This window comes from Njordella calcicola (assembly GCF_056494125.1).
Window position 1 is genome coordinate 4,556,048 of record NZ_CM151396.1, and the last position, 57,671, is coordinate 4,613,718.

The following is a 57,671-nucleotide window of genomic DNA, read 5'->3' on the forward strand; positions in this document are numbered from 1 at the left end:
CAATCCAGACGTATGCATTGGAGGAGTCGATCAAGGAGATGACCTGACGTTGAAAGTGTCGCTCGGTTTTATCGGTCCCTTGGTCGTGGACCAGCGACATACATTCGATATCTTCAACGCAAGCGTCAAGCCGTTCTGCATGAGGGCTGTCGACGAAGTCAGCGCGGCTTGCTATCCGCTGTGCCGCTTCCTGCAGCCGACGCTCGTAAATCTCAACTCGCTTTGCCACCAATGGCCGCCAAATGATGCTTTGCGATCGATTGGTCGGCAGCGACGCCGAGCCATTGCTGCTGGGAGTTATTGGTTGGGTTGTGAAGCTGCTGGTGAGGTACGAACCCGCGATCGCGGTCGGCACCTTCATTTCGAAGTTATCGCGTAGATCCAGGCCGAATGAACGCGAGTCGTCGACGGAGTAAACTTCAGGGGAGTTCCAGAGTTGATGAAAATGCGCAGCAGCTTGGCGGCAGATATCTCCGGTATACAACGCATCCATGTCTTCGAAGTTTTCTTTATTGATCCCGAAGTGCGAATCTTCGAGATTGCGACTGCCAACAATCATCGCTTTGCGATCGACCACGAACAGTTTGTAGTGGATGCGTCGATTCAGCCACAGGAGATGGCCTTTGAAAGGCGGATGATAGACGCGAAACTCGATGCCATCACGAATCAACAGGTCTTCGAAATCGGAAGGCAACCGCGACTTGAGACCATCGACTAAGATATGGACCTTGACGCCTCGTTGTGCTGCGGCCCGTAGATGGCTGAGTAGCGTCAGTGCGATATCGCCGGAATCGATCGCATAGTACGCGATATCGATTTGCTCTTGCGCGAGATCGATCAGTTCGATTCGAGCGTCATAGGCACTGCGATGGCCGTTGAGCAAGCAGAAGTCGTCAGCCGCCCCCAGCGTTGGTAGGCAAGCGAACAGAATTGCCATTACGTATTTGGCAGACTTGATTGAGTGCCAGCAGCAATTGACCGCAATCCGTACCATGAAGTTTCCGAAGTCCAAGAACAATGCAACGAAGCAGCAATGTCCTATCGACCGGAAACCCGCTCACCATCGGACTAGGGATTCCACACGGCAAGCTTTCCCTGAAAGGTAAATCTTGCCAAGCTTGCCTAGGCTGCGGAAGCAACCTTCCATCGCTTGCTACCCAGCAACAGGCGGCTGACCTAGTAAGTCGATTCGAGATACTCGACGTTGATCAGTATGCAGCCATGCGCAGGAGCGGAAAGTAACGCTCCAATAGAGACCCATACACGTTCAGAACGACAACGACCTCGACAATCGTTATCAGTACGACATGCAACCGATGCTTACCAGCGAGAGTCACTGCAACCTGGTAGCTTGTCCCAAAACAAATTCCAAGCGTCGCTATTCGCAGCAGGAGGAACGCCAAAATCTCGAACTGAAAGTAATGACAAATCAGACCGACGGACGCTACGGACGCTACGGCCAAAAATGGCAGAAGCAACAAGCCTAGTCTCCACCAAGATTTTCCAGTTCGAACCTCCGTCGACATCGGTTCATAAGGGTTATGCTGCGTCTTCATCTTGACTCCGTATCGGAACTAGGCGGCTCTTTCGCTAGTTCGACAAAGTCATCAGATTGAGAATCTGAGATGCTAGGATCGGTCGATATTGAGCGAATTTTGATTCATCTTATTCCAAGCCGCAGAGCTGTGAAGTTACGACCAAGCCAAACTTTCTCGACGGAACGAATTCCCCTGAAGGGTACTATCTGTCAGCACCCCGTTCAATGCAAGTGGGGGCTGGAGATTTGCGTCTAAGGAAGCAAGTCTCTGATACAAAATGGTTTACGTCAACACCGGTCCGGCAAAGCGGTTTGCGTCTAAGCAAGCTCCTTAAACCCATATTGGAGCTTATCAGTCACATTGCGAGACGCTGACATCATCCTAATTTGATGACTTGCTCTGCTTTGAGGAACGTTAAGGTCGCCGTTCCACTGGCTCTTTGAAGAAGGTAAACTAGTGGGATGAACCAGCCACCATTCGATGAAAGTTTTCCGCACCTTGCTTCGTCTCCGATCGTAGAATCGGTGGTTCAATGGACTGCGCGCTCTTCGTTTGGGCCGCAGGATCTAGCTTGGCAAAGCCGATTCAAGGAACTTCTGCCCGACCTCCCGGTTTCTTTCCCGACTCACTCGCAATCGATCGAAACGATGATCGTCGAAGACGGCAGTACCCAACAAACCGTCAATCGCCCCTGGCTCGGACTTCGCCTGGAAAGTGAAGACAAAAAATGGATCGTGCAAACGGATTATCAAGGTGTCGTCCTTAGCCGACTCCGACCGTACTGTGGTTGGGATGAATTTGTCAGTCAGGGCCTGAAGGTTTGGGATGCTTATCGCGAGTGCGCAGAGCCAAGCGAAATTCAACGGCTCAGTGTCCGATCGATCAATGTCATCGAAATCAAAACATTCGATGATGTGCGAGTCTATCTTCGACATCCGCCAGAGTGTCTAGACAACGCTGATTTGCCAGCATCCGGCTTTATGTACCAAAGTCTCCATCGAATTCCAAATCATCCGTATCAGGTCAATGTTGTCAGGACAATTCCAGCCAAAAACCACGATAAAATCGGCATGCCATCGCTTATTGTCGATACAGACTCGATGACTTTGGAGTCGCATCTCGAGCTCGAGAGTTCCCCAAACCATTTACTTGCCCTAAAATGGCTGAAGGACAAAACGTTTTTTAGTCTCATCACCCCAGACGCCATTCAAGAGTTTAGCAAATGACAAGAATCACGACCGGCTTTAGTGATGCAGCTCGAGCGGTAACTCAGGCGATGGAATTCCAATCAAGCGGCCTTCGATGTTCCGAGACATTTGGTCTTGATAGCCAATTGCGAGAAGAATTGGCTGATATCTGGGGAGAGTGCCAAGAGTCGAACTGGGATGGATTCAAGGGTCAACCCGTATCGAGAGACACTTTGCGTCAGGTTTATCGTCTGCTTGAGGAGATACCGACATACATCACTGCTCCAAGCCTTTCAGCTCATCCGGACGGAGCTATCGCGATGGAATGGTATCAGTCGAAGAATCGACAAATTGTCTTGAGTGTGATCGATGGCGAAATTCACTATGCTGCAAAGCTTGGGGCAAATCGCCATCACGGCAGCTTCGCAATCATCGATGGTTGGCCAAAGTCATTGTTGTCTTTGATTTCAAAAATCTCAAAAACATGATTGACGAAGATAGTGTGCCCCCCATCGAACAGGACGAATTGCTTTCACGCTGCGTCCTCTCCAGCAAATACGTACGCGCCGCGACGTCCGGCGATTTGACTACAGGTCGAGTCAAAGCGGGAGCCTTTATCCCACATCCCCATGACGACCTTTCCGTTAATCGACATAAGAGCTCGTCGCTCGACGAAGTATGGCAGTTGTGTCGGCAAGTTGCGAGACTGACGCATAAGAATCTTTACGGTAGGGCAGAGGTTTCGGCGGAATCCTTTACCTCACAGAGGTTGGTAGTGAAACCCGATCCCATTCGTCGTGACAATAGCGAGGGATTACCCCCAAATCCGAATCATGCCATCGTGGTCAGTTGGCCTGCTGAAAAATCCGCACAACTAATGTTGGCCCAGAATATAGCGGACGGATGTCGCTACTTTGCGACGGAGGGATAATCATTTGTTACTCGTCCCCGATCGGCCGGACGTATTTCGACGCCTTGCTGAATTGTCGGATCGTAAGCTCGATCGGATAATCGCAGGGCTCGACTAAACTTTCATACATGGCGACCAAGTCTGCCACGAAAAACAACCATAATGCAGTGAAGTCGCTACGGCCAAAAATGGCACAAGCAACAAGCCTAGTCTCCACCAAGATTTTCCTGTTCGAACCCCCGTCGACATCGGTTCATAAGGGTTATGCTGCGTCTTCATCTTGACTCCGTATCGGAACCAGGCGGCTCTTTCGCTAGTTCGACAAAGTCATCAGATTGAGAATCTGAGCTTGGTGGAAGCTCGCTAGGGCTTTTTACGCCACGGCCATTAAACAGCTCCCTCGCGAAATGCGAGCCGATGGCACCAAGCACAATGATTGCGATGCAATGGAAAAGCACCATGATTTCCCAAACAAGCGCTGAGCCTCCCTTTACCTCGTAAGCGGCAATTGTTGCTAATTGCGATGTGAGCAACCGAGGAGAACTGGTATCAAACTCATCGCTTCCAATAAAAGCGACGACTAAGCCATACACGGTCACGGGGACAACAAAACCAATGGCAGCATGTCGATCTTCTGGTCCACCAACCAATGCGACGATCAATCGGAACGAATAGATCATGAGCAGCAGGAAGACGATCAAGGCAGCGAACACGCCACCAATCTTCATCCCAGCCAAAGACAAGGCTATAAATGCGATATATACAAAGAGATCTCGAAGCGGCATGGCTTGCCCACGTCTCCAGATGCATTGTTCGTGCTCCCACCGTTAGGCAACGGCTCAGAATAGACGTACCAACGGACATCTTTGTCCGTTGAAGTATCGACGAACTTGGAAGTCCGTCGTACGGTACTCCAAGCTCGAGCGATTGCCTGTAGGCGGAAGCATTTGAAAGACCGCAATTCAACCGGCTCGAAAGATGAGATTAAATCAAGTCCAGCAACACTTTGGCTTTTTCTTCGGCGGTTCCGTTTGCAATGGTACTGCCATCCTCGCCCAAGATCTTCTCGCAAGCAGCTTGATAGTCGCTGTCGTCCAAATACCCCTTGGACTTCCAGAAGTAAATTTCAAACACGCGGTCTAGCTTGTCGCGGCTTTCGTCGTCGGTCAACGTCGGCAATCGCTTTGACTTGATCAACTCACCGGTGATTGCTTCGGGAATCTCAGGATTCAGTCCAACACCTTTTCGCGCGCCCTCCAGAAGTTTGGCCATCGCATCGGACACCACCGTGTCTTTTCCTTTGGCCATCAACTCCGCCACATCGTCATTGCGAAGCGTTTTGGTCAGGGCCACCGCCTTGCCTGTGTTGACATTGATCAGCTTGGCGACACACTCATTCTGAGTGTAATCGGAGCGGCGGTTGACTTTGACGTTCACTTCGAAAATCACGAGCGCCCCAAAGCCTTCTTCTTTGGCGGTCTTAATCAGTTCCGTCGATTTGCCTTTGCCAATAAAGTGCAGTCCCGGTGCGACTCGAGGATGTTTTGCCGCGCTCAGTTTCGACTGCAATGGATCTTTGGTGGCTGGTGCGGGGGGGGCACTAGAACCGTAGTCGCTGCCGCCGCCATAGCTAGAGCCGTAATCGCTGCCACCGCCATAGCTACTGCCGTAATCTGAGCCACCGTATGCAACCCCTTGATTGGTCGTGGGTTTCGCGGGCAGTTGCACTTTGACTTCCTTTTCCGCATACAGAGGCAACCAAGCTCCCTCGGCGTGAGCGGTCAGCATGAACTGAATCAATTCGGAGGCCATGAGTCCCGCCGCCTTTTCGACTTCGGAATGAAAATGCACGGAACCCTTCTTCTCGTAACTTACTACTTCCTTCGGTTTCTTTTCCTTAGCGGGCCGTCCGCCGGAACCGCCGCCGTAGCCGCCGGAACCGCCTCCGTAGCCACCGTCACTACCGTATCCGTCGCCGCCGCCGTAGCTGCCATCCAACGCCATTTTGCCGTAATAGATTGGGTTGTATTCAGTAACGCCTTCCGGTGCAGTGATCTGGTACCCGACCGCGACTTGGCTGAGCAATTCTGGTTGCTGGGTGATCGACGACCAGCGGACCGCTCCGGCCACTTTGGAACCGTCATCGTCACTGATCAATGCCGCCGCTTTAGCCAATCGCGCTGACAGTTCCTCGTTGCCTTCGTCAAACGCTTTCTCGGAAGCTTCCATCCACGTCAATGGAGCGGCTGGTTTCGCGGCTGCCGCTTGGCCATAACCGCCGCCGCCGCCATAGCTGTCGCCATACCCACTGCTGGATGAATCGCCGTACCCTGCGTTGGATGAATCGCCGTATCCAGCGCTGCTGCTTTCGCCATAGCCCGCGCCGTAACCGGTGTCGGCACCTTTGTAGCCACCTGCGCTGGATGGATCAGAGTAGCCCGCTCCATATCCGCCGCTCGCTCCGCCATATGTGTTGGGATCGGGCGAACTGCTGTCCCCATAGGCGGCTGCTGGCGCGGCCGGAGCTGCTTCGGCTGCCGGAGCAGGCTCTGCGGCTGGCGCTGTCGTGGCCGCCGGCGTTGCTTCCAACGTCTCCGTTGCGACTTGTTCACTGGAACAGCCAAAGGTCATGGACAGCAACATGAGGGCCTGTGACCCCAGGAGAAAGCGAACTCGCATAATCAACGACCTCGAAAGAGAAGTACGGCAAAGATAGCTTAGGAGCGAAATCGCTGCCATCTGAACAGCGTTAACTGTTATTATGGGGTCTTACCAGACCATTGTCGAGCGTCCTAAACATTTTTCATAGTTTTCTACAGGGTAAAGCAGAGAATTGCTTACCGTTTCTTACTTATGGATTGGTACAAGCTTTGCAAACTTGCAGATCGCTCGCGCAGACTGCCACATTCGCACCGACGCGCAGCCGACCCCTCCCTGCCTCTCGCAAGAAAGCTTTCAACATGACCTTTCGTTTCGATAAATTGACCATCAAGGCGCAGGAAGCTATTGCGCTTGCCCAGTCGTTGGCTGCTGAGCGAGGCAATCCTGAACTAGACGCGCTGCACGTTCTGGCGGCTCTGCTACAGGACGCCAGCGGTATTCCTGTATCGCTGCTGAAGAAAATCGGAGCCGACGTTACAAATCTCGCCAAAAGCACGTCGGCCGAAATGGATCGACTGCCCAAGACCAGTGGCGGCCGTACGCCTGGAGTCGGGCCCACCTTGCAAAAAGTGCTGGAAGCTGCGGCTGCGGTCGGCGAGGGTATGAAGGACGAGTTCTTGAGCACCGAGCATCTGCTGTTGGGCATCACGCGAACGGATAACAAAGCGGCCTCTATCTTGAAACTCTTGGGTGTCACTGAAAAGGACTTGCTGCAAGGGCTGCAAAGTGTGCGAGGCAGCGCACGTGTGACAGATCAGAACCCGGAAGGCAAATTCCAGGCGCTTGAAAAATATGGGATCGATCTGGTTGAACAAGCTCGCAAAAATCGCCTCGACCCAGTTATCGGTCGCGACAGTGAGATTCGACGCGTGATCCAAGTGCTTTCCCGGCGCACCAAGAACAATCCCGTCCTAATCGGTGAACCAGGCGTTGGGAAGACGGCTATTGTCGAAGGCCTCGCCCTGCGCATCGTGCAAGGCGACGTGCCGCAGACGCTAAAGGATCGCCGTGTCATCGCGTTGGACATGGGCGCTTTGGTCGCAGGTACGAAGTTCCGTGGCGAATTTGAAGAACGCTTGAAGGCCGTACTGCGCGAAGTCAAAGATGCCGAAGGCGAAATTATCCTGTTTATTGACGAACTGCACACGGTCGTGGGCGCTGGAGCTGCCGAAGGTGGCAGCGATGCGGCGAACTTGCTGAAACCCGAGTTGGCTCGTGGCCAGTTGCGAGCGATCGGTGCCACGACGCTGAACGAGTATCGTAAGTACATCGAAAAAGATGCCGCGCTGGAACGTCGCTTCCAACCCGTCTACGTGGGTGAGCCTTCGATCGAGGACACCATTACGATCCTTCGCGGGCTGAAGGGCAAGTACGAATCTCATCACGGCGTCCGCATTCGCGATTCAGCCTTGGTGGCGGCTGCGAATCTATCGAATCGCTACATCACCGATCGCTTCTTGCCTGACAAAGCGATCGACTTGGTTGATGAAGCGGCCTCACGATTGGCGATGGAACGTGAAAGCGTACCGACCGAGATCGACTTTATCCAACGGCGTTTGCGACAACTGGAAATCGCGCAGCGTCAACTGCGAGAAGAAGAAGCGGATGAGAACGCCGCTCACTCGCTGAGCGATGTGGAAGCCGAAATGCAATCGCTGCAACGCGAACTGGCTTCGTTGCGCGAACAATGGGAAGCCGAAAAGCTGGGGCTTTCGGACACGCAGTCGGTACGCAAACAACTGGACAAAGCGGAAACCGAGTTTGCCGCACTGGACGCAGAGATCAAGAAGTTGCAGTCTTCGGGTGAGGGTGTCAGCGAAAGCGATTATCAAAAACTGTTTGAACTGGACCAATCGCGACGCAAACTGCGAAAACAATTGGAGGCGGAAGAGGACCACCCCAAGGAGCAGGTCAGCCGCTCGCACAACCGATTGCTGCGCACGGAAGTCTCCGCTGACGAAATCGCTACGGTCGTCAGTGCTTGGACCGGCGTACCGGTCGCTCGTATGCTGGAGACTGAACGGGCCAAATTGCTAGTGATGGAAGAACGCTTGCACCAACGTTTGATTGGTCAAGATCAAGCGGTTACGGCCATTTCGGACGCTGTGCGTCGCAGCCGCAGCGGCTTGCAAGATCCCAATCGACCCATCGGCTCGTTTTTGTTCTTGGGCCCGACCGGCGTGGGCAAAACGGAACTGTGCAAGACGCTAGCAGAGATCTTGTTTGACGATGAAACGGCAATGGTGCGGATGGACATGAGCGAATTCATGGAACGTCACTCCGTGTCGCGTCTCATCGGAGCCCCCCCCGGATATGTCGGCTATGAAGAAGGCGGCAAATTAACCGAAGCGGTCCGACGTCGTCCTTATTCTGTACTGTTACTGGATGAAATGGAGAAGGCGCACCCGGACGTCTTTAACGTTCTGCTGCAAGTGTTAGACGACGGTCGTTTGACCGACAGTCACGGCCGCACCGTCGACTTTACCAACACGATCATTGTGATGACCAGCAACATTGGCAGCCAAGTGATTCAGAAGGTTACCGAAGAAGGTGGCTCGCATGACGAAATGATCGAAGCCATCCAAGCTCCACTGCGTCAGAAATTCTTGCCGGAGTTTTTGAATCGTATTGATGAGGTGGTGATCTTTGAACCACTACGTCAGTCGCAGATCCGTCGCATCGTCGATTTGCAGATTCAGCGTTTACGTGAGCAGTTAGCGGGGCGGCATATTACGATCCATGTTTCGGAAGCGGCCGCGGATGCCATTGGTGACGAAGGCTATGACCCACAATATGGGGCTAGACCTTTGAAGCGAGTGATCCAGCGTCGGTTACAGAATCCGATTGCTACGGAGTTGCTCAAGAGTGGCTCGTCGGAGAATAAGCACATTGACGTTCATTATCAGGACGGAAGTTTTGTGATAACGACCAGCGACCAGTCACCCCCGGTCGCTCAACCCGCCAGCGTGTAACGCCGAGTCTTCGTAGGCTTTGTAGGCCGGTAACAAGGTTGCGACTATTCGTAGTCGCGCCTTACTCACCAGCTTCGTGCAAGGCCTTGCGGACTAGCGAAGCGTCGGAGTTGCCGAAGTTCGATCGCTGGACCATCAAAACGTAAATTCGACCCTTCACCGGATCGATCCACGCTTGAGTCCCATAAGCTCCGCCATGGCCAAAACTGCCAGTCGATAACGCTTCGCTGACACCCTGCGGTTCGCGCACAACACAACACCCAATGCCCCAACCGTTCCCGGGCGTAAACCCCGTTTTCAAATCGCCCGTCGCGATCGTGCGCATCGTCGCTACCGACTGCGGACTCAGGATCTGCCGCCCCTCCCACTGCCCATCACTAAGCAACATCTGACAAAACTTCGTGTAATCAGCGATGGTCGAAAATAGTCCGCCGTTGGCGGCAGGAAAACGCGACCGATCCGTCGGCGACTTGCCGGATAACAACCCAATCGCCTTCTCACGAAAGCCCCCCTCTTCTAATGTGTCATAGCTAGTTGCCAGTCGCTTAAGCTGATCGTCGGATAAATAAAAGGTCGTGTCATTCATTCCCAGTGGCTTACAAATACGTTGCTCAACAAACGTATCAAAACTCATCCCGGAAACCACTTCGACTATCCGAGCGGCTGTGTTGATGCTGGTCTGCGAATACTGCCACTTCGAACCTGGCGCGAATAGCACTTTGACCTTCGCGTACTTTGCCGCTACGTCCGCCAATGTCGCATCCGCATACGCTTGCCCCGCAGGCAGTTCAGCCATACCCGAAGTATGTGTCAGCAAATGCCGTAACGTAATCTTCGCAGGCTGGCCATCATCCGTCATCAGCCCGCTCATCTCAGGTAGATGCTGTGCGATGGGATCGTCCAATGAAAGTTTGCCTTCATCGACCAAAATCATCACGCACGCGGCTGTCACCGGTTTGCTCATCGAAGCGATCCAAAAGATCGAGTCCGCTTGCATCGGCTCTTTGCGATCGACGTTCGCTAGCCCCAGCACCGTTTGGCTGCGAACGCTCTTGGCATCAGCGATCACCGCGACCGCTCCAGCTACGGTACCGTTTTCAATAAAGGGCCGTAAGGATTCATCCAGTTTGGCGTTCCCGCCATCCTTTGCAATTGCAGGTTCAAAAGCAAAGGTCGCGATCGCAACGGCAGCGGCCGCAGAAGCGGTTATCAAGTGTCTCATGGTTGGCCTCGAAAGATTTCAATAAAGTTGGCACGTAGAATACAGGATAGCAGATTCCGACGCGCCTGTTGGGGCCAGCTCACACGTCCCCTCCAAAGTGAATCAAGCTTTGCGAGTTGCGGCAACTAGCAACCTCCAAGCGGCCGGTGCATGGTAGCAGAACCATGGCGTCCCGCTTACACTCTGAGTATCACGCGGTCATCAGGCGAAGTGTCTCGACGTAGCGCGATGGCGGCTGAATTTTTTCCAGTTGTTTTTATTCCCGTGGCTGATAGAAATCCCATGCAACGAAATCGAGGCGTCCGAGCGGTCAAGATCCATCCGACCTTTCCATTGGACGAACTGGAGATCAGAAAACTGCGCCGCGCGTCCATCATGCGCAGTCCCAAGCTCCTGCTGCTCAGTCTCTTCAGCTCTTGGTTCACTAATCGCAATGCGAAAGCGGGTGATATCCAGTCGTTGCTCGATCGAGCTGCGTTACTGTGGCGCGACCAGTATGAAGAGCTCACCATGCAGGTTGTTCGCCAAATGATCACGGAAAGCAACCAGTCGCAGGACGAAGCGATTACGCGTTTAATCGACGAACTAGCACGCAATGGACACCGTGAGTACGCGATCACTCTCGGGAAGTTCTTGATCCTCAAGCAAAGTATCGAACACGAACTGCACGTGGATGGCAAGCTTGACCAACGTAAGCAAGAGCTGGAGATCCTGATCGACAATATTTGCCAGGAAGTTTGCCATGAGATCTATCGTGCTTCGGCCTTGGATGGCACGCTGTCAGAGCTACTGACGACCGGCGACCAAGCGGAATTGGAGACTAGGTCCAATCATTTGCAAGAACATCACCTTCGCATTCGCAACGCTTACAACACGCTCAAGCAAACTGCAGAACAAGTGACCATCTTGTTGAAACCCGGAAGCAGCGAGCAAGCGAAAGCTGATATTGAGGTGCTCGATCAATTGTTGTCCACGTTGCAGCAAGAGAATAATATCGCCAGGAACATCGATCATCGTTTGCGCAGCGAACTGCCGAACCTTGAGCGTCATTAGGCGGGAGCTGGTTCGTAGTCCCGCCTTTAGGCGGCGCTAGCAATACGTTTTCCTTAAGAATTCCGCCTAAAGGCGGGACTACGAACAAAGGCGGTACTACGAACAAGGGTGGTACGTCCAATACGATTTAATCTTGGACCGCATTCGAGTGTAACTCGTAGAATCGCTGGCGGATCTGCTGCGAGCTACCCAATGTAAGATACGCGTCATATTCAAACACCAAGCCGGGCTTGAGCGCAAAGGTTCTCAGCGGCGCGACATACGAACAATCTGAACCTGAGCCACCAAGGAATCGATAACAAGTCGCTTCGGTCACTCCAGGAACAAAAACTCCCACCCCCCGATTGTCTGTGTTCACATACGCCGCCCAGCTTTCCGAAAGCTTTCGCGATTCATTCGGCCAGCCAGGCACGCGGCGATCTAATTCATCTAATGTCCACGGCCTTGCGCCCGCGTAAGTGACTAGCGTCGTCAGTTCGGGATCGATGAATACCGCAGGCGTTTCTTGATGAGCCGGTTGATGGTCGCGCGTACCTTTATATTCAAATCGGTAGTGCAGCTTGACCAACGATCCAGCCAGCTCAATTCGCTGCGTCATCGTACACTCCGACAATAGTTCTCCACTGGCCCAATGACGCGGCGTCGTTGTCGTCACCAAAGTCGAAGCGTCGATTAGTTCGAAACTTTCCAGCTTCGCTGCGTTGCCTTGGTAATCCCCCCCTTGCACTGGGTTGTATCGCCACGGCTGTTGGACCCATTTCGAACCATCGGTGTCGCCATAGTAAGATTGCTGCACCAAACGTCCATGATCGAAATGGTTCAGCACGTTGTGGTCTTGATCCGCATAAGCCAGGTACCCAATCCCGCCGCCATGCGTTCGCAAGACACCGATTCGCAGTTGGTCGTTGGTCAGGAATATCCAGTTGGCCGCTTCTGCTGGAGCGATCGATGCAGGCAGATCGGAAGCTGACTGAGCCACCGCCAGTGGAGTTGCCGCTTCTTGGGCAGCCACCGGCCAAGGCACAATTGGCTGCAACGCCAAGCAAATCGCGAGCGTCATCCACCACCATCGCTTCATCACGGAGCGAACGTAGGCCGGAACAAGCAAAGCCGCATTCGACCAAAACTTCGGCTCATTAGGCTTGGTATACTTCAATTGTTGGCTCGTCGCTTTACGATCGGCTTTGCGCAGTTCCGGCAAACACGCGATCTGCTCACTGGACGACCTATTTCAATCCAAGGTCTTTGAGCGTCAGCAATGCTCGCAGCGGATAACCGCGAGCTTCGATGGTTTCTTTGCCGCCGTCTAGACGGTCGAGCACCGCCATCACACCGATGACTTTCATACCCACGCGTTCGACCGCTTCAATAGCCGCTAGCGCGCTGCCACCGGTTGTGACGACATCTTCGACAACCACGCACGACATGCCCGATGTGACGGGCCCTTCGACTTGTTTGCCCATCCCATGCTGCTTCATTTCTTTGCGAACCATAAAGCCGCGAAGGTCTTGGCCGCGTTGGCCAGCCAGCATACTACAAGCTGCAGTAATCGGATCAGCACCGATCGACATACCGCCGATCGCGTTTGGGAATTCGCCGAAGCAACCGGCGTCTAGATCGGCGAGCATGCCCGCCGCAATCTGGTTGGCCCCTTGCGGATGCAGGGTGACACAGCGACAGTCGAGATAGAAAGTCGCTTTCTTGCCACTGGCCAGCGTAAAGTCGCCGAACTGCAATGCATGCTGGCGAACAAGTTCAATAAGTGATTCTTTTTGGTAGTGTAGATTTGGCATAATCGCCAATTCTAGCGTTTAATTGTCACTTGCGAACCACGGCTCAGCATCGTAAACACATCTTGTGCATCCAGCGGTGAAAGGCTGATGCATCCCAGTCGCTCGGTGTCGTTGGTTGGGTTGGCAGGCGAACCATGGATGCTTAACTGCTGCCCCAGGTCCAGCCAGTAACCGCCGTACGGGTTGCGTGGATCGGCGCCGCTGATCTGCAGGCCTCCAGGGCCGTAGTAGTTCCGGTCCTGCTGCTTCTCGATCACCTGGAATACGCCTTCGCGTGGTGCAGGGTCCATGCCTGTGCTGACAGGGAATCGACCTGCGTACAGATCGCCCAAGAAGATCGTCATTTCTTTGGTCGAAATGTTCACTTCCGAGCGGAAGGGGCCCTTCATCACTTTCAGCTTGGTCCCGGGCGACACTTTGTCAGGCGTGCTGACGCCGTTGACCTTGGCCAAAACTTCCAGCGGAATATCGTGCATCTGTGCCACTTGGGCAAGCGTCTCACCAGGAGCAACGATATACGGCAGGTCAAGCAAATGACGACGAGAGTAGATAACTTCGAAGGCCAACGTATCGAGCATATCCAATAGATCGCTGCGTTGCTCGGCCGTCAGTTCAGGCGAATTGTAGAAGAAGCTTAACGTCTTCAAGCCATCTTTCAGTTTGCCTTGCTCGATCTGCTCCAGCGCCTTGCGCTTCGCGGTTTCGAACGATTGGCTAGTCACCGAAAACTCACTGGAGGTCGCAGTCGGCTTTTCCGATATCGCATCGCTTCCACTGCTGTCACGGGTCGAAGTGACCAAGGTGGTAGGAATCGCAGGCACTTCGACGTTGGAAGAATCATTAGTTGATGGTGCCGCAGGCGAACTGGCTACGCTGTTTTGCAACGTCTTCAACCAAGGGTCAGAGCTTGGGACACTGTCCGATGAAGAAGTCGTTTCCGGTTTCGACGAACTGTCGGTTGCTACGCTGGTCGAACTGCCTTGAGGAGGCAGCAACAGTGGCGACGAAGCAGTCGCGGCGGACGCTTCTGCCGTTACCACCGCCGATTCAGCACTTGTCGCAGCAGGCTTGGTATCCGCGCCTGGCCACATCGCAAATGGCGAATTCGCGGGAGCCAACGCGGGACTCGATGTGCTCAGTGTCGACGGCTCGGCCGTGGATATGGAAGAGGGCGATGGCGTTTCAATACCGAAGTCTGGCCCCAGCGCGATCATATTTTCCAGATCGGGCGGCAGCTCGGTCTCTTGACCATTCATGGCCACAAAAGCGCCATAAAGAATCACCATTAGCAGTACGACGACGACCGCGGTTTTAATGGTTTGCACAACAATAACCTCCATGTTACCAACAAGCGTTGCGACACCTTGCAGCATCCGAGCTGCACAGAACGCGACGTCATTCGCAGGCGATAGTAGAAATACGACGCGTCTGATGCTAGGCGAATCGAGCTGGATTTTTTTGTTTCACCAGAACGATTGTCGCGATCGACCTTCCATTCAACACCCACAACTTTCTAAAGTCATCGGCATGACAACCGTCAAAGTGTGCCCAAACGTACGAGTTTATGGAAATTCGATTGAAAATTGCTGAATTTCTTAAACGATGGCTCAGTTCCCACCTGCCAGTTTCGCAACGACCGCATATGTGCGTGCCCTTGAAGTTACCTATCTTACTATCGATCCTTACTGCACTGGCCTTTCTGATCGGTTGTGGTACGACCAAGAGTATTGTCGCAACCGAGCAACTGTTGCTCTCCGATGCGGTCGATTCGACGATTACCAAGATCGACTTCCGACCGCTCAGCAACCAACGCATCTATCTTGAAACTAAGTACAGTGACGACGCGGGGAAGGCTCGAGGCCAAGGTGCCACCAATGCCGCCCTTGTCAATTCCGACTACGTAATCAGCGCTGTGCGGCAACAATTGGTCGCTGCGGGTTGCATGTTGGTAGAAAAGAAGGATGAAGCACAGATCGTAGTGGAAATTAGAACGGGTGCTTTGGGCAGCGATTCTCATAGCGTCATCTACGGATTGCCCGCAACCAACCTTGGAGCAGCAACTGGGCTGATTGCCGGAACGCCGACAATACCCGCGATCCCAGAACTCGCGCTAGCCAAACGCGATTTGCGTACGGCCGCGGCCAAGGTCGCTTTGTTTGCGTATGACCGCGAGACCCTGGAACCTTACTGGCAGTCGGGGATCGCGCAGGCAGGTGCCAACGCCCGCGATACTTTCTTTTTGGGAGTGGGACCATTTCAAAGCGGTACCATCTATGCCGCACCTCGTTTCGCTGGCCGCCGCATGGTAAACGCTTTAGCTTTCTGGCGATCAGCCGAACCCAACAGGAACATCGATCACGTTAACGGAGTGGACCATCGCAGCGAGTATGTGTTCCAGAATAGCTCGAACAACAATGCCAATACGCAAGTTGCAGGAGAAGCCAACGCCGGTCCGGACAATCGCTTGTCCGTCGACCCAAACGCTCAACCTGTGCAACGCTAGGAGCTGGGCCACCTAGCCGTTGGAGCCGGGCGGCGCGAATTTTTCGGAGGCATCGTCCAGTACTAGCACCCAGTCTAACAGCTCGCCTGCATCAGGTGGCGTAAATGTCTGCTGACCTTCATTGGCATATTCACCAATCCGCTTGGCTTGTCCGTCTCGAGGGTTGAACCACCAAGCGATCACTTTACTTCCGCGGATAACAGACATGTCGACCTTGAACGGACGACCTACCGGCGCGTACACCATCGCGAATCTCCCGTCACTATCTCGCGTAGCCACAAATTGATAACGGCCCGCCCCCGGAACGCTGGTGGGAACGCGATCCGGAACAATGATGTCCTGGTCTGGAATTCGAGAGAAGAACGGGCGGGATTCCATCAAGGCTCGGCCATGCTTCATTTGCAACGCACCTGGTTGCTCCAATGCATCCGACCAACTCATGAGCGGATTATTCACCGGAGAACGAGCTTCGCTCCACATTTGCCACACCGAATGATGGCCGTAGGTGTGCCCGCATGCTCCTGTAAACAAATTCCAATACAGCGGTCGGCGGACATCCGCCGCGATCGAATGCCCAAGCTTGTTGGCATCAAACGAAACTGGATGCCCTTCATAGATCGGTTCGCCATCAAGGACGGGCTTGATCGGACGGCGATCGTAGTCTTTTCGCGTTGTATCATAACGCCCTGTAAATTCCGCCACATGACCATTCTGCCGCATATTAAAGTCCAGCCAATGGGCGTCGTGGAAGTACTGGCTGGAACCTGAACCACCGGCAGGATGCCAAGTGATCAAGTGGCGTGCCCCGCCAACATCGCGAATCCCTTTAGCAATCGCGGCAGTAATCGCGGCGTGGGCATCGCTTTCAACGGGCCGGTCGCCCCCCAAGATCCAGATCAATCCGGATTGCGAATAACGTTTGGCCAACCAACCACCGTAGGCCTCTGCATTCGCATTAGTAAAGATCTCGGGTCCTTGCCCCCACTTCTTGTTCCACTTGTCTCCCCAAGTAGGCAGCAAGCCGATGTAGATCGATCGTTTGTTGGCTTCTTGAATTATAAAGTCCACATGGTCCCAGTAGTCATTATTCGGTCCGTCCTTTATGTCGGGCTTTGTCGGATCATGGTCAATCAGCGGACGATGTCCATAGGCATTGGGAGTATCCAAGCCATCCAATTCCGCTAAAGCCACCGCTTGCACGACCGTAAAGCCATTGGCGGAGCGATGTTCTAAGTACTGGATAGCTTCTTCTCGATTGAGTCGGTGGAACAACTCCCAAGCAGTGTCACCCAGCCAGAAAAATGGCTTGCCATCATCTGTTTGCAAGAACCGTTGGTTCGAACTGACCATGAGTTTGGGAAGGTCTTGCGCTACAGCGTCGGTCCAGCCAATAAATGCCAGGCAAGCAATTAGAAACCATCGCATCGGGACACCAGAAGTTGGAGAGGGGTAAAATAAAATATCGCCGGTCCACCAGGACAGAGGATCGGATGGGCCAATCGGCTTTTCCGAGTAGCTGGCGACTATTCTACTTCTGCTGGGAACAAAGTGGAACCGACGCGGATGTGGGTGGCACCGCACGCGATGGCAATTGGATAATCCTGGCTCATACCCATCGACAACTGATTCAGCGGATGCTGGTCGCTGCCATATTGAAGGGCAATGTCCCCGCCAAAATCTCGAAGCCGCGTAAACTGCCTGCGAATCAGCTCCGTGTCCTGGCTGTCCGAGGCCATTCCCATGAAGCCCAGGATTCGCAACCCAGGCAGCTTCAACAAGGCTTCCAGCAGCTCGCGAGCCTCATCAAGCGGCAGACCCGTTTTCGCTTCTTCGCCCGCAATGTTCACTTCGATAAAGCAATCGATGGTTCGGTCAATTTCCGCAGCCGCTTGGGATACGGCTTGCGCCAGCCGCAGCGAATCCAACGAATGCAATACGGAAAGAAGTGGCACAGTGCGGCCGACTTTGTTGCGTTGCAAGTGCCCGATCAGGTGCCAGCGAATCGACTTCTGGCTCAACTCAGACGCTTTGTGCCACAACTGTTGCGGACGTGATTCACCAAGCTCGCTGCAGCCGGCGTCAAACAATTCGGCGGTTTGCTGCAGCCCAACGTACTTCGTCACCCCCACGATCGTAACTGAGTCGGGGCTGCGACCGCTGGCAACGCAGATCTCGCCAACGTGATTTTGCAGTTGTTTCCAACGCTCAAGGATACTCATGGTAGGGCAACGGACTGGTGGGAGAGGATGAATCGACGCTCGGGCTGCAAGCAGTATACACGTGGTTTCAATCTCAGCTCAAAATAGATTGCCAAAATGACAGCCCGTGCTACTTGACCGGTGTGAGTCCATTGGCATTTAAACATTTTTACGTTTAATTTGCTGGCGAAACGGAGTAAATGTCGTTTAACCGCGTGCCCAACGGGCCGCGATACTTGCTACAGGCACAAAAAACGGGAGCGATGCCCCACTGGGTTAAACGATACCCTGCAGGCTTGCCAAGGTTCAAGGGACCGTGAAACGGTATTTCCCTAACAAAAAATCGAATATCAAAAATCGCTGTTTTTCATGCGATATTGGCCAACTACCGCGGCGACGTCGACAGCGTCGTGTAATGTTTGGCACAAGCATTGCTTAGTCGTCGCCCCAACACGGCGGAGCATGCCGTTTTGACTAAATAGAAGCCTTGTATTTCCCCAGACATTGAAATAGGAGTGTCCCGAATGCCAGCGGCAGTTAAAGAAAAGGCGAAGGTAAAGTTGGTCCCACTGGGGGATCGCTTGGTTGTACAACGTGAGCAAAGTGAAGAGCGAACTTCAGGCGGCATTTTCTTGCCTGACTCCGCTAAAAACAAGCCGACGCGGGGTGTTGTGATCAGCGTTGGCGACGGACGGGTGCTGGATGACGGCAAACGAGCTCCTCTGCAGGTCAAGTCTGGCGACAAGATCCTTTTCACCAGCTATGCCGGTGAGCAGATTGAAGTTGACGGCGAAGAGTATCTGTTGATGAGCGAAGGCGAAGTCCTGGCGGTCATCGGCTAACGGATCGCTGAGATCCTTCAGAAAACGCCCGCAGTAGCTGTTCCGGACTGGACCAACGCGGGCGATTGGTAGACACAGCTCAGGCGATCGCTTGAGCTTACAAAATCATCATTCATCCTTACTTCCGTTGTCTGGAGTCCAAAAATAAATGGCTAAGATTATTGCGTTTGATCAAGAAGCACGTGAAGCGATTCGCCGCGGTGTTTCCAAATTGGCTCGCGCCGTGAAGGTTACTTTGGGGCCACGCGGTCGCAACGTGATCCTGCAAAAGAGCTTCGGTTCGCCAACCGTGACCAAAGACGGTGTCACCGTGGCCAAAGAAATCGATCTGGAAGATGTCTACGAAAACATGGGCGCTCGCATGGTCCGTGAAGTGGCCAGCAAGACCAGCGATGTGGCCGGTGACGGCACCACTACCGCAACGGTCATGGCCGAAGCGATCTTCAACGAAGGCCTCAAGGCTGTGGTCGCTGGAGTTAACCCAATCCAAATGAAGCAAGGCATCGAACACGCCGTCGCCGACATCACCGAGCGATTGCACAAGATGTCGATCAAGATCAAAGACAAAAACGAAATGGCAAACGTCGCCAGCATCGCCGCAAACAATGACCGAGCGATCGGTAACTTGTTGGCCGATGCGATGGAAAAAGTGGGCAAGGACGGCGTGGTAACCGTCGACGAAGGCAAGAGCCTGAACGACGAACTTGAGTTCGTCGAAGGGATGCAGTTCGATCGCGGCTATCTGTCGCCTTATTTCGTAAACGATTCAGCCACCATGCAAGTGGTCCTAGAAGATCCTTACATCCTGGTTTTCGAAAAGAAGATCAGCAATATCAAGGACATGGTCCCCGTGCTTGAACAGGTTGTTCAGCAAAGCAAGCCGCTGTTGATCGTCGCAGAAGATGTTGACGGCGAAGCTTTGGCAACGCTGGTTATCAATCGCCTGCGTGGCACTTTGAATGTAGCTGCCGTCAAGGCTCCTGGTTACGGCGATCGTCGCAAGGCCATGTTGGAAGACATTGGTATTCTGACTTCCGCAACGCCAGTATTCGAAGCTCTTGGACGTAAGCTTGATTCGTTGACTTTGGCTGACCTCGGTCGTGCGAAGAAAGTGATTATCGACAAAGATAACACGACGATCATCGAAGGCGCTGGCAAGAGCAGTGATATCAAGGCTCGTATTGACCAGATTCGTCGCGAAATCGAAAACACCACCAGCGATTACGATCGTGAAAAGCTGGAAGAGCGTTTGGCGAAGTTGGCTGGTGGCGTGGCGAAAGTCAACGTCGGTGGTGCAACCGAAAGCGAAGTCAAAGAAAAGAAAGCTCGCGTGGAAGATGCACTGCATGCGACCCGCGCTGCAATCGAAGAAGGCATTCTGCCCGGCGGTGGCGTGGCTCTGCTGCGTGCTTCCAACGGCGTGAAGCCTTCGGAAGAGCTATCCCACGATGAAGTCGTTGGCTACAACATCATCATTCGTGCGTGTCGCGCACCACTAACGATGATCGCAAGCAACGCTGGACAAGATGGTGGAATCGTTTGTGAACGAGTTGCTGAAGGCAAGGGTAACCAAGGTTACAATGCGCTGACAGACACCTACGAAGACATGGTCAAAGCCGGTGTAATCGACCCAACGAAGGTCACCCGCACCGCTCTGGCCAACGCCGCATCGGTCGCAACACTGCTGCTAACCAGCGACGCCCTGATTGCTGAAAAGCCTAAGGACGACAAAGGTCATAAGCATGGCGGTCACGGCGGCGATCACGACATGTACTAAACGTCGCTAATTCTTATCCTTGTGGGGAAGCTATACGGCTGTGCCGTGCAGCAGACTACGCAAGCAGTTCTCATCTAATGCGAGACGCAGGTCATTTTGGCCTGCGTCTTTTGCATTTGGCTATCAGTCTTGCATAGTGTGTGTAATCGCAACGCGCAGGTTTTGCTTGACCTTCTTTATAGGTGACCTACCTTTGCACGTAACCCCGCTGGCCACAGTCCATATCATGGGCTCAGTAGCGAAATCGAGCTTCGCGCGATCCTTGCAACGGTCGTAGGAAGCTTAACGATTTCAGCGATTGTGCCGACGACAGTTGGATGCCACTAAGGAACAGATAGACCGCCTCAATGATAGTGCAGACTCCAGAACAGATGATTGCGATGACAACGACCGTGTGCCGCGCCGCGCACAAGACGGTACCGGTCGCGTCTGCACTGTTTACTGCGCTGCAAGCCAAACATGCGCCGACGGCCTACCATTGCCTTCGCGTTGCCCAAAACCTTACCGCCTGGGGGCTTTTTCACGGTATTGAGAATGATCTCCTGTGCCAGCTTGAAGTCTTAGGACTGCTGCACGACGTTGGAAAGATTGGTATACCGGAGCGAATCCTGCAAAAGCCCGATACGCTGACCGATCAGGAGCGAGCGGTCGTCGTTATGCACCCCAAAGTCGGAGCGGAGATATTGCGATCCGCAGGCTTGGAAGAATCCATTGTGCAATCGGTTTGCAGATTGGGCGAGTGGTTTGACGGAACGCACGGTGAACCCGACCGAACCAAATTGCCGGTGCACGCTCGCGTTCTGGCCGTCGCCGACGCTTTCGATGCCATGGTTACCGAACAACGCTATCGACCAGCCATGAGTTTGGATCAAGCGTTAGCTGAACTATCGTTGCTCTCTGGCCGACAGTTTGATCCCGATATCGTTCCCACGTTCGCTCAAGTTGCGAAACAATTTGACGCCAGAATGCGGCTTGCAGTCGAACAACGTTGGAGCAAGTTCGGGTTCGAAGACCACGTCGCTGAACTTTTCCATCATGGTGGCTCAGTACGAACAGGCGGAATCGTCGACAACTCGCTCACTTCGATCTTCCACCGCCGCCTGGCTGACCATATGAACGATGGAGTGATCTTCATCGATACCGAAAGCAAGATCCTGGAGTGGAATCGCACAGCAGAAAACATGACCGGTTGCACTCGGTCGTCCCTGTGCCATCAGCAGTGGACGCCTGAGCTGATTGGACTGCAGGACGAAAATGGCAATGCCTTGGAGACAAAAGATTGTCCGCTATTGGCAGTCCTGCTGAAAGGCGGTTCGGAAGTGAAGCGAATGAGTTTGCGGCATCGCGATGGCTCGCGCCGCGCCGTTCAGGTGCAAGTGTTACCCATTCACGATGATCGCGGACTGTGCCGCGGTGCTGCGATGATCTTCGATGATATTACACGCCAAAAGAATCTGGAGCAGGCTGTCGAGAAGCTTCATCAGCGAGCGTCGAAAGATCCGTTGACCAAAGTCAACAATCGAGCGGAATTGAATCTTGAGCTTGGCAAATTGACCAAATCGGTCCAGGATGGCGATTGCACTGGCAGCGTCATTATTTGCGACATCGACTTCTTTAAACGGATCAATGATACGTACGGACATTCGGCCGGTGACGAAGCGTTGATCGCATTTGCTGCCGTGCTAAAACACTTTGCCCGTGCCACCGACTTTGTAGCCCGTTTTGGCGGCGAAGAGTTTGTGATTCTGTGCCGCGATTGCACAATGCAAGATGCGAAACGGAAAGCGGAAGAGATTCGAGCGGCGGTAGCGGCCAAACCGCTGAATGCGATTCGCGGCAAGTGCTTGAGCGCGAGCTTCGGTGTCGCGGAACTCAGCCCAACAGGATCTGGCGAAGAAGCACTCAACCAAGCGGACGCGGCCTTGCTGCGAGCCAAGCAGAACGGTCGCAATCGAGTTGAGCTTGCCAGCGGCTCCGAAGAAGCGCTTGCACTTCACGAACCGGCGGCCAGCGAGCAGAAGCCGACATCGTGGCTCAGTTGGCTGTCCTCCAAGTCGTCGAACTATCGACAGACCGTCGACATTTTGATGGCCGTACATCCCGAGCTAGCGATCGAGAAACTCCGTGGCTTTTTGGACGATTGGAAAGCGACGCCTTCAACCAACAATGAGGGCGTAATTTCGCTGACGTTGGATCTGCGCAAGTCGCCTTACCAATTACCAATCACCGAGCGCGACACGACGTTCCACATGGAGATTCAGGTTCAGCAAGTCGATTATCTGCCGAAGGATCAGCGCGAGGCAGCGCGTCAGCGGACGATGGTAACCTCCACGTTGATCTCCAACAGTAAGCGAGACCGCCGAACTGCTTCGCAAGATGAATTGATGCAATGTGTGTTTAAGAGTTTGAATCGATACTTGGTTGGCGAAATCTTAACGCCAGAAGACCGTAAGTGCGTTCACGTGCACACTCGACGCTAGCCGGCCGCTTCTTCGTACGCCGGAACTGCGCAAGTTCGTAGTACCGCCTTCAAACGGACTTGATCATTAGCGTACCATTCCGCCTCAAGGCGGGACTAGAAACGCCGGGCAGGCTTGGCTGGTCACCGACCGACGCGTTACGAAATCTAGTAGCGGCACCAAGCGAACCGTCCGTTTGCGTAAACTTTTACAACGATTTGCATAGAGATTTTACAAAAAAGCAATTCATTCCGGAAAAATTAATAATGTGCCGATAAGTAGTACGCTTCTATTCTGCCAGCGTTTCAAAAGTTGTTGCTTCGTCGATGCCCCGCTCCCTTGCCAGTTCATTCGGATTGCTTGCAATCGTCGCTTTGAGCGCCGTTTCGCATGCTCACGAAGCGAAGCCAAAGAGTTCGGCTAAGGAAGAATATCCCTTTGCATTCTTGAGCTCACCACTTAGCATCGGCATTGATCGCAGTGACGCGGACATGCCGCTAAAAGATCGGCTGGAGAATCTAGGTAGACTTTATTCCGATGATCACAATCCGATCATGCAAGAGTTGTGGGCGTTGGGACGCTATCACGGCCAGTACTTTGACGCCGAAGGAGATACCGGAGCAACGCAAGGGTGGGAAGTCCGGCGTCTGCGGATAGGCTCACAAGCTCGATTCTTTGAAAAGTTAACACTGCACGCGCAAATGGTCAGTGGTAGCAACGTCGAGCCCTTCTACAACGGCTTTACTGAACTCTGGTGGCAGTGGGAGTTTCAAGACGAGCTGGCTTTGACCGTGGGACAACAAAAGCATCGCTTCACTCATGATCGAAATATTTCAAGTCGTTATCTAAACACGCTTGAAAGAGGCCTACTGGTGAACATGTTTGAAGCGGACTACACGCCGGCAATCACACTATCGGGCGAGATTGAGAATCTGCGTTATTACACGGGCATTTTTTCGAACGCCACAAGCCCGGACATGGTTGATTCATTTACCAATTATGACTCTGGACATTCCCTGTTGATGGCGATCACTTTGGACCTCGGCGAAAGCTTTGGTGCGGATACGGCGGAATGGTATGGCAGCTACTTGTATAGCGACGCTAACGAAAACGCTACGAATCTTAACTTATTTAAGGATGGTATGTCATCGGCATTGATGCTGACCAAAGGGCATGCATCGCTGATGACTGAGCTGCTCCTGGGAATGCGAAGTGACATTGGCGATGCGCTAGGAATTGACATTCAGCCTGGGTATTTTCTGACACGCAAACTACAAGTCGTCTCGCGAATTCAGTACACTCGATCCAATAGCGACCATGGCTTAATTCCCCAACGGCGCTACGAGCAGCCTGCTGGCTTAAGTTTCGGTGATGTATATCAAGCTGCATATTTTGGATGCAATTATCACATTGCTGGCCATCGCATGAAGCTGTTGAATGGCATCCAGTATTCGAATCTGAGTGGTCAAGAGTTATGGACAGCAAGTTTTGCTGTGCGAGTATTTTGGGGGCCCCACGCGAATGGTCCATTCCCCACGCAACGACTGCTATAGGTTCGTTATCTTATTGAACGTCCATTGGTCCATTGGCTAGGATAGGACGGACTACCTCTTGATTGACATACCGCGAGCCGTACCGTTGCTGCCTTGCGCGGAACCTGTTAACGATGCTCTTCCCATATCCGCGCATGCCTTTGGCTTTGCTAGTTACCCGGCCGATGGAGGGCGTTGAACGAAGGCTGTTAATGTAGTGGGTCTCGCCAGAGATCTCAGAGTTACGGGAAGTCTGGCGACTTCCACTACATTCATTGAACGGTATTGCGGTTAAACGAGGCTTGTACCGTGCTTCTTCGTCGGCCGGGAACAAGGTCACTCTTGCTCATCGACGGAACTGCGCAAGTTCGTAGTACCGCCTTCAAGCGGACTTGATGACTAGAGTACCATTCCGCCTCAAGGCGGGACTAGATACGCGGGGCAGGCTATGACACCATCGCCACCTTAACTCGCGCCCATGCAATCGGCGTCAAGATCACCATCGGCAGCCACGCTCCAAGAAACGGTGGCAACAGTTCGTTACTAGATGCGAAACCCTGACAGCCCATAGATACCACTACATAGATCAGAACCGATCCCATCACCGCACTGGAAACCCAGAACAAATGGCGGTCCACCCGACGTAATACAATCGGTAATCCAAACAGGATCAACGTAATGTCCAAGAATGGCTGCACAATCCGAGCGTGTGCCGTCACGTGAATGTCGCGGCCAAAAAACCTAGGCTGAGTGTGAATCCGTTTAATGATGTTCCAAGTCGATTCGTATTGGCTCCACGACGTGCCACCTTGCAACAAAAAGAACGGCACGCTTGAGATCACAAAGCATTGATTGGGCTCAAGCCACGGCGTAGCCTTGCGCGTAAGCACAATCGGTGCATCGGCTTGCAAAATCGAATCGATGTCATTGATATTGTCCGGTGCGGTTACTTCTATCACCAAGTATCCTGCTGGATGCTCCGACGTCGCCGGCTTATACAACGCACGACTGGCTTTGATCTGACGTCCAAGGGCAGAGATCCGAAAGACGGGATAGATAATCTGCTCGTTCAACAATTCGATATGATGACCACCGATCAGAATCCCGGTGTCGGGATCGAGCGCTGGACGCATCGGTCGGAAATTCTCACCACTCAAGTCCTGCGGTTGCTTGCCCAAGATATCTTGATGCTGCGGAATGATCGTCTCGCGAATAATCGTCGAGCTCAACACGATAGCCACCACTCCATATAACGGATAGCGCAGAATGCGGCCTTTAGGAATGCCAGCGGCCATCAACGCCGTCAGTTCATGCGTTCGTTTTAACCACGCCACTACGAACAGCAAAGCCATCAACGCAAAGAAGGGACACATCCGCGTGTACAAGCTTAACGAATACGGTACATAGTAGCCCACAATCACCTGAGCCACTTTCCCATCCGCTTTTCCAGCGTCGATCAAATCGTCCAAGTTTGTGAACAAGTGCACGACGATCAACAACCCAGTCAAGCAAAAATAGCAAGTACAGAAGACTCGCAAAAATAGCATCAGGATGTATCGGTCAACTCGTGTCATACCCCGCCTTTTACTCTTTCCAGCAATCACGTGTCAAATGCGTTCCGACATTCAAACAAAACGAAATGCTAGCTTAACCAGCTTCGCCAGATGGATATTGCGCGACGACAAAGGAGCATAAATTGGGCAAAGCGCTGTTGGTTTGAGCTGGCGGTTGCTGTAAAGTCCGACTCAGAGGCAATAACGCACTAGTTTTCAACCAAGCCGATGAATGCGTGTTCTTCGTTGAATAGTGTTAGGCAACTGCGCAGAAAGAATGTACCGACGGACATCCTTGTCCGTTGAAGATTCGACGGACAAGGATGTCCGTCGTACAGTACTTCCATTTCGAGCGGTTGCCTTAGTACAACTCGGATGGCTGCCTTGGCAAACCAATTCACCGCATATGCTTAGAGCGCTCGAACTAAACGGATTTAAAAGCTTTGCGGACGCAACGCGCTTCGATTTTCCCGATGGGATTACCGTGGTGGTTGGTCCCAATGGCTCTGGCAAATCAAACATTGTGGACGCCATCAAATGGGTGTTAGGATCGCAATCCGCCAAAAGCCTTCGCGGCGGCGAGATGTCCGATGTGATCTTCAAAGGCTCGGCAGCTTCGGGCCGCAAACCCGCCAATAGTGCCGAAGCGACGTTGGTGCTCGATAACTCGCAGCGCTTGCTGCAAGTGGACACTGATGAAGTTACCGTATCCCGTCGCGTTTATCGCAGCGGCGAAAGTGAGTATCTGATCAATCGACAGCCTTGTCGTTTGAAGGATGTCCGCGACCTGTTCCGCGGCACCGGTGTTGGCGTCGACGCGTATTCGTTGATCGAGCAGGGCAAAGTCGATCGTATGTTGCAAGCGAGTCCAAAGGATCGTCGCGCAATCTTTGAAGAGGCGGCGGGTATCTCGCGGTTCAAAGCGAAAAAGGTTGAAGCCGAACGTCGACTACAACGCGTCAACCAGAACCTGCTGCGACTGTCCGATATCGTCGAAGAAGTTCACGGTCGCTTGAACTTGATCAAGAACCAAGCGTCGAAGGCCAAGCGATATCGTGAAATGGTCGATCGGCTGCATGAACTGCGACTGCAAGTTGGCCAGCTTGAAATTTTGGAGCTAGCGGATAACGAAGTTAAACTGAAAAGCCAGCTTGAGGCCTTCGCCACAGAAATCGAAGCGAAGTCTGCGGAGCTGGAGCTGTCGAAGTCGTCGCTTCAACAGCAAGAGCAGCTTGCCGCCGATAACCAAAAAGCGGTCGCGGAAATGCAAGCCGAAATTCGACGTTTGGAAACTCGCGAGACCACGCTGCAGAGCCATCTGGGTTCGCTGCGCGATCGTACCGAGGAACTTAAATCTGAAATCGAAATCGCACAGCAACAGACCGAACAATTGCGAAAGAAAGCGACGCTGAGCGCCGAACAGATTGGCCAGCGCGAACAATCGCTTTCCGCCATGCAACTGCGGCGTGCGGAACTGGAAAAAGCAATTGACCTTGCCGAACAAACCGCAACAACCATTGACGCACAATGCGCTGCAATCTTAGATGAAATCGAACAGGATCGCGTTGAACAAGATCGTCGCAAGAGCTCGCTAGCAGAGAAGGCGTATTTCAACGCGGACCTTCAGAAACGCATTGAAGAGCTGCGAATCGACATTCAAGCTCGAACGGAAGAACTTGCACAAGTCGAAACAAAAGCCGCTGAGCTGAACCAACTGCTGGCGAAAGAAACTGCGGCAAGTGAGTCGAAACTGCAAGAGCTGCAAGCGATCGAGCGCAAGCTGACGGCCAACAAGCAACAAGTGCTTGCAGCTCGAGAAGCCTTGCGGGTCGCGCAAGAAGCCGCCATCGTGCTGCAGGGCAAACGCGAATCCATGCGTGACCGCTATGGCCTGCTCGAGCAATTGGACACCGAAAATGCAGGCTTGGGCGACGGCGCGCGGCAATTGATCGAACTGGGCAAACGGAACCCGCAAGCCCCCTACAATTCTATCATCGGCTTGGTCGCGGACATCATCGAAGTCGAAGTCCACTTGGCTCCCTTGATCGATGTTGCCTTATCGCACCTGTCGGAAGCCGTCGTGCTTACCGATGGTCAGATTGTCGACTTGCTGCAACAACGTAAACTTAAAATTAATGGTCGAGCGACTTTGCTGCGTCTGGATCGCTTGCCTTCGCGGCGAACGGGAGATCGAATTCAACTGGATGGTTTGCGAGGGGTCATTGGTCGCGCCGATCGCTTGATCCATTCCGCCGAAACGTTCCAACCGTTGCTCCAGTTTCTGCTAGGGACAACTTGGCTGGTCGATAGCCTGCAGACCGCCTTGGATTTGAGCCATTATCGTGGCAGTGGTTTGCGTTTTGTCACCGCTGAATGCGAACGCATCGACACTGATGGCACGATCCAAATTGGCTCTCTGCAAACGCTCTCCGGTATCGTCACGCGTCGCAGCGAAATGAGCGCTGTGCGAGACGAGTCTGATCGGTTGACGCGAGCAATGGAAACTGCGGCCGAGGAAGTGACCGCAATGCAATCAGCTTTGGACGCAGCGTTAGCGGCAGAGCAGACTACCGACGTCGAACTGCGTCGCCAACAATTGGCCTACGAGCAGTTTAAGTTCGGTGTCCAAGCGATGACGCAAGAGCTGCAATCCGCTCAAGCTACCCTCCGCTCATCGACCGAGGAACTGGAGCGTCGCCGAAGTATGCTTTCGGATCTGCAGGACCAAGTCGCACAGACGCAGTCAGCCGTCGAATCGACCGCGTTGGAACTGCAAGCGATCGAGTCTCGCATCGCCCAACGCCGCGACGACTGGAAGCAGCATCAAGAACACCGCCAAACCGCTTCGGACGCGGTCAGTCACCAGCGATTGGAAAAGGCCAAGTTTGATCATCAACTCAAGAGCGAACAAGAACTGCTGGCCGCGTTGGTCCTGGATTGCGATGAACGCAGCCAATTGGCAGACCAATCGCAGCAGCGGCACCGTGACTTACTAGCCAAACTGGAACAAAACCAAAAAGCGATCGAGACCAACGCAGCGGAGACGACTCAGGTTCGCACCGACCTGGAAACGCTGCAAACTCGCCATGCCACTCAAGCGGAAGTACTGGCCCAAGCGACGGCCGATTTAACGCAGACGCAGAAAGCGTTGCATGCGTGCAGTGCCCAATGCGAACGTTTGATGCAACAGCAAGAGGAAGCTCGCAAGCAAGCTTTACAATTAATTGACCGTCGAACTCAACTGATTCAGCATTATCGCGACGACTATCAAATCGATTTGAGCCAACCCGAAATGTTCGATGCCAGTGCCGTGGAGGCGAACAAGGACGCTGCTGCGGCTGAGATCAGTGCTTTGCGAAGTGAGCTGGCTGCGGTCGGTTCCGTCAACATGGAAGCGTTGGCCGAGCTGGACGAACTTCAATCGCGTTATGATTCGCTGCACGCTCATTACGAAGATCTCGAATCCGCGCGGCAGACGTTGCTGAAGATCATCGAGCGCATCGAGAACAAATCAAAAGAAATGTTTATGACGACATTGGAAGCGATTCGTTCCAACTTCCAAACGTTGTATCGCCGCAGTTTCGGTGGCGGATCTGCGGACATCATTTTGGAAGACCCCAACGATGTATTGAACTGCGGTGTGGAAGTGGTCGCTACGCCGCCAGGCAAGATCGCTTTATCCAATTCGCTGTTGAGCGGTGGTGAGAAGGCACTGACGGCAGTCGCCTTGATCATGGCAATTTTCCATTTCCGTCCATCGCCGTTCTGTATCTTGGACGAAGTGGATGCACCGTTCGATGAGGCGAACATAGGACGGTTTGTGAATGTGTTGAAGGACTTTTTGCATATGACGAAGTTTATCGTGGTATCGCATAGCAAGAAGACAATGACCGTCGCCAACACGATCTACGGTGTGACGATGCAGGAAAGTGGTGTGAGTCGCCAAGTCGCCGTTCGTTTCGAAGAGGTTGGCGACGACGGCGAGATCTTAGACCACGGCAACCGCAACGCCGCGTAGCGAAGGCTTTCGTTTCGCCGCCATGCCATTCATTGTTGTTAGGCGGGCCTGCGTGCTACTTTGTATCTACCGCGCGAAACTTCTTTAGGTACTCCTTCATCGGGAACTTTCGCCGAGTCGAATCGCTGGTCATGTAACGTACCTTGCCAAAAATCTTCCGCTCAGGCCCCCACGCTCGGTCGTAACGACCCAACACCCAAAAAATACCACTGTAAGAATTCGGGTCGCGGCCATCCAAAGCATATTTATTGTTCAACTCAATCATATAAGCCAACGCGGTTCGCGCGTCGGGCGTCCACTGCAAGAATTTCTTGCCCCACAACATCCGCAAATAATTGTGAATTCGGCCTTCCCGTAACAGTTCGCGCTGAGCGGCGTTCCAGAGGTCATCGCTGGTCTCTGCTCGCTCAAGCTCCTGGAGCGAATAAATCTTCTCTCGCGGATCGGACGCATGTTCAGACAAAGTTGTTTGCACCCAAGTCGGCAATGACTCATACCGATCATAGTCCGGCTCGCGATGCGCCATGTTGTAGCCAATTTCACGCCACGTAATCAGTTCGTCCAAGAACGCTTCGACTTGCGGCGTCGCCTCCCAGTACCCCAACGACTTGCCGTTCGGCTTTTTAACATCGCCCGCCTTCCAGTTCACGTGCTCCATCGCCGCGCCGAAAACCTCATGCGCAGAGATGTGGCCAAAGTGCAAGTATGGACTCAAGCGACTGCCGCCCTCTAAGTCCGGAACGTTGCGATCCTCGTCATATCGATCTAGATGCTTGCTGATGAACTTCTCAAGCTGAGCGGCGGCTGCGACGGCTCCGCCACGGATCGGCGCTGGACCGACGGTATGGTCGATGTCAAACTGGTCGAACCCGCTAGCCCCTTCTCCGAGCGATTCCAAATCGGCTCGCGGCCAACGCTGGGTGTCGAAACCTGGGATCCTCTGCAGCTTGGGCAGCTTCCGCCCCTCCAGCGGATCGCTCACCGGGAAATGATCCAAGTGGGCGGGCAAAGCTTTCTGCAAATAGCGTCGAAACGAATGAGCGACCGTGAAAGTCCGTTCGGCCGCTCGCATCGGCAATATCCCGTTGGAGTCTACTAAGTCAACCGCAACAGGCCAGCGGCGTACGATCCGGTCGTAAAGCACCGGGTGGAAGAAGCAAGGGAAATCGTCGGTCACCAACAGACAAGCTCGCTGGACCAGGGATTCCATCATACCCCGCCCACTGTGCTCGCGAGTTTCCAGGAACGGGTAATACGTCACATCCGCATCGGCCAGCGCCCGCTGGTTGGCGATCATGCCATCGATGATGAAGCGGTGGAAGCGATCGGAGGCCCAGCGGTATCCGGTCCGCAACGCTTCGACGACCACCAGCGGGCGTTCCAACCGCTCGGCCCAGCCTGCTGCATGCTGCAAAGCGAAATTGTAGCGGCGGCGGCGAAACGCCGTCATCCAATAGACAACGTAGTCCCCTTCCGGCTGGACTTCAAAGCTAGTGATCCGTCGGACTCGCACAGCGGGAGTTTCTGGCAGTTGGCTCAATGAGGCGTCTCACTTGGGAAATTGGAGTCGGTCGTAACAGGCACGCTCCGAGTGCCGTCCGCCGAAAAATCGTTCTTGCTACGGCACTCGGAGAGTGCCTACTACCTTGCCTTCAGCTTAGCCGCCAGACAAGCTCCACGCGATCGGCAATAAGGCAATCGCCCGAAGTTGACGTATGTACGACGGACTTCCTAGTCCGTCGATACTTCAACGGACAAAGATGTCCGTTAGTAGATTTCTCCTGAGCAGTTGCCTAAATCCAGCTTTTTGCCAGCTTTTCAAACTTTGCTCGCATTGGACACTTGGTTTTTCAGACCAGGGCCTCTGCCTACTTTTTAAGCAGCCATTGGCCACCCCTCCGAAATGCACCCTTGCCTAGAATCTAAGCATTCCGTTTTGACGAGACGTAAAGCTAGTATTTCCAGTGACTTGCGAAGCTAGCATTGCCAGCCTTTCGAAGATGCCCCTACACGCAGGCCGGGCCTGGTTGTGATCGATGGCTGTCGCGGCTGTCTCCCACGCCCCCTGCCCCACTTCCCCTTTATGGAACAAAGCGAGCAAGTCAATGGAGTATCAAAACCCGCAGAGCAATGGATTTTCTGGATCGAATGAAAATCGCCACTACCAGAGCCCTAACCCTTCGGCCGCCCATGGCCCAGCCACAGCCGCTAGGCCTGCAGCACCCGCCCGGGTGAAACGACCCGACCCAGCCGCCGAGCGACTGGCCGAAGAAATGCGAGTCTTTGATAAAGTCGTACAGGAGCTGCGTGCCAACCTGAACATGGAAGCCACGCTGAATGATCGCTACACACAAATCGCTCACTATGCTACCGAGCTATTCGGCGTTTCCCCAACCTGGGCCGCGTTCTACCGCAAAGTCATGGGCAAAGAGGGTGTGATCTGGACGATGCTGCCCGATGTTGCGATGCGAGCCGAGTACGAAATGTCGAAACACTACAGCCAGATCCTGGAAATGCTGACCGCCCTGCGTTCCCGAGACCTTCCCGAGAACGACCCGACCGAGCCTCAGCGGATGGTGACGATCCGCATGCCCAAGGCGCTTTATGACGTGCTGTGCGAGGAATCGAACGTCCTCAAAATCAGCGTCAACAAGCTTTGCATTTCGCGAATCACGCAACGGCTGGACCCAGAAGTGGTGCCCGTGACGGAGAAGAAGCGACGCGGTCGCCGCCCCGGTTCTGCGGGCGTTGAAGAGGCAACGGAAGCCAATGCAGCGACACCTGAAAGCAGCCCAACGCAGCAGTACTAGACTGTTACACGCAAGGCAGTTCTGTTATGTTGAGTGATGTCGAAGTGGGGCACGCAATCGCTTGTCGGTTTTCTGGCAAGAGGAAAGTCCGGGCTCCAGAGGGCAGAGCGGTCGGTAACGCCGACCGGCCGAGAGGCTAGGGAAAGTGCCACAGAAAACAAACCGCCTGCAATCGATTCGTCGATGGCCGGTAAGGGTGAAAAGGTAGGGTAAGAGCCTACCAGAATCGGAGGTGACTCCGATTGCTTGGTAAACCCCGCTCGGAGCAAGATCCAACAGAGAGTCGCTGGCTGGCGCATGGTCTCGATCATGCGTTGGCAAGCCAAGCTGGCCCGGCTTGATGTACTTTCGGGTAGATCGCTTGAACCGGTCAGCAATGGCTGGTCTAGACAAATGATTGCGCCAAGTCTGCTGTTACAAGCAGCTTGAGACAGGACCCGGCTTATCGGCCCGCTTCGACTTTTCTTTTCGCCGTGAGCATCTCCAAGCGGAGCAGTAAAACAACGTGCGGTTGTGCCGCAACCGTCCCACAAAGAAGCACGGTACAAGCGCCGTTTAACCGCGTGCCCATCGGGCCGCGTCGCCGCCTCCGGATCTCACGAAAACGCGGGGCGACGCCCACGCGGTTAAACGACAACCACCGTCGGCCCGGCAATGAGCAAGAACCACCTTGCTACCGGCCCACAAAGAAGCACGCCGTTTGAACCTGCCAAACGAAAACCCGCCCTACCACAAGCAATCAGATCTATACCTATACACATTGCAATATTTACACATTTCAATATCGAAACTAAAAAACAGATTCTATTTCCCTTGAAAAATCGCGGCCGCCTAAGAAAAACAGCAGCCACACAAGGCCGGGCACCGACAAGCCCCCGACACAACTGCAGAAAACGAAAGACACATCCAGGCCGATACGGCAACACCATCACTCTGGCTCGCCAAGGTCTCATTCAGCACGCCGGCACTCAACTTCGACCGATCGCTCAATCGCTTTGCACTACGCCTCACCTTCCATCGCGCACCGTCAACCCCGAACCCCAGGCAACTAGCAACCGCCCGAAAACAGAATCGCTGAATTCGCACGAGCACTTCTACCAACAAGCCAACTGACTGGCGCAAAACAGCCGCGATCGAACCAGTCACCATCAACCCGCCGAGCACCGAACGAAGCGGAACCATCGCAGCCGCCCAAGCAATGAACAAACCAACCCAACACCAACTTACACAGATTACAAGCCAGCTTGCCAGCAACCCCACGACGCGCAGAACCGGACCGCAAGCTTGCAGTGCCAATGCACTCGCTCCCTCACCTCCGGTTGCTAGCCGTTGCCTGTTATTCATACAAAGCTGTCCCTTTGAAACACAAAAAGCGGTGCTGCACTAGCAACACCGCTCCACAATCAACACGCTACTACAAGCGATCGCAAACTTACGAGAAAGAACTTCCGCAGCCGCAAGACTTGGTCACGTTCGGATTCTCAAAGGTAAACCCTTGGCGATCCAAGCTGTGATGCCAGTCAACCTTGGTGCCGTCCAAGTACAACGAACTCTTCTTGTCGACCACGACAGCGACCCCGTGCTGCTCGTAGCGAGAATCCTTAACGTCATCGAACTTGTCATCAAACGCGAGCGAGTAGCTCAATCCACTGCAACCGCCGCTGACAACGCCAATCCTCAAGAATGAATCGTCACCCAGATCATTCTCATCTTTGAATTTTCTGACTTGATCGGCGGCGGCTTCCGTCAACAAAATGGCCATGTGATGTAAACCTCTCCAAAATTGATCTAAAAACGATTTAACTCGAAATACCGTGCGGGACTCGAGAGCAACCAGACGCGTTACAATTACATTCGGGCAAGCTGTCCCTTGCGCGCTGGGCTACTCTCTAGTATTATTCGCCTTGTGGCAAGAAGATCAAGTTTGAAGTGGGCGAATTTCGCACGCTTCGACGAAATATAATGCTTTCTTGAGACTACCTCTGACCGTCAGACTTTGCCAAAATTGCGGACCTAGGGCCAACCGGCTAGGGGGCGGGGTCGATTTTTGGTATTGGCCAACTTGGTTAGTACGCTATCTTTAAGATGCTTGCGCTGGTGAAGCGGCGGCCCGAAAGCCGACTGATATCCGCCTGCGAAAGTCAAACTGTTACGATGGACGCTGTTGGCAGGCGGCTCAGGCCCATCGTTTGCCTCCGAGCGGTCGTAGCGAGTCGCTCCCAGGCTGAGGCTTGACCCCAAGCAAATCGCCGGACCAAATGTCGCGTCTGGCGGTATTTTTCTCCGAATGATGATAATGGAAGCATTGTTATGGCTCAGGTTGATACGACAATCGAACAAGATTCTGGCTATTCTCCTCTAGTCGACGCCAGTGCCGAGAAGCTCTACGAAAAATGCATGGCTTTAGCCAGCAATCTCTGGTGGTCCTGGCACCCCGAGGTGACGAGCTTGTTCCGGGACATGGACCCCATTCGCTGGCGGCAGTTGGACCATAATCCAATTGCTTTGCTGCGCGAGTTTACGCCCGAGCGGCTGTCGGTTCGAGCCAACGAAATGGTGCTTACCAGTCGCGTCAATTACGCTTACCGCCGCCTGCAAGAGTACTTGGAATCCAAGGCGACTTGGGCCGCGACGCATGCCGGAAGTCTCGGGGCCTTTCCCGTCGCTTATTTTTCCGCCGAATTTGGTATCCACGAGTCGCTGCCGATCTACTCCGGCGGCCTGGGCGTGCTGTCCGGTGACCATGTGAAAAGCGCCAGCGGTCTGGGCGTGCCACTCGTGGCCATCGGACTGTACTACTCACACGGCTACTTCAAGCAGCAACTGGACAATGAGGCGTACCAGCGCGAAGAGTACCAAGAAACTCGCGTCGAAAATTTGCCGATGGAGCCAGCGTTGGCTGACGATGGCAAGCCGATTATGATCGCGATCGACACTCGTAAAGGTCGCTTGCTGGCCAAAGTCTGGGCGATGAACGTTGGCCGCGTGCGATTGTACTTGTTGGACTGCAACGTCGAAGGCAATCGCCCAGAGGACCGCGAGTTGACCAGCCGACTGTACGGCGGCGATGAGCGAACTCGAATTCGGCAAGAATTGGTTCTAGGCGTCGGTGGCGTGAAAGCCCTGCGAGCCCTCGGGATCACACCGGGCGTCTACCATCTGAATGAAGGCCACAGTGCGTTTGCGCCGCTGGAAGTGATCCGCGAACGAATGCTGGACGATGGCTTGAATTTTGAAGATGCCAGTGCCGATACCGCGCTAAAGACGATCTTTACAACTCACACCCCTGTTCCAGCCGGTCACGATCGCTTCAGTGCCGATCTGATCGAGGAACATCTTGGCCCGCTGCGAGATTCGCTGGGCATCAGTCACGAACATTTGATGAGCATCGGCCGCGTTCGTACCGATGATCACAGCGAACCATTCTGCATGACCGTAATCGGACTGAAACTGTCGAATCACGCCAACGCGGTCAGCCAACTGCATGGCCAAATCTCGCGGAAGATGTGGCACAACCTGTTCCCCGGTCGGCCAGTCCGCCAAGTTCCCATTGGACACATTACCAACGGCGTTCACACGCAAAGCTGGCTGGCGTGGCAGATGCAATTGTTGTTCGATCGGCATTTCCCAACTGATTGGATGCAGCGAATCGGTGAGCCAGATGTGTGGCAAAAGATTCATGAAATCGATCCAGGCGAACTTTGGGAAGTTCACAACGCGCTTAAGAGCCTGATGATTTCGTTCGTACGCCGTCGGCTGTCCAGGCAATGTCGTCGTCGTGGCGAAAGCGACGCGGCGATCGAAGCGGCTCGAAACGTTTTTTCGCCCAACGTTTTGACGATCGGTTTTGGTCGTCGATTTGCCACCTACAAACGAGCCAATTTGATCTTCAAAGAGATCGACCGTATCGCGGGGATTCTGCAGAGTACGGATCGGCCGGTGCAATTGATTTACGCTGGCAAGGCGCATCCGAAGGACGAGCCTGGCAAGCGTTTCATTCAAGAGATCGCTTCATTGCGAAACGACAGTCGATTCGCTGACAAAGTGGCGTTCGTTGAGGATTACGATATCAATGTTTGTCGCCACTTGATCCAAGGCGTAGACGTTTGGCTGAACAATCCGCGTCGACCGTTGGAAGCGTCTGGTACTAGCGGCCAAAAAGTCGTGCTCAACGGCGGCTTGAACTGCAGCATCCTGGACGGCTGGTGGGCCGAAGCTTTTGATGGCACCAACGGCTTTGCGATTGGCAAGGGGCATGCACACATGAACGACGCGATTACCGACGAACGCGATGCACATGACTTGTATGACGCGATCGAAAACCACGTTGTACCAACGTTCTACAATCGCGATCGAGATGGAGTGCCACGCCAGTGGATTCGCATGATGATGAATAGCATCAGCACGCTTGCATGGCGATTCAGCAGCCATCGCATGGTGATGGACTACACTCGGTATGCGTACGTCCCTGCCGCTGGCGGACTAAGCTGCGATATGAGCACACATTAATCGCTTGCACTTAGTTGATCGCTTGGACTTAGTTGATCGCTTGGACTTAGTTGATCGCTCGGACTTAGTTGATCGCTTGGACTTAGTTGATCGCTTGGACTAAACAGAGCGGCGCGAGCCGCTCATTTCTTTTTCACCCTCCCGTGCCGGGCATTGGTAGCTACACAAGTATGGGTGACGCTGAAACAGATGTTAGCTTGTTTTGCTAAGTGAAACTGCAGGGTTTCGTTTAACCGCGTTGGGCATCGCCCCGCGTTTGTTGTGCCTTTAGCAGTATCGCGGCCCGTTGGGCACGCGGTTAAACGACGCTTAACCCGTTTCGCCTGCGAATCAAACGTAAAGATGTATGGATACCAATGCCTGTTCCAAGAGGGCCGGTCGTCTCTAGAGCCGTAAGACGCCAACCAGCGAAGCCTGCCTCGCGTTCGTAGTCCCGCCTTTAGTTTGTAGTCCCGCCTTTAGGCGGTGTGAAATCTAATGACCAAGTCCGCATCCGTTTGTAGTCCCGCCTTTAGGCAGTTTGAAATCTAGTGATCAAGTCCGCCTGAAGGCGGTACTACGAACTGACGACTAGGCCGCTAACACAAACTGATAGATCCCAATGTAATGCACGCAAGCAGCGGCTATCACCATCAAATGCCACACCGAATGGAAGTAACGCACACGATTGTCGTATTTCAAAAACAATACACCAATACTGTACGACACTCCGCCACCTATCATCATCATTAAACAGGGCGTTGGCACCGAAACCGAAAGCGGAATCGCAGGAATCCACCCTAAAGCCAAATACGTTACCATCGCCAATGCATTCACTCGATGTTTGGCAAACACTTTGGAATAAAACCCAACTGCCGCCGCAATCCAAAGAAAAAACAGCAATGGCACCGTCAGCTTGCCACCGTAAGCAACCGCAAAGGGCGTATAAGTCCCAGCGATCATCCCATAGATCACGCCTTGATCCCAAGCTCGCATCCGATCACGCAACGGCTGACGACGTACCGCGTGCGACAAAGTCGAAAATACAAATACCGCAATGACGGACAAGATATAAGCAATAAAGCTTGCGCGAATCGCAAACGTCTGCGGTATGTCCCATTGGAAGTACAGCACGGCACCCAAAATGGCCACGCCAATCCCGATCGCATGTGTGATCGTGTTGGCAAATTCATCGTCAGGAATGTCAAGCGGAGCGGTATTCATAATCCTCTCAGGTAAATCGGTGGTCGCGGGCAGGTAACTGCTTCGGAAGCATCATAGCGATTTTCTGCCAGATTTCGAAGCGACATTCTAATTTTTCATCTGGCGGACGCTGCGTTCGGTTCAACCCGAAAAATCCCCAAAACCGGATTTCCAACGGATTTAGCAGAATCGGAACAATCTGCATACGCCCCGTTTTCAGAACACTCTGCCTAACGAGTTCAGGCAAATCGCGGCAACAGTTGACGCCAACCACACCTCCGCATCCGATCTCAACCTTGTGCCTTGCGCAACTCCGCAATCCCCTACCGATGAGCAACTCCGCAAACCCAGACCAGCCGCCGAAACCCAACAAGTGGAACCGACACTTGCAAAACATTCTCGGACGTATGCGTGAGTACGTCGTTGGGACCGCTCGCCCCTACGCGGTGGATGCGGTCATTATCGAGCCACGAATTCTCTACAGCGCCACGCCTTTGTCCCTGGGCCAAGACGCATATGACCAAGGTGAACCGGCCGATCTTGATCAAGCAGCACTGGACCATATCACAGAACTGCTCTCGCAAGCGACAATCGATACTTCCTCGTCAGTGCAGACAGATGACGATCCCCTATTTGTGCATTCCGAAGTACCATCAGCGCCCCAGTCGGGCGCCACCGCCGAGGCCCCGGGCTGAGGATCTCATGCAGTCGCATGTCGATGCGTTGGAAGAGTTGCTAGAGACGCTTGCAACCGACAGCACACTGGACATTTCTGTTGCTACAAACTCAGATCCAATCGCCGTGGCCTTGAGCGACACGGTCCACGAGGCTCCTGCACTTGTATCACTGGTCAACGACTGGGATTCCGAATTAAACGTAGGAGCCATTCTTGAAGCCGATCCCACTCTGTTGCATGAACTGCAGATCGAAGAGACCTACGCACTGCCAATTGAGCTTGATGTCGACGACGAAGATGAAGTGATAATCGTCGATCGGACGATGGGTGAAACGGAGTCGCAACGGATCGAGCTGGTGTTTGTCGACACGGGGGTGGCGGATTTCGAAGCGATCCTGGCTGATTTGCAAAGCCGCGCCGGAGCGGGTACTTGGCTGCAAATCGCCTTGATCGACAGCAACACCGACGGCTTAGCTCAAATCAACGATTATCTATCACAACTTGGCCGGCCGCTCGATGCGATCCACTTTATTGCGCATGGAACCGACCGAGCATTTAAATTTGGTAACACTTGGTTTGATGCGAATGCCGCAAACGATCGACAAGCCGAATTCGCGCAGTGGGCCGGAGCACTCAAGTCGGGCGGCGACTTGATGTTCTATGGCTGCGATCTGGCCAGCAGCCAAGCGGGCCGTGATCTGCTCGGATCGATCGCCGAGTGGACCGGGGCCGATATCGCCGCCAGTGAAACGCTGATCGGTTCGGAACAACTCGGTGGTAACTGGCTGCTCGAATACAACATCGGCGAAATCGAAACGCAGATTGTCGTCAGTGCAGCACTACAAGCCGAGTGGCAAGGCTTGCTGGCCACGTTCACCGTCACCAATACCAACGACAGCGGCGCGGGGTCGCTGCGACAAGCGATACTCGATGCCAATGCACTGGCTGGGCATGACACGATCACGTTCAATATCGCGGCTAGCGGCACGCAGATCATCAACATCGCGACGGTGCTACCAACGATTACCGATCAAATCACTATCGACGGGACGACGCAGAATGGCTGGGTTGTGGGCAGCTTCATGCCCATCGTCCTGGATGGTAACGACGGAAATTTTCATGGGCTGACATTGTCCAGCACTGCCGACGGATCGACGATTCGAGGACTGGTGATTCGCGACTTTGGTATCCAGGGAATTCGAATCGAACAGGGATCGTCAGGCAACACGATCGCTGGTAACTGGCTGGGAAGCTTCAATAGCGACGGCAGCAGCGCCGGTGCTGGGCAAAACAATCTCTTTAGCGGGATCGGTGTACGCGGTGACAACAATATCATCGGTGGGACCACCGCAGCCGATCGCAATGTCATCTCGGGCAACGGCTCGCATGGCATTACAATCGACACTACTTCTGCGTTCGGCAACATCGTTGCAGGCAACTACATTGGCACCAGCATCACCGGGCTGGTTGGCCAAGGCAACAACGCTGACGGAATCCTCATTACAGGTGGAGCCTTCAACAACGTGATCGGGGGCGTGACCAGTGCGTCTCGCAACATCATCGCGGGTAATACAACCGACGGAATCGAAATCAGCGGCGAAGCGAGCGATGGGAACATCCTCCGCAACAACTGGATCGGGCTTGGCTCTGACGGAACGACGGTCATCGGCAACACGACCCACGGAATTGTGATTTCTTCCGGTGCCGACAACACCATCATCGGTGGTGTGGGCATGGGCAACGTGATCGTCGGCAGCGGCCAGCAGGGGATCTTTATCAGCGGCGACACGACTGGAACCATCGTTCAAGGCAACTTCATTGGAACCGATGCGACTCAAACGGTCGTTGGCGGCAACCTCAGGAACGGTATCCGCGTTGGAGCCGGTAGCCCTGGCAGCAACAATACCTTTGGTGGCGTCAACCCGGGTGAAGGGAACGTCATCGCTAATAATGGAATCGGTGGAGTCGATACAGCGGGGATCGCGTTGGCCGGAGCCGGGAGTAACAACTCGGTACTCGGCAATCAGATCTACAACAATTTCGGTATTGGTATCGATCTTGCCGGCAACGGCGTTACTCTTAACGACGCTGGCGACGGGGATACAGGTTCCAACGGCCTACAAAACTTCCCAGTTCTGACTTCTGCAGTCACGAGTGCGTCGGGAACAACCATCAGCGGTTCCCTTAATTCAAACGCGAATACGAGTTATCGGATCGAGTTCTTCTCGAATCCCGATGGAACACAGGACAGTAGCGGCTACGGCGAAGCGCAGCGTTATCTGGGCTTTGTGAATGTCACGACCGATGGATCGGGCAACGCGAGTTTCAATACGTTGCTCAGTGGCATCGTGCTCGCCGGACGTGATCAGGTAACGGCCACAGCGACCGTTGATCTTGGAAGCGGCAGTTTTGGCAGCACCTCTGAGTTTGCACTCAACGTGATAGCTCAATCGCAGTTCTTTAATGGCACTTCGGCCGGAGAGACCGTCAATGGTACCGGTGGCGCGGACTTGATCGCGGCTGGGCCAAACCTAGTGACCGATGGCCAGTTCCTCAACGGGACAGCAGTGGGTGTATGGTCCACTTACAGCATCGGTCAATCCTTTGGCGGCTGGAACGTCACTTCAGGTAGCGTCGAGTTGCATGGAACAGGGTGGCAACGCAGCCCTTCAGGCGGTCGCTCGGTCGATCTGGACGGCTCTGCTCCAGGAGCGATCGCGCAGACGTTGAGCACTGTCGCAGGCAACACGTATACGGTTCGCTTTTTGATGTCTGCCAACGGCACAGGCGCTGTCTCCAAAGCGTTAGAGGTCAGCGCGGCGGGTTTGTCGCAAACGGCCACGATCACGACTTCAAGTTTGCACAGTCCCACCAACTCCGACTGGCAAGAACGCTTCTTCACCTTCACGGCGACCAGTTCCAGTACCACGTTGCAGTTCCGCAGTCTCTCGCCCAGCGGTAACCAGGGTGCAATCCTGGCGGATGTGTCGGTGCACGATCTGAGTGCGGCGCAATCCGGCGATACGCTGCAAGGCAACAGTGGCAACGACACGTTGATCGGTGGTGGTGGTGATGATGTGCTGACCGGTGGTGCGGCAACCAATACCAACCGACTCATCAACGGCGATTTTGAAATTCACAACACGCCCGTCAACGGCGAACAGACGGTCACCTCTCTTGCTGGTTGGACCGCGATCGCCGGGGGCCAGATCCAGCATCGCACCGACTTAGGTATGAACACCGGCTTCGTTGACCTCGATGCCCAGTCCGCCGTCGACGGTTTTTATCAGGATGTTCAGACCACCGTTGGCGAGCAGTTGGTGCTGAGCTACGACGTGGCTCGGCGAAGCGGGTACAGTTCAACGACCCAAACAGTGGAGGTTTACTGGCGTGGTGTTTTAGTCGAAACGTTCGATCCCACATCAACCTCTTGGACAACTCGCACCATTAACGTCACCGGAAGCGGCGGCCTGGACCGACTCGAGTTCCGTGAATCGGCTGCAGACAACGACCAGTTTGGTGCACTGATCGACAACATCTCCCTTGTCGCCAGCGACAATGACACGATCTATGGCGGCGCTGGCAACGACACCATCATTGGCGGGGCTGGCAACGACATTCTCATCGGTGGCGCGGGCAACGATACAATCGATGGTGGAATCGGTCACGACATCGCGGTGTACGCTGGCAATCGCCGTGACTACAACGTGACGATCTCGGGCGGAATGCTCACCATCACCGATCTGCGTACGACGGGCAATGAAGGTGTCGACACGGTTACTAACGTCGAAATATTTCGTTTTGCCGACGGCGATTTGACGGCTGCTGAAGTCGTGCTGCGGCCCATGATCGTCGAGACCTTCAACGAGGGGAGTCTTACGGGTTGGACCGGTGGAACGATTGCGACTACACACAGTGACCTCGGTCCTTTCTTGACTTCAGCGGCCTCCTTCAATAGCCCTGGAACCAATGCATCGGCATTGGGAATTGTAGGTACTCAAGACGTCCATAAGACATTTCAGCTATCCGGCAACCAAACCTCAGTCACCATCGCGTTCACCTTCAATCGGTTCGATTCCTGGGACGGCGAACAATTTCAAGTTTGGGTGAATGATTCACTTGTCAGCGCCAATCCTTTCTTCGTCGGAACCTCCAACAATGCTGATACGACTCCCGATACGAACACATCTAACTTTGCTTATGCGTCTTGGGATGACCAACTACACACTTTTGTCTTAACCATCAACACGACCGGCACTTCGCTTAAGCTTGGCTTTGGTTCGACACTCGACCAAAACTGGAATGACGAAGCCTGGGGTGTCGATAACCTAACGATTCGCGAACAAATCTCTGCGACCACGGGTACCTACTCGGAAGGCACGACTGGAACTGACACATTCAATGGAGGTGCTCTGTACGATAGCTACGCCGGCAGCGAAGGCAACGACACAATCAATGGCGGTGCAGGCCGTGATTATCTCTCTGGTGGTTCCGGCAACGATATCATCAACGGCGGCAGCGGCAGCGACTTTATCACCGGCGGCTATGGCGACGATACGATCGCTGGCGGATTGGGCTCGGATACGATCGACGCTGGCCCTGGCAACGACACGGTGTTTGGTGGTGGCCCCAATTTAATCGCCAATGGAAGTTTTGAGTCGGGACTCACCAGTTGGACAACCTCTGGCAATGTTACATTTCTCAACCACCAGGGCTCGATACTCGGCGCGAATGCGGCGGCTTTCGGGATATCCAATTCCGCTAACAATGGCGTAATCTCCCAAACAGTAACCACGACTGCGGGTGAGACGTATACACTTGGGTTTGACTATTGGGCGTGGTCCAATGCCGGCCAGAGCCAATCGATGCGAGTTCAAATCGCCAGCGGTGGCATAACAGTTTTCGATCAGGTAGTGACTGCGATTTCTCCGGGCAACTCCGTCTCCGCGACGGACTATGAGTTCAACTTTGCAGCGTTGGGTAGCTCGACTACGGTTACCTTCAATGACGTATCCACTGTAACCAACTCCATCGACGGCATGCTCGACAACGTTCGCCTGACCCTCGATGATGCCGGAGCCGACTTCATCATCGGTGGCAGCGGAAATGATGTTCTCTATGGCGGATTCGGAGACGACATCATTGAAGGTGGACCGGGAGCGGACGTCAAGTTCGGCGGTGGCGGTATCGATACGCTCTCGTACTCCAGTTCCACGGCTGGCGTGACCGTTAACCTAGCAACCGGAGCGGCCAGCGGTGGTGATGCAGCCGGCGACGTTTTCTATGGCTTTGAAAACCTTCGCGGTTCGAACTTCAACGACGCGCTAACCGGTGACTCTGGCAACAACGTCATCACGGGCGGCGGCGGCAACGATACGATCACTGGCGGTGGAGGTGTTGATACGGCGGTCTATACCGGCAACTGGACCGATTACACGATCACCTACAACTCCGGGCCACAGACTTACACCATCGTTGATAACCGAGCCGGCTCACCCGACGGCACCGATACGCTGTCGAGCATCGAGTTCTTGCAGTTCGCCGATCGGACGTTGCAAACGTCGATGGCCGTTCACAACGCACCGGCAGTGATCAATCTGAACCAACGTTCGATTGCGGTCACCAATTTTGGTTTTGAGACAGATTTGTTATCCGATGGCAACTTCGTCGCTACAGCAGCAGGTTGGACATTAACAGGTGGTGGGGGAAATGCAACCACGTTCAATCCGAACGCAACGCAAATGCCAGAAAACGCTACCGAAGGGGTGAATACGCTAGCTCTCAATGCAGCAACGGCTTCACAGACGCTTTCTGAGACATTTTCCGGCTCACAGCAATACACCCTCATGGTCGACGTGGGCGACCGGTCAGATTTCAACATTGTTTCTGGAGCAGTGCGACTCTACGCCGGCACGGTATTACTGGGAGAAGTCACCAGCTTCAGCGTCCCCGAAAGCGGTTGGCAAACGATCACGCTCAACGTTGACGGAAATTCGTTTGCCGGAAACGATGCGGCTTTGGGACAAGCGCTGCGCATTGAATTGGCTTCGTCGGCTGCGCAAATCAACTTCGACAATGTCCGCATGTTCGCCGCCGATCGCGTGCTGGCCGTTGCCGAGAACTCTGTGAACGGAACAGTCGTCGGAACCGCCTCGGCGCTCGATCCCGACACTTGGGACACCAGTACGTTTTCGCTGACCAACAACGCCGGCGGCCGATTCGCCATCAACGCGACAACAGGCCAAATCACTGTAGCCAACGGCAGCTTGCTTAACCATGAAGCGGCAACCAGTCACACCATCACAGTCCGTGCCACCGATTCATCCGGCTTGACGCTCGATCGCGTGGTGACCATCGGCATCACCGACGTCAACGAAGCTCCCACCGATCTCAGTTCAGGCATCAACATCAACACCGACGGCGGCAACAACGCTTACTTGATGACCTCCAGCGGCGGCAGTGTCTTCGGCGGACGCACTGCACTTACGGTTGAAGTGCAGTACTCGATCGCTAACAATGCATCGCAAGACAATCCGCTCGTTTCGTACAATGTCACCGGAACGGATAACGAGTTCTTCCTGCTGATCAGCGCCAGTGGCCGAATCTTGGTATCGATCGATGGCCAGACCGTCACCTCGGTGGGAACCTTCACGCAGTTGCTTGATGGCAAGCAGCATTCGGTCGCTGCTTCGTGGGACAACACTAATGGCGACATCCGTTATTATATCAACGGCCAACTGGTCGAGACGCGTACCGGAATCAAGACCGGCGTGACGTTGACTGGCGGCGGTACATTGGTGATTGGCCAGGAGCAAGACTCGGTCAACGGCGGCTACAGCGCAACACAACGTTTCTCCGGAACAATGTACGGCATTCGTGTCTGGGACCACGCGATCAGCGACGAACAACTCTCTCGCAACTATCAACAGAATTTTGCGACAAGCGAGACTGGACTCGTGGCCGATTGGCGGATGTCGGGTCTTTCGGGTGGCAATACGGTGATCGATTCCGTCGGCGGTATCAACCTCACCACCGCCAACGTCGCCGTCGGCGGCAGCTTTACGGCGAGCACGATTACCGATTCGATGACGATTGCCGAGAACGCCGCTAACGGTACGCGAGTTGGGCAAGTTTATGTGACCGACGCGGAGAACTCTCGCGACATCGTCCAGGATGGTCTGTTCCGCGAGGGAACGGTCAGTGGCTCATTGACGGTCTATACCACCGGTCAAACCTTTGGGAACTGGACCGTTTCCAGTGGCACTATCGATCTGAATGGAACGATTTTCCAAACATCGCCTTTGGGGGGGCGCAGCGTTGACCTGAACGGTAATGACCCGGGCGCCATCACCCAAACACTTACCACCGAAGTTGGCCGCACGTACCAAGTCATCTATTCATTCGGCGGTAACTTCTCGGGTGGCGAAGCGGTTAAAGATCTCCGTGTCACTGTGGGGGACACTTCGCAAGATTTTTCACTGACTCAGCCCAATGGTTGGACAAGCTCGAACGTGCTGTGGTCCAACCGCAGTATGACATTCACTGCAGCATCCACATTCACGGCACTCACCTTTGCTTCGCTCGATCTAGGCGGCAGCGCCTGGGGGCCGATGATTGCCGACGTGCGCGTGATGGAGATTCCGCAGGCGGTATCGGCCTTACTGGCAAGCGACCCAACCCTGACGTACGACGCCGCGACGGGCAAGTTCTATAAAGCCATCAACTCTCCACAAACTTGGCTCGCAGCAAGAGACGCGGCGCTAGCAAACTCGCTCAATGGTGTCAGTGGCCAGTTGGTATCCATCAGTTCTCAGTACGAGAACAACTTAGTCCAGTCGCTGGCGCAATCGATTTCGAACGACGTTTGGTTAGGGGCATCCGACGCGACAACCGAGGGTACCTGGCGCTGGCAGAACGGTACTCAAGACGGAGCGACGTTCTGGGTAGGTGACAGTGGTGGAACTCAGCAACCCAATCAATGGGCCAACTGGATCGCGCTGGAACCCAACGACGCCGGCGGTAACGAAGATTACCTGACGATGAATCGAAATTCCGGCCAGTGGAATGACTCCGCCGGAATCTCCCCCCGTGGTTACGTCATCGAATGGGACGCCAGCGAAGTCCTCAGCAACTTCCGCTACACGCTGACCAATGACGCAGGCGGCCGCTTCGCCATCAACGCCAACACCGGCGAGATCACCGTCGCCAACGGCAGCCTGCTCGACTTCGAATCAGCCTCCAGCCATAGCATTACCGTGCGTGTGACCGATGCGGGTGGCCTCAGCTATGACGAGTTGATGACGATTAACGTCGGCAATGTCAACGAACCTGTTGTGATTCGTAACGGTGGCATCAATGACATCGACGGCGTCGAAGGTGCCGCGATTGCGATTCCTACCTCAGCCGCGTTTGCCAATCCTGAGAATAGCGCTCTCACCTACACCATCACCGGCCTTCCTGCTGGTCTAACGTTCAACTCCTCCACCGGTCTCATCTCGGGCACACCATCGGCTGGGACCGCTTCCACGACTCCCTACACAATTACGGTATCGGTCAGCGATGGAGTCAATGCGCCAACGGTTGACGAATTCACGCTCACCATTCACAGCGTTCCGACGCTTTCGCACAGCGGAACCTGGACAACGGGGGCTTTAACGGCGTCGACTACCGCAGGCGGCGTTGGAATCACGGCGAACTTTGCTGCCAACTCGGGTGCGAGCATCACGTCGATCACCAACGAGAACCTTGGCAACATCGATGCCTACAGCAACGATGCCTTGAAGAACGCGACCGCGCTGCGATTCCAATACAACTGGGACACCACCCCCGAAGCAGCAGGCACGAATGCAAGCACCGATAGTGCAACGGGCACCGTGACGTTCACCTTCTCCGAAGCGGTTACCAATCCGATCCTGCATCTCGATCGACTCGGCGGTTTTGGCGATTCGATTTGGAACTCGATGCGGATGGTGCTGCAAACACCTGGCATCACGCTGCAAGAGATCGCTGGTAATCACCAATTGATGGTCGATGAAACCAACGGTTGGATCGAGCGGGAGTACGGTGAGTTGTCCGATGTTGGCGCGAGTGGCGAATCCAGCAGCAACTGGAACCTCGGCACCGCTGCTGGTAGCGTGCGACTGCTAGGCACCTTCACCACCGTTACATTCCAACTGCAAGCAGCCCCAGGAGCTGTCGAAGGTGCGGGTGGTGATGGCGTTGAGATCGCCTTTAGTCTTAATCGTGCCCCCGATGCGATCAATAACAGCTACAGCACTAGCGAAAACGCGGTGCTTACAGGCAATGTGATCACTGACAACACAGGCTCAGGTGCTGACACCGACCCCGAATCCGACACGCTGACGGTGCTTGCTGTCAACGGAGTTCAGGCCAGCGTCGGCCAAAGCGTGACCTTAGCCTCCGGTGCGACGCTGACCGTCCAGGCTAACGGCTCGTACACCTACAACCCAGGTACAAGTTTCGATTACCTTGCCGCAGGCGCAACCGCCGTCGAAACGTTTACTTACACGGTTCGAGACGCCAACGGCGGTACCGATGTGGCGACAGTCACCATCACGATCATTGGTGAAAACGATGCGCCGGTTATCTCGGGTCTGGACGGCGATGTTCGTGCATACACCGAAGGTGATGGCCCCACTCTGATCGGCTCAACGACCGGTATCGTAGACGTTGATTCGAGCGACTTCGACACGGGAACTCTGAATATCGCATTTATCTCTGGAAGCGACTCAACCGAAGACGTTCTGGCGATCCGCAACGAAGGCACAGGTGCCGGGCAAATCGGTGTTTCAGGTGCGAACGTGACGTTTGGTGGCGTCACCATAGGCACCTGGACCGGCGGCAGTGGCGGAGCGGCTTTGGTGATCACGTTGAACGCGAATGCCAACGCGACCAACGCGGCCGCTTTGATCAATAACATCACCTATGTAAACACGGATACGGATAACCCAACAACCACGACTCGCGTCATTCGGTTTGTTCTTACTGACGGTGACGGTGGCACCAGCATTAACAACAATACGACGATGACGGTGTCGGCGGTCAACGACGCCCCGATTGCGGTAGCTGACACGGCCATAGCGGTCGAAGCAGGCGGCGTCAACAACGGGTCTGCGGGATCCAACCCGACGGGTAACGTACTAACCAACGACACCGACCCCGACACCGGCGACACCAAAGAAGTCATCGGAGTCAGCGCTGGTGTCCAGCCTTTAGGCGCCGGGCCTGTATCCACCCCCATCACCGGCACCTTCGGCTCGATAACGATCGCCGCCGACGGCACTTATACCTACACCCTCGACAACGACAACCCAACCGTCCAAGCACTCAACGTCGGCCAATCGCTGGAAGACATCTTCACCTACACAATGCAAGACAGCGGCGGCCTGACCAGCACAACGCAGATCACGATCACGATCCAAGGTGCCAACGACGCACCCGTGATCACCTCAGCGGACGCGGCCAGCGTCTACGAAGCGAACACCGGCGTCATGAATGTCACGGCCGCCGACGTCGATGCGGGCACGACGTTGACGTTCGCAATCACTGGTGGCGTCGATGCGGCTTACTTCTCAATTGATGCCAACACCGGTCTGCTGTCGTTTATCAACGCGCCTGATTTCGAGAATCCGCTGGATGATGGCGGCGACAATGTGTACGACGTGATCGTGCAAGTCTCCGATGGTTCGTTGGCAACGATGCAAGCCATCGCGGTCACCGTCATCGATGTGATCAGCACATTGACCGTGACCACTACCGCCGACAACAACGACAGCGGCATCGTGTCGGGCAATGCAGCACACACGATCGAGTGGCTGAATTCCAACCGTGGCGCCGACGGTGCCATCAGTCTCCGCGAAGCCATCATCGCCGCCAACAATACCGCTGGCCTCGATACAATCGACTTCGATATCGCAGGCAGTGGCGTCCAGACGATTCTCATCAACAACATGTCGCTGGGCGCTCTGCCGCGGATCACCGATGCCGTCATCATCGATGGCTACAGCCAAGCCGGTGCACAGGCAAACACACTAGCTGTCGGATCGGATGCGGTGTTGCGGATTGAACTGCGCGGCGGCCTGACAACCGCAGAGGCCAATGTCGCCTGGAATGTTCAAAGCTACTTCGGCGGCTTGATGTTCGACGATGGGTCGAGCGGCAGTAGTGTGCGTGGATTGATCATCGGTGGATTCCTTGGAAACGAGGGGAGCAATCGCTCGGGTTCCGGTATCATCGTCCGCGACAACAACACCAGCTCCGGCGTCGGTGTAAGCAATATCACGATCGCTGGAAACTGGATCGGTCTCGATGGCACTGGTGCGGCCAATGGCAACCAGATGCGTGGTGTCTACGTTCGCGACGCTTCGAATGTCACGATCGGCGGTCCCTCTGCGGCGGATCGCAACGTGATCTCAGGACAAAGCACGATCGATGCGCGGGACACGGGCTTCGATGGAACCGGGACCAAGATGTCCAATGGCAGTGGTATTCAGCTCACGGCCGGAGCAACCAACGCAACCATTCAGAACAACTACATCGGCACGAATATCCAGGGAACAGCCGCAGTAGGGAACTACAACGGCATCGTTTTCCACTCGTCGGCAACTGCAGGAGCCCTGGTCACGGGTAATGTTGTCTCGGGCAACGTCATCGGCATTTATGGACGCGGTGCCGAAGGCAGCACCTTCCGTATCGAGAACAACACGATTGGATTAGGTGCTGATGGAACCACGGCGATTGGAAACACTTATGGCGTATGGATCGAGTCTACGACCGGCGTTTCCATTGGCGGAACGACCAACGGAACCGGCAACGTCATTGCTGCCAATGAAATCGGCGTGGTCGTCGTCAACAATAGCGTCGGTCAAGCCCCGCTGGTGGCGATTCAAGGAAACAGCATCTACGGCAACACAAGCTTGGGCATCGACTTGGCCACGAACTCAGGTGGCGCAACGATCCAGACGACGCCCGATGGCGTGACAGCCAATGACGGAGCCATCTCTGCGGCTGCCCCGAACCTTGGGATGGACAAACCGATCCTCAGCCAATCGGATCTGGTAGGCAACTCGCTGACCGTCAGCGGCTACGTGGGTAGCGCTCCGGGACAAAGCACATTCGCCAATGCACGCGTGGAGTTCTTCAAGAGTAGTACCGCCTCGGGTGCGGGCCAAGGACAAGTCTACATTGGCTTCCTGACAACGGACGCCAGTGGCAACTTCACCGGCACCTTGGATGTGACCGGTCTAGGAATCACGCTGAGCGACAATATCACCGCCACAGCGACATTGAGTGCGGCCACCTCCGAGTTCTCCACCGTACGAGCCGTCAACGTCGCCCCCGTGGCTAACAATGACTCGCGATCGACGAACGAAGATACGCAAATCAACTTCGACGTTCGCTCCAACGACACCGATGCCGACAATGATTCCCTAACGATCACTCATATTGAAGGGGTCGCGATAACCACAGGGAACTCTGTGGCAGTAACCGGTGGTAGTGTATTGCTCAATGCCGACGGAACATTAACGTTCACCCCGACAGCAAACTATCACGGGACATTTGCATTCAGTTATACGATTACTGACGGAAGCCTGACCGCGACGGCTAGCGTGACGATGACGGTCAACCCCGTCAACGACGCACCGGTAGTCGAGACCATCGAAAGTGCTCCGCTTGCATACACCGAAAACGATGGTGCCGTTGCGATCTCGTCAACTCTATCCGTTATTGATGTTGATCATGCCAACATCGCTTCGGCTGTCGTGCAGATCACGGGGAACTATGACAATGGCCAAGATGTTTTAAGCTTTGTCGACCAAAACGGCATCACCGGCGTCTGGAATGCGACGACTGGAACACTGACTCTCAGCGGCAGTGCTTCTAAAGCAGACTACGAAGCGGCGTTGCGTTCGATCACTTATACAAACAGCAGCGAGAATCCAAACACGGCGACGCGCACGGTCAGCTTTACGGTCAGCGACGGCGACCTGACAAGCACGGTTGCGACTCGCGATATCGTGATCACTTCCGTAAACGATGCCCCGATCTTGACCATCCCCGGCTCGCAAGCGATTCCAGTGAATGGATCGTTGACACTGGCCGGAGCCAATGCGATTCAAGTAAGCGACGTCGACGCGGGCTCGAACCAAGTTCAGATTACATTATCGGTCGCGCATGGGCTCGCTTCCCTTTCCACCACCGCAGGACTAACCTTCAGCACCGGGGACGGCACATCGGATGCCTCGATGGTTTCCACTGGTACACTCGCCGCAGTCAACGCTGCCCTGGATGGACTCAGTTACACTCCCACCGGCGGCTTCAGTGGTACGGCCTCGATCTCAGTCACAATCAACGATCTTGGCAACACCGGCACGGGGGGGAGTCTCACCGATAGCGAGACCGTTTATATCCAAGTTGGCGGGGTGAACTTCCAGGAAGGAGTCAACGGTTATGTTGGGACTCAAGATACGTTCGTACGTCAATACGCCGTCAACTCATCGTACGGCAACAACACGGAGGTTGAGCTGAACAATTGGAGCGGATTTGCGGAGCACGGCCTGATTCGCTTTGACAATCTGTTTGGCAGCGGCGCGGGGCAAATTTTGGTTGGTTCAACCATACTAGATGCCTCACTCTCGGTCTATGTGTCGCACCCGAACGATACCAGTTCAACTTCGGTCGTTAATCTACATCGAATGCTTGCCAACTGGAGCGAATCGTCCACTTGGAATACCATGACCGGCGGCATATCCGCCAACGGGACTGAGGCCGTCGTCACACCTTCAGCAACAATCTCCGCAACCCAAGGTGGATGGGTTACTTTCACCAACCTAACGACCGATTTGCAAGGCTGGTCCAACGGCGGAACAAATCTTGGTTGGACCCTGCTTACCAACCATTCCGACGCATGGAATTTCTTTTCGTCGGAGTACAGCAACGTCGCGCTTCGTCCGTATTTGACGATCTCCTACGTTGGTCCTCAGTCAGCATCGATCGACCTGGACGCAAACAACAGTTCTGGTGCCACCGGTAGCGGCTTCGTTACGACGTGGACTGAAAATGGCGGACCAGTCTCCATCGCTGATATTGACGCGACGTTAACCGATGTCGACAGCACTCATTTACAGTCGATGACGGTGACGATTACCAATCGATTGGATGGGACCCTGGAATCGCTCGCAGCGAACACAAGCGGTACGTCGATCACAGCCAGTTACAATAGCACCACTGGCGTGTTGACGCTGACCGGAACGGATACCGTCGGCAACTACCAGCAAGTGCTCCGCAGCATTACTTACAACAACAGCAGTGAAGCGCCGAACACGACCGCGCGGCAGATTACCATCCAAGCCGCCGATACGTTCGTGCAAAGCAACATCGCTACGGCCACGATCAATATCACAGCCGTCAACGATGCACCGGTGCTGGATAACAGTGGCAATCTAACGCTGACGACCATCACCGAAGACGCCGTCAACAACACAGGGCATACCGTTGCCGCAATTCTCGCATCCGATGGCGGCACACCGATCACTGATCCTGATGGCCCGAGTTCCTTGCAAGGGATCGCCATTACTTCTTTGGATAGCGGCAACGGCACTTGGCAGTACTCGACCAATGGCGGAGCGAACTGGACCAATATCGGCGCGGTCGCTGACAACTCGGCATTGCTGCTCCGCAGCACCGACCTCGTCCGCTTCGTCCCCAATACCCAGAACGCGACGACAGCCGACTTCACCTTCCGCGCCTGGGATCAAACCAGCGGATCGGCTGGCACCAAAGTCGACGCCTCCACCAACGGTGGCACCACGGCCTTCAGTACCGTTACCGAAGTGGCCTCCATTGTGGTCACCGATGTCAATGACTCTCCAACGGTTTCTCCCGCTCCGTTCTCGATTGGAACGACGGACGAAAACACGACGTCGAATCCTGCAACGGTCAGCAGCGTGCTTGCTGGAGCTGGTTATTCCGATGTCGATGACGGAGCGTTGTCGGGTCTGGCGATCACAGCGATCTCAGGGGATGGAACGTGGCAGTATTCGACCGATGGCGCGACCTGGAACGAAATCACTTCGGTCAGCAGCACCAATGCCCTGCTGCTCACCTCGACCAGCCAGATTCGCTACATCCCCAACGGAATCAACGGCGAGACTGCCTCGTTTGAGTTCCGAGCTTGGGATCAAACCAGCGGCACCGCATCGACCAACGGATCGCCAGCTTATGCAGACCCCGGAGTTGGCGGTGGGACGGCGGCCTATAGCTCCTCGACCGCAACGGCTCAGTTGACCGTCACAGATGTCAACGACGCTCCCGTGATCAGTATCGAACCTGCGGATTTGAATGCAGATACCCTAGTCGAAACGAACTCTTCGATTCAGACACAAGGAACATTGACGGTAACCGATGTCGATCTCGCTGACACCGTGACGGCCAGCGTGACTAACGTTGTTGTTTCCGGAACCACCACTGGTTTGCTTTCCAACAACGCTGAACTGCTGGCGATGTTGACGGTCAATCCGAATGTCATCGATGGTTCTTCCACGAACGGCCAGATCATTTGGATCTTCGATTCGGCTAGTGAAGCGTTTGATTACTTGGCAGTCGGCGAGTCGTTGACTTTGACTTATACGCTCAGGGTAGAGGATTCCCAAGGAGCGTTCGATACCCAAGCCGTCACCATCACGGTCACCGGAACCAACGATGCTCCGATCGCACAGGCCGGAGTGAACTCGGCGGTTGAAGACGGCCCCGCAATCAACGGGCAATTGATCGCAACCGATGTCGACGCCAGCGACACGCACACGTTCACCCTGGTCACCGGACCGAGCGAAGGATCGGTCGTGGTCAATGCCGATGGCTCGTACACGTTCGATCCGGAAGGTGACTTCCAAGATTTAGCAGTTGGCGAGACCCGCGATGTGACATTCGTTTACGAAGTCGCCGATAACCACGGGGCTACATCGCAGAACACGATTACTATCACGGTCACCGGAACCAACGATGCTCCGATCGCACAGGCCGGAGTGAACTCGGCGGTTGAAGACGGCCCCGCAATCAACGGGCAATTGATCGCAACCGATGTCGACGCCAGCGACACGCACACGTTCACGTTGATCACCGGACCGAGCGAAGGATCGGTCGTCGTCAACGCAGATGGTTCCTACACCTTCGATCCAGGCAGCGACTTCCAAGATCTGGCTATCGGTGAAACTCGCGATGTGACCTTTGTTTACGAAGTCGCTGACAACCACGGAGCGACTTCGCAGAATACGGTCACTATCACGGTCACCGGTACCAACGATGCGCCGATTGCTGAGGCTGGTGTGAACTCGGCCGTAGAAGATGGAGCGGCGGTCAACGGTCAATTGATCGCAACGGATGTCGACGCCAGCGACACGCATACGTTTACGCTGGTGACAGGGCCGAGTGAAGGATCGGTCGTAGTCAACGCAGATGGTTCCTACACCTTCGATCCGGGGAGCGACTTCCAGGATCTGGCTGTCGGTGAAACTCGCGATGTGACCTTTGTTTACGAAGTGGTCGACAACCATGGAGCGACTTCGCAGAATACGATCACCATCACGGTCACAGGTACCAACGATACTCCGACCCTGGAAAATCCCCTGCAATCGCAGTGGGCCGTCGAAGATCGACCGTTCAGTTTCACGATTCCAGCCAATACGTTTGCTGACGTCGATGCTGGTGATACGCTGACGTACACAGCTACGCTGGCCAATGGTGATCCGTTACCAAGCTGGCTGTTGTTCGATCCTGCCACCGGAACCTTTAGTGGAACACCGCTGAACGAAGATGTTGGAACGATCAACGTTCGCGTTACGGCGACGGACAGTGGTGGGCTGGACGTATCGAGTGATTTCGGTATCTCGATCGCCAATACGGCCGATGCACCGACGCTGCTCACCGTCGATGCCAGCGGCGGTTTGAACACGGCCATACCACTGGATATCTCGGTCAGTAGTACTTCGCTGGCCGGTGACGAAACGATCTATTTGACGATCAGCGGTGTGCCTGCTGGCGCGACGCTGTCGGCTGGAAACGATCTGGGAGGGGGCGTTTGGTATTTGACCGAAGCCGACTTGGTTGGTTTGACGATCACTCCGCCGCTCAATGACGGATCTGAAATCGTGCTCAGCGTCACAGCTCGGGCCAATACCCCCTTCGCCAGTGGCGCCTTGGCCGCTTATGAGTTCGATGGAATCAATCCACTGGCTGATAGCTCCGGGAACAATCGCGATTTAACGGAAGTAGGCCCGGTTCCATTCACCGACGGTATCGCCGAGTTGGCCGGAACAGAAAATTATCTCAATAGTGACTCGGTTGCACCGCTTAGTTTAACAAGTGACTATTCGATTTCGTTCTGGGCACGTCCCGATTCGATTCATCGAGGGGCCGTGGTGACTTTGTACAATGGGACTGGTCAGGGATCGTTGATCGAGTTCCAACTCGATGGCAATCTGAGGTTCCTCAATCGTCCCAATGGTGGAACGGTGGGAGGTGACAATATCATTGTCAATCTGCCCGATTACGCCAATGGAGACTGGATGCAGGTGACGGCGGTGCGAGCGGGCACTGAGATGTTCTTGTACGTCAACGGAGAAATGGTTGGCAGCGCAGCGACCACCTCGGGGATGTGGGCCGACCTGGATTACAACATTGGTCGCTTGCAGGACACCAATCCGATTCGCGCCTTTAATGGAGGTATCGATCGGGTAGCGATTTTTGATCGAGCTTTGACGGCAGAAGAGATTGCTCAAGAAGCGACCGTGCGCGTAGGGACCGCAACCACACAAATGTTGACCGTAACTGTCAACAACAACGCCCCCGTTGCCAATCCCGATTCAGCCATCGCAGTGGAGGCTGGTGGCATCGCCAACGGAACCGGAGGCACGAACCCAACGGGCAACGTCCTGACCAACGATACCGATCCCGACGCAGGCGACACCAAGACCGTGATCGGTGTCAGCGCTGGTGTCCAGTCTTTAGGCGCCGGGCCTGTATCCTCCCCCATCACCGGTTCCTTCGGCAGCATCACCATCGCCGACGACGGCACCTACACCTACACACTCAACAACGACAATCCAATCGTCCAAGCCCTCAACGTCGGCCAAACACTGACCGACACCTTCACCTACACGATGCAAGACAGCGGCGGACTGACCAGCACCACGCAAATCACCATCACCATCGAAGGTGCCAACGACGAACAGACAATCTCCACCAACACCGGCACCACGG

29 protein-coding genes and 1 other RNA gene (2 of these 30 running past the window's edge) are annotated in these 57,671 nt (G+C 54.5%); 16 read left to right on the forward strand and 14 right to left on the reverse strand.

Translation table 11 applies throughout. The features are described from left to right. Together SH302x_RS17665 and SH302x_RS17670 are read right to left on the reverse strand one after the other, a co-directional pair. Positions 1 to 937: the 5' portion of a phospholipase D-like domain-containing protein gene (locus SH302x_RS17665; protein ID WP_479363776.1), read on the reverse strand. It extends 485 nt beyond the left edge of the window; the window shows 937 of its 1,422 coding nt (coding positions 1-937); it begins with the start codon at positions 935 to 937; the stop codon falls past the left edge of the window. A gap of 271 nt (positions 938 to 1,208) precedes the next feature. Beyond that, a complete protein-coding gene (locus tag SH302x_RS17670) occupies positions 1,209 to 1,556 on the reverse strand; it encodes a hypothetical protein (RefSeq protein ID WP_479363777.1) in 348 nt (115 codons plus the stop codon). Between the two features lie 443 nt (positions 1,557 to 1,999). Between SH302x_RS17670 and SH302x_RS17675 the strand changes: the two genes are divergently transcribed. From SH302x_RS17675 to SH302x_RS17685, 3 genes are read left to right on the forward strand one after another with little or no spacing between them, the layout of a single operon-like run. Next, positions 2,000 to 2,764: a TIGR04255 family protein gene (locus SH302x_RS17675; protein WP_479363778.1), complete on the forward strand. Its 765-nt coding sequence runs from the start codon at positions 2,000 to 2,002 to the stop codon at positions 2,762 to 2,764. Beyond that, a complete protein-coding gene (locus SH302x_RS17680; RefSeq protein WP_479363779.1) occupies positions 2,761 to 3,213 on the forward strand; it encodes a hypothetical protein in 453 nt (150 codons plus the stop codon). Before SH302x_RS17675 ends, SH302x_RS17680 begins: the two co-directional genes overlap by 4 nt. Beyond that, positions 3,210 to 3,656 carry a hypothetical protein gene (locus SH302x_RS17685; protein ID WP_479363780.1) on the forward strand — a complete coding sequence of 149 codons (447 nt, stop codon included), beginning with the start codon at positions 3,210 to 3,212 and terminating at the stop codon, positions 3,654 to 3,656. Before SH302x_RS17680 ends, SH302x_RS17685 begins: the two co-directional genes overlap by 4 nt. A gap of 254 nt (positions 3,657 to 3,910) precedes the next feature. Here the strand turns inward: SH302x_RS17685 and SH302x_RS17690 are convergent, their stop codons facing one another. Both SH302x_RS17690 and SH302x_RS17695 read right to left on the reverse strand, forming a co-directional pair. Then, positions 3,911 to 4,420, reverse strand: a complete 510-nt coding sequence (locus tag SH302x_RS17690) for a hypothetical protein (protein WP_479363781.1) — start codon at positions 4,418 to 4,420, stop codon at positions 3,911 to 3,913. Between the two features lie 199 nt (positions 4,421 to 4,619). Further along, entirely contained in the window at positions 4,620 to 6,314 is a 1,695-nt protein-coding gene (locus SH302x_RS17695) for a DUF4766 domain-containing protein (RefSeq protein WP_479363783.1), read from the reverse strand. Between the two features lie 281 nt (positions 6,315 to 6,595). Here SH302x_RS17695 and clpB point away from each other — a divergent pair, with 281 nt between their 5' ends. Further along, positions 6,596 to 9,268, forward strand: coding sequence for an ATP-dependent chaperone ClpB (clpB, locus tag SH302x_RS17700; RefSeq protein WP_479363785.1), 2,673 nt, complete (start codon positions 6,596 to 6,598; stop codon positions 9,266 to 9,268). 61 nt (positions 9,269 to 9,329) lie between these two features. On the opposite strand, the gene SH302x_RS17705 is transcribed toward clpB, so the two are convergent. After that, positions 9,330 to 10,490 (reverse strand): serine hydrolase domain-containing protein, encoded by a 1,161-nt coding sequence (locus tag SH302x_RS17705; protein ID WP_479363786.1) that lies wholly within the window; start codon positions 10,488 to 10,490, stop codon positions 9,330 to 9,332. Between the two features lie 282 nt (positions 10,491 to 10,772). Here SH302x_RS17705 and SH302x_RS17710 point away from each other — a divergent pair, with 282 nt between their 5' ends. Then, entirely contained in the window at positions 10,773 to 11,543 is a 771-nt protein-coding gene (locus SH302x_RS17710; RefSeq protein WP_479363787.1) for a hypothetical protein, read from the forward strand. Between the two features lie 127 nt (positions 11,544 to 11,670). On the opposite strand, the gene SH302x_RS17715 is transcribed toward SH302x_RS17710, so the two are convergent. The 3 genes from SH302x_RS17715 to SH302x_RS17725 form a co-directional block, all read right to left on the reverse strand. Beyond that, the gene (locus tag SH302x_RS17715) at positions 11,671 to 12,699 is read right to left on the reverse strand and encodes a hypothetical protein (RefSeq protein ID WP_479363788.1); all 1,029 of its coding nucleotides are present in this window, start codon (positions 12,697 to 12,699) and stop codon (positions 11,671 to 11,673) included. A gap of 70 nt (positions 12,700 to 12,769) precedes the next feature. Further along, a complete protein-coding gene (gene pyrE, locus SH302x_RS17720) occupies positions 12,770 to 13,336 on the reverse strand; it encodes an orotate phosphoribosyltransferase (RefSeq protein WP_479363789.1) in 567 nt (188 codons plus the stop codon). Positions 13,337 to 13,347: 11 nt separating this feature from the next. After that, entirely contained in the window at positions 13,348 to 14,661 is a 1,314-nt protein-coding gene (locus SH302x_RS17725) for a L,D-transpeptidase family protein (RefSeq protein WP_479363791.1), read from the reverse strand. Positions 14,662 to 14,990: 329 nt separating this feature from the next. On the opposite strand from SH302x_RS17725, the gene SH302x_RS17730 reads away from it, so the two are divergent. Next, the gene (locus SH302x_RS17730) at positions 14,991 to 15,839 is read left to right on the forward strand and encodes a DUF6655 family protein (RefSeq protein WP_479363792.1); all 849 of its coding nucleotides are present in this window, start codon (positions 14,991 to 14,993) and stop codon (positions 15,837 to 15,839) included. A gap of 12 nt (positions 15,840 to 15,851) precedes the next feature. Here SH302x_RS17730 and SH302x_RS17735 read toward each other — a convergent pair whose 3' ends face one another. Together SH302x_RS17735 and SH302x_RS17740 are read right to left on the reverse strand one after the other, a co-directional pair. Continuing rightward, positions 15,852 to 17,264 (reverse strand): glycoside hydrolase family 140 protein, encoded by a 1,413-nt coding sequence (locus SH302x_RS17735; protein WP_479363793.1) that lies wholly within the window; start codon positions 17,262 to 17,264, stop codon positions 15,852 to 15,854. 98 nt (positions 17,265 to 17,362) lie between these two features. Then, entirely contained in the window at positions 17,363 to 18,058 is a 696-nt protein-coding gene (locus tag SH302x_RS17740; protein ID WP_479363794.1) for a YggS family pyridoxal phosphate-dependent enzyme, read from the reverse strand. Between the two features lie 503 nt (positions 18,059 to 18,561). Between SH302x_RS17740 and SH302x_RS17745 the strand changes: the two genes are divergently transcribed. From SH302x_RS17745 to SH302x_RS17760, 4 genes are all read left to right on the forward strand, one after another. Continuing rightward, on the forward strand, positions 18,562 to 18,879 hold the full coding sequence (locus SH302x_RS17745; RefSeq protein ID WP_479363795.1) for a co-chaperone GroES: 318 nt from the start codon (positions 18,562 to 18,564) through the stop codon (positions 18,877 to 18,879). A 148-nt stretch (positions 18,880 to 19,027) separates the two neighbouring features. Then, positions 19,028 to 20,656 (forward strand): chaperonin GroEL, encoded by a 1,629-nt coding sequence (gene groL, locus SH302x_RS17750; RefSeq protein WP_479363796.1) that lies wholly within the window; start codon positions 19,028 to 19,030, stop codon positions 20,654 to 20,656. 347 nt (positions 20,657 to 21,003) lie between these two features. Next, positions 21,004 to 23,136 (forward strand): bifunctional diguanylate cyclase/phosphohydrolase, encoded by a 2,133-nt coding sequence (locus SH302x_RS17755; RefSeq protein ID WP_479363797.1) that lies wholly within the window; start codon positions 21,004 to 21,006, stop codon positions 23,134 to 23,136. A 305-nt stretch (positions 23,137 to 23,441) separates the two neighbouring features. After that, positions 23,442 to 24,668, forward strand: coding sequence for a porin (locus tag SH302x_RS17760; protein ID WP_479363798.1), 1,227 nt, complete (start codon positions 23,442 to 23,444; stop codon positions 24,666 to 24,668). A 425-nt stretch (positions 24,669 to 25,093) separates the two neighbouring features. Here the strand turns inward: SH302x_RS17760 and SH302x_RS17765 are convergent, their stop codons facing one another. Then, complete coding sequence (locus SH302x_RS17765) at positions 25,094 to 26,221, reverse strand: LptF/LptG family permease (RefSeq protein ID WP_479363799.1); 1,128 nt, start codon at positions 26,219 to 26,221, stop codon at positions 25,094 to 25,096. 385 nt (positions 26,222 to 26,606) lie between these two features. Between SH302x_RS17765 and smc the strand changes: the two genes are divergently transcribed. Further along, positions 26,607 to 30,218, forward strand: a complete 3,612-nt coding sequence (gene smc / locus SH302x_RS17770) for a chromosome segregation protein SMC (protein WP_479369283.1) — start codon at positions 26,607 to 26,609, stop codon at positions 30,216 to 30,218. A 55-nt stretch (positions 30,219 to 30,273) separates the two neighbouring features. Here smc and SH302x_RS17775 read toward each other — a convergent pair whose 3' ends face one another. Continuing rightward, positions 30,274 to 31,758: a cryptochrome/DNA photolyase family protein gene (locus tag SH302x_RS17775; protein WP_479363800.1), complete on the reverse strand. Its 1,485-nt coding sequence runs from the start codon at positions 31,756 to 31,758 to the stop codon at positions 30,274 to 30,276. A 565-nt stretch (positions 31,759 to 32,323) separates the two neighbouring features. On the opposite strand from SH302x_RS17775, the gene SH302x_RS17780 reads away from it, so the two are divergent. Together SH302x_RS17780 and rnpB are read left to right on the forward strand one after the other, a co-directional pair. Next, positions 32,324 to 33,028 carry a hypothetical protein gene (locus SH302x_RS17780; protein WP_479363801.1) on the forward strand — a complete coding sequence of 235 codons (705 nt, stop codon included), beginning with the start codon at positions 32,324 to 32,326 and terminating at the stop codon, positions 33,026 to 33,028. Positions 33,029 to 33,069: 41 nt separating this feature from the next. Then, positions 33,070 to 33,489, forward strand: an RNA gene (gene rnpB, locus SH302x_RS17785) — RNase P RNA component class A. 971 nt (positions 33,490 to 34,460) lie between these two features. On the opposite strand, the gene SH302x_RS17790 is transcribed toward rnpB, so the two are convergent. Further along, the gene (locus SH302x_RS17790; protein ID WP_479363803.1) at positions 34,461 to 34,790 is read right to left on the reverse strand and encodes a HesB/IscA family protein; all 330 of its coding nucleotides are present in this window, start codon (positions 34,788 to 34,790) and stop codon (positions 34,461 to 34,463) included. A gap of 548 nt (positions 34,791 to 35,338) precedes the next feature. On the opposite strand from SH302x_RS17790, the gene glgP reads away from it, so the two are divergent. Then, positions 35,339 to 37,537 carry an alpha-glucan family phosphorylase gene (glgP, locus tag SH302x_RS17795; protein WP_479363805.1) on the forward strand — a complete coding sequence of 733 codons (2,199 nt, stop codon included), beginning with the start codon at positions 35,339 to 35,341 and terminating at the stop codon, positions 37,535 to 37,537. A 570-nt stretch (positions 37,538 to 38,107) separates the two neighbouring features. On the opposite strand, the gene trhA is transcribed toward glgP, so the two are convergent. After that, positions 38,108 to 38,740, reverse strand: coding sequence for a PAQR family membrane homeostasis protein TrhA (gene trhA, locus SH302x_RS17800; protein ID WP_479363806.1), 633 nt, complete (start codon positions 38,738 to 38,740; stop codon positions 38,108 to 38,110). Positions 38,741 to 39,048: 308 nt separating this feature from the next. Here trhA and SH302x_RS17805 point away from each other — a divergent pair, with 308 nt between their 5' ends. Both SH302x_RS17805 and SH302x_RS17810 read left to right on the forward strand, forming a co-directional pair. Then, complete coding sequence (locus SH302x_RS17805) at positions 39,049 to 39,414, forward strand: hypothetical protein (RefSeq protein ID WP_479363808.1); 366 nt, start codon at positions 39,049 to 39,051, stop codon at positions 39,412 to 39,414. Between the two features lie 7 nt (positions 39,415 to 39,421). Beyond that, positions 39,422 to 57,671, forward strand: partial view of a cadherin-like domain-containing protein gene (locus tag SH302x_RS17810; RefSeq protein ID WP_479363810.1) — the 5' portion only. It continues 4,487 nt past the right edge of the window; 18,250 of the gene's 22,737 nt are visible here — the first part of the coding sequence; the start codon lies at positions 39,422 to 39,424; its stop codon lies beyond the right edge, outside the window.

Bases quoted from the DNA above. Each gene is read 5' to 3' on its own strand.
- trhA (WP_479363806.1), bottom strand. From the start codon at position 38,740: ATGAATACCGCTCCGCTTGACATTCCTGACGATGAATTTGCCAACACG.
- SH302x_RS17760 (WP_479363798.1), top strand. From the start codon at position 23,442: ATGCCCCGCTCCCTTGCCAGTTCATTCGGATTGCTTGCAATCGTCGCT.
- SH302x_RS17710 (WP_479363787.1), top strand. From the start codon at position 10,773: ATGCAACGAAATCGAGGCGTCCGAGCGGTCAAGATCCATCCGACCTTT.
- SH302x_RS17685 (WP_479363780.1), top strand. From the start codon at position 3,210: ATGATTGACGAAGATAGTGTGCCCCCCATCGAACAGGACGAATTGCTT.
- pyrE (WP_479363789.1), bottom strand. From the start codon at position 13,336: ATGCCAAATCTACACTACCAAAAAGAATCACTTATTGAACTTGTTCGC.
- clpB (WP_479363785.1), top strand. From the start codon at position 6,596: ATGACCTTTCGTTTCGATAAATTGACCATCAAGGCGCAGGAAGCTATT.
- smc (WP_479369283.1), top strand. From the start codon at position 26,607: ATGCTTAGAGCGCTCGAACTAAACGGATTTAAAAGCTTTGCGGACGCA.
- SH302x_RS17805 (WP_479363808.1), top strand. From the start codon at position 39,049: ATGAGCAACTCCGCAAACCCAGACCAGCCGCCGAAACCCAACAAGTGG.
- SH302x_RS17755 (WP_479363797.1), top strand. From the start codon at position 21,004: ATGATAGTGCAGACTCCAGAACAGATGATTGCGATGACAACGACCGTG.
- groL (WP_479363796.1), top strand. From the start codon at position 19,028: ATGGCTAAGATTATTGCGTTTGATCAAGAAGCACGTGAAGCGATTCGC.
- SH302x_RS17740 (WP_479363794.1), bottom strand. From the start codon at position 18,058: ATGAGTATCCTTGAGCGTTGGAAACAACTGCAAAATCACGTTGGCGAG.
- SH302x_RS17680 (WP_479363779.1), top strand. From the start codon at position 2,761: ATGACAAGAATCACGACCGGCTTTAGTGATGCAGCTCGAGCGGTAACT.
- SH302x_RS17670 (WP_479363777.1), bottom strand. From the start codon at position 1,556: ATGAAGACGCAGCATAACCCTTATGAACCGATGTCGACGGAGGTTCGA.
- SH302x_RS17705 (WP_479363786.1), bottom strand. From the start codon at position 10,490: ATGAGACACTTGATAACCGCTTCTGCGGCCGCTGCCGTTGCGATCGCG.
- SH302x_RS17695 (WP_479363783.1), bottom strand. From the start codon at position 6,314: ATGCGAGTTCGCTTTCTCCTGGGGTCACAGGCCCTCATGTTGCTGTCC.
- SH302x_RS17675 (WP_479363778.1), top strand. From the start codon at position 2,000: ATGAACCAGCCACCATTCGATGAAAGTTTTCCGCACCTTGCTTCGTCT.
- SH302x_RS17790 (WP_479363803.1), bottom strand. From the start codon at position 34,790: ATGGCCATTTTGTTGACGGAAGCCGCCGCCGATCAAGTCAGAAAATTC.
- glgP (WP_479363805.1), top strand. From the start codon at position 35,339: ATGGCTCAGGTTGATACGACAATCGAACAAGATTCTGGCTATTCTCCT.
- SH302x_RS17765 (WP_479363799.1), bottom strand. From the start codon at position 26,221: ATGACACGAGTTGACCGATACATCCTGATGCTATTTTTGCGAGTCTTC.
- SH302x_RS17780 (WP_479363801.1), top strand. From the start codon at position 32,324: ATGGAGTATCAAAACCCGCAGAGCAATGGATTTTCTGGATCGAATGAA.
- SH302x_RS17690 (WP_479363781.1), bottom strand. From the start codon at position 4,420: ATGCCGCTTCGAGATCTCTTTGTATATATCGCATTTATAGCCTTGTCT.
- SH302x_RS17745 (WP_479363795.1), top strand. From the start codon at position 18,562: ATGCCAGCGGCAGTTAAAGAAAAGGCGAAGGTAAAGTTGGTCCCACTG.
- SH302x_RS17735 (WP_479363793.1), bottom strand. From the start codon at position 17,264: ATGCGATGGTTTCTAATTGCTTGCCTGGCATTTATTGGCTGGACCGAC.